The sequence below is a fragment of the Pyxidicoccus caerfyrddinensis genome, from assembly GCF_010894405.1.
Taxonomy (GTDB): Bacteria; Myxococcota; Myxococcia; order Myxococcales; family Myxococcaceae; genus Myxococcus; species Myxococcus caerfyrddinensis.
Genome location: NZ_JAAIYA010000009.1, coordinates 457,170 through 513,501, shown reverse-complemented (window position 1 = coordinate 513,501; position 56,332 = coordinate 457,170). Strand labels below are relative to the sequence as shown.

The following is a 56,332-nucleotide window of genomic DNA, read 5'->3' as shown; positions in this document are numbered from 1 at the left end:
CAGGGCTCGCTTCTTCTTCTGGTTCTTGCGCACACAAGGCCGAACGGAGCGGGTTCCTGCCGCTTCCCCGCTCGTCCTGCGCCTGCCTGCCCTCCGGGCCGATCGAGAATCACGCCCCGTCGTTTAGAGACCCTGCACTGGTTGAACGCGTTACCGCTGCAACAGGACGGCGCCCTTCCCCTAGAGGTCTGGCTTCGCAGCGCGGTGTCCTTGACGCAGGCGGACACCAAGGCGGCGGTCTTCGAGCGAGCACTGACGTCCCTGCGCAAGGCTTCTCCTGGAGAGACCTTGCCGGTGACAATCGTTGCCTCGCCTCCGGATATGCCGAGCGAAGTCCCCGTCTACCAAGACGAGCGGCGGCGAATCTTGGGGGAACAATTGCAAGCGCTTGAGGCGGCGCGGCGTAAGTTGGAGGCGCAAGGGGAGGACACGTCCTCGGAGTTGGCGAAGATTCGCGAACTCAAGCGGCTCCTTCGCCGCGGGCCGGAGCCTGAGGCAGGCGACTTCCTGGCAAACGGTCGTTTCCAGCTTCTGTCGCCGTTGGGCAAGGGGGGCTTTGGCGTAGTGTGGAAGGCGCTCGATATGGAGCGCGACATGCTCGTCGCCATCAAACTCCTCCACGGACACTTCGCCAATGATGCCAGCCGCCGCGAGCGCTTCTTCCGTGGAGCCGAGCGCATGGCAAGACTTGAACACCCGCATGTGGTCCGGGTGCTTCTCAATCGCGGCATCGAGCCCTACGGGGAGCACTGGACGCTCTATTACTTCGTTATGGAGTTCCTCCGGGGCGGAGACTTCAAGCGGGCAATTCTGCAGGGTTCGCTCAGCGTAGATGACCGGATTCGAGTCATTCGCGAAACGGCGCTGGCCCTGGAGCACGCGCATGACAAAGGCCTCATCCATCGGGACATCTCTCCCGACAACATCCTCCTCGATGAACAGGGCCATGCGCGGCTCACGGACTTCGACTTGGTTCGCGCGGATGACTCCATCGGCCCCACGGCTACGAAGATGGCGATGGGGAAATTGCTCTTCGCCGCACCAGAGACAATGCAGGACGCGGCGAAGGTGGATGTCCGTGCTGATGTGTATGGGCTAGGCATGACGCTGGCGTTCGCACTGCATGGGCGCGAGATGACAGTCGAGTCCTTGAGGGAGTGGGGATCGTTCCTCTCGGGCTTGGAGTGCTCGGAGTATATCCAGATGGTGGTGCGCAAAGCAGTCGCTACACAGGTCGGAGCGCGCTACCCCGATGTCAGGAGCTTTCACAAGGCGCTTGGGCATGTCCCCCGCCGCAGCCGCTCGCGCAAGTACACTGCGGGACGTAATCTGTTCATCATCAAGAGCTTGACTGCAGCGCTGAACGTAACAGCGCTTGTCGCGGCATTGGTATTAGTCGCGTATAGCGGCAGTTTCTTTTACGAAGCCTGGTCGAAATTTTGGAATCATCCGGAGTCAAAGCCCACTCCCGTTTCAGCGGAGGTGGCGCAGCCTGACGGTGGCTCTCTTCCACAGAATCGCGAGCAGAGTTCACATGAACGGAGCGGCGGCTCGGCGATCCGGAAGCTGAAGCTCTGGCCCAATGGCTCGAAGCTCAAGGTCAGCTTCATGGATGGAGACCCCCAACTCCACGAGCGCATTCAGAAGGTCGCCTCGGAGTGGACCCAGTACGCCAACCTGACCTTCGAGTTCACCTCGAAGCCGGACCCGGACGCGGACATTCGCATCTCCGCCACGCAAGGAGAGGAATGGTGGTCGTATCGGGGCACGGATGCCCGTTCGGTTCCATCGAGCGAATTCACCATGCACCTGGGACTCGCTACGGGGGCCCGCTCCGTCGAACTCTTCTCGGCCGAGATCCTCATGACGTTCGGTGCCGCGCTGGGGCTTGAGAACGAGTGGACGAGTCCCAACTGGGATGCGCGCTGGACCCGCGAAGCGGCCTACGCATACGTCCCGAGACTCCGAGGCTTGAAGCTACAGATGACCAAGAAGGTGGTATCGGGTCTCCACCCTCCGACAGGACCTGCGTATCACGCGTTCGACCCCAGGTCCGTGATGTTCAGTCCGGTTGCCCGGGATCTATTGGTCGACAACATCGAGACCTACGGAAGACGCACGCTGTTGGAGTCCGACAAGGCGTTCATCGCGAAGCTCTACCCGAAGCCCTAGACGTTCCAGTAGAGCGCATGGATGCGCCCGTCAGCGTCGAAGTCGAAGATGAAACCCCGCTGCTGGGGCGCGCCTCGAAGTCGGAGTACCTGGGCGCCGAGCACCGTCTCCTCCGCATACGGCACCGCACGGGACGTCAGCTCACGCTCGAGCTGCGCCCTCGTGGTCGAGCATTCGAGGAACCATCCCTTGAGCCGGAGGCTGGTGAAGTCGCCCATGCCGCGGTCGATCTCCATCGACTGGAGTGCCCCCGCTCTCAGGTGCAATTGCACGGACCCGTAGAACCAGCAGACGAATCCGGGCTCGATGAGCTGGGTGATGCCCTCGGGCACTCCGAGTGCGGACACCAGCGCATCGGCGGACATCCCCGGGCGGAGTGGCTCCAGAGTCCCCTGCCTCAAGGCCTGCACGAAGTCGATGTCCACCGAGTGCCCCAGGCGAACGTCCTGGAACGCAGCCGCTTCGAGACGCCATTCCCGTCGAACCTGCTCCAGCGCCTCATCCCGCGAGGGGAAGTCCTCCCGAAACCGCCCGGGAAGCGGCAGGTCTTCTGGATGGGGCGTCAGGTAGCCTCGATACACGGAGACACCGTGGCTCGGCGGCGCTCCTGGCTCGTCGTGTCGACGGACGATGACCGTGAGCCGCTCGGGCGTCGTCGCGAACACTGCTCTGGGCTCGTTCATGAGGCGGCCCTCGTTCTGTACGGCGCACCGACATTACCATCGCGCCCGTGCACGCCGGCCACCGACGCAGGGACCGCGCGCCTCTCGGTCCCCGCCCCGGCTCCGCTCAGTTCGCGGAGTAGGTCGTGGTGAAGATGCCCCCGCCCACGCTCTCGACGAGCAGGTTGATGTGGGTGCCCTGGGTGGCCGCCGTGGTGGCGCGGTCGAAGAGCTGGAGCCGCTCGGCCTCGCTGTGCTGATACCCCCCGTTGGACGCGCCCGAGCCCAGGTACTGGTACGTCCCGACGACGCCCCCGGTGCAGCCCGGCGCGTTGTGGACCTGGATGCTCACGTAGCCCTGCCCATAGAAGACGTTGTTCTGCTTCGTGTACGTCGCCGAGCACACGTAGCCCGTCACCGTGATGGGCGCGGCATCGGCCGTACCAGCGAAGAGCACCGACATCATCACCGCGCAGAAAAGGGACACTCGCTTCATTGCTGCCTCCTCGGGACATTGCCCGTCAGCCGTGGGGACCTGGGCCCCTGCACGGACGGGAGAGCCTAGGAAGCCCTCCTGACATGCTGAACGGAGGAAGCCGCGAAAGTCCCTCACCCCTTTTCTTCAGCAACATCCAGCGCCGCGGCCTCCCAGCGCACCGCGTCCCCGCGGCACTCGTAGGAGGTCCAGCATTCGAAGCGCACGCCGCCACCGATACACGGCCCTCTCTTGTCAGGCTGCTGGACAGAGCGCGGTGCGGGGTCTTGCGATTCGTCCCGTCAGGTGCCAATCAGGCGGCGGACCCCCCAGGTGGGGCGGGCGGGAGCGCGCTACTTGTTCCCCTCACACCCCAGGTCATGACTCCATCCCCGTCCCTCACCTCCCTGCGCGAAGTCGTCGACCAGTTGCTCGTGCTGGACCGCCAGCGTCCACGTGAGAACGGGGTCCTGGACAACCGGGGGCTCATCGAGAAGCTGCTGGTGACGGTGGACGCCGCGCCGGTGCTGCTCGCGTACGTGGACAGCGAGGAGCGCTATCGCTTCTGCAACCAGACCTACGAGCGCTGGTTCGGTATCCGCCGAGAGCAGGTCATCGGACGCAGTGTGCGTGAAGTGCTGGGCGACTCCGCCTACCAGGCCGCGCTCCCCCACCTGCGAGCGGCCCTGTCCGGTCAGCCGGTGCGCTTCGAACGCGCCATGCCGTACCGGGATGGCGGCACGCGCGTGGTCCAGGCGGACTACCTGCCGCACGTGGACGCGGACGGCCGCGTCGCCGGGTACGTGGGAATGGTCTCCGACGTCACCGAGCTGCGCCGGGGCGAGGAGTCCGGGCGCATCGCGAAGCAACTGCGCGAGAGCGAGGACCGGCTGCGCCTCGCGCTCGAGGGCGCGGACCTGGGGACCTGGGATTACGAGCTCCTCACGGGCCAGCGGAGCTTCAGCGCCAGGAGCCTGGAGCTGTTGGGCCTGCCCGCCGAGAGCGTCCTGGAAGCAGAGCGCCTCCTGGGGGGCGTCCACCCGGAGGACCGTCCGCGGCTGAGTGCCGCCGTGAGGATGGCCCTCGAGCCGGACGGTGACGGAAGCCTCCGCGTCGACTTCCGCGCGGTGGGGCCGCTCGTGAGGAAGGAGCGCTGGCTGTCCGCGTTCGGTCGGGTGCACTTCGACGCGCACCGGCAGCCCCTGCGCATCATCGGCATCCTTCAGGACGTCACCACGTCCCGGCGCTCCCGCCTGCGCGCGGACAGGCTGGCGGCGGTGTCGTCCGCGCTGTCCCGCGCGCTCCGGCCCGAGGAAGTGGCCTGCGTGGTGGTGCGTGAGGGGGCCGCGGCGCTCGAAGCCGTCTCCGCCTCGCTGGCGCTGCTGAGCGAGGACGGTGCCTCCTTCGAGCTGCGCGCCGCGCACGGCTTCCCCGAAGGGACGCTGGAGCCCTGGCGGCGCTTCCCCGTGGACACGCCCGTCATGTTCCGGGACGCGGTGCGCACAGGGCGGCCCATGCTGTTCCCGGACCTGGAGGACCTCCTCCAGGCCTACCCGGGCCTGCGGGACGAGCCGTCCCTGCGGGGACGCGCCTTCGCCGCGCTGCCGCTGCGGGTGGACGGACGCACCCTCGGCGCCTTCGGCTTCAGCTTCGCGCACGCGCAGACCTTCGAGCCGGAGCAGCTCCAGTTCATGGAGTCGCTCGGCCAGCAGTGCGCCCTGGCGCTGGAGCGCGCGCGCCTGTACGACGCCGAGCGCCGCGCCCGCGAAGAAGCCGAGCAGCTCCGCGACAGGCTGGCCACCGAGCGCGGCCTCCTGGAAGCCGTGTTGGATCAACTCCCGGTGGGTGTCGTCATCTCCGAGCCCGGTGGCCGGCTCATCCGCGGCAACGCGGCGATGGAGGCCATCTGGGGCCACCCCTTCGTGGCCTCGGAGGGCATCTCCGGGTACGCGGCCTACCAGGGCTTCCGGCCGGACGGCGCGCCCATCCGGCCCGAGCAGTGGCCCCTGGCGCGCTCGCTGCTGCATGGGGAGACGGTGCTGCGCGAGCCGGTGCACCTGCGCATGAACGACGGCGCGGTGAAGCACATCGACCTCAGCTCCAAGCGGATCCACGACGCGCAGGGGCGGCCGCTCGCGGGCGTGGCGGTGTCCATGGACGTCACCGCGCACCACGAGATGCGCGAGGCCCTGCGCCGCGAGGCCGAGACGCGGGACAGGCTGATGGGAATCGTCGGGCACGATTTGCGCAACCCGCTGCAGGCCATCGCCACCTCCAGCACCCTGCTGCTCAAGGACAGCGCTCCCGACTCTCCCCAGCGCAAGCGCGCGGCCCGCATCCTCACGAGCGTGCAGCGCATGGACCACCTCATCCGTGACCTGCTGGACTACGCGCGGGTGAGCCAGGGCGGCACGCTGCCCATCCAGCGCCGGCACATGAGCCTGGAGGACCCCTGCCGCATCGTCGTGGACGAATTGCTCGCCGCGTACCCGGAGCGGGACATCCACCTGGACCTGCGTGGGGACCTGACGGGCGAGTGGGACATGGACCGGCTGGCGCAGCTGCTGGGCAACCTGGTCGTCAACGCCTTCACGCACGGCGCCCGGGGCGTGCCCGTGGAGGTGCGCGCGGACGGCGACGGTGCCGACGTGGTGCTGGAGGTGGCCAACGCGGGCACCCCCATTCCGTCCTCGCTGCTGCCCCGGCTCTTCCAGCCCTTCACCCGCGCGGACGTCGGTGGCGACGCGCTGAAGGGCGTGGGGCTGGGCCTCTTCATCGTGCAGGAAATCGTCACCGCGCACGGGGGCCACGTCCAGGTGACCTCCACGCGGGAGACGGGAACGCTGTTCCGCGTGCGGCTGCCCCGCTCCCACCGGGGCTGAGGGCCTCGCCTCAGGCGGCGCCGCGCTGTGGCTGGCGGGCTTCTTCCAGGAACGTCACCAGCTCGGCTAGCTCCACCGGCTTCACGAAGTGGCGCTGGAAGCCCGCCGCCTCGCTGCGGGCCCGGTCCTCGTGCTGGCCATAGCCGGTGAGGGCGGCGAACGTGGGGCTCGCGTCGCCCAGGCGCTCGCGGATGAGCGCGGCCAGCCCGTGGCCGTCCACCTCCGGCAGGCCGATGTCGAGGATGGCCACGTCGGGCGTGAAGCCGTCGAGCCGCTGCAGCGCCTGCCGGTGGTCATGCGCCATGGCCACCGTGTAGCCGGACATCTCCAGCAAGTCTGTCAGTGCCTCGGCCGCGTCCACGTTGTCGTCCACCACCAGCACGCGCAGCGGGGCAGCGCGCTTCGCGGCCGGGCGCGGAAGCGGGGCCGGCCCGGCGGGCGTCTCCAGGGGCGCGGCGTGGCGCGGCAGCCAGACGGTGAAGGTGCTCCCCTGGCCGGGCCCGTCGCTGTGCACGCCGACGCGGCCGCCGTGCGCCGTCACCACGCTGCGCACCAGCGCCAGGCCGATGCCCAGTCCCCCCGCGCCCCGGTCCACCGAGCGCGGCCCCTGCACGAAGGGCACGAAGATGCGCTCCGCCAGCTCGGGGGGAATGCCCTCGCCGTTGTCCGTGACGGTGAGGATGACCTCGCCGGCGCCGGACTCCGCGCGCACCTGGAGCCGTCCCCCGGGCGGCGTGTACTTCGCCGCGTTGGTGAGCAGGTTCGTCACCACCTGCGTGAGCCGGTCCGCGTCGCCCAGCACCGGCAGCCCCTCCGCGGGCACCGCCACGTCGAGCCCGTGCCGGCGCTGCTCCAGCAGCGGCGTCACCACCTCCACCGCCCGGTCCACCACCGTGGACAGCTCGAGCGGCGAGCAGTGGAGCGACATCTGCCCGCGCACGATTCGCGCCAGGTCGAGCAGGTCGTCCACCAGCCGCACCACGTGGCTGAGCTGGCGGCGGATGACCTCGTGCTCGGGCGTCTGTGCCAGCCCGCGCAGGCGCAGCACCTCCATCGAGCTGACGATGGGGGCCAGCGGGTTGCGCAGCTCGTGGCCAAGCATGGCGAGGAAGGCGTCCTTGGCCTGCGTGGCGGCGATGGCCTCGGCCCGGGCGGCCTCGGCCACCTCCAGGTGGGCTTCGCGCTCGCGGTCCTGCGCCTCCAGCAGGTGCCCGGAGCGCACCAGGGCCTCGTTGAGCCGCGCCAGCTCGCGCACGTCCGAGGCGTCCACGCGCACCGGGGCGCCGCTGGCGAGCGCGTCCGCGGCGTCCGCCGCGTCGGTGATGGAGCGCCCGATGCGGCGGGACAGCGCCCAGGCCCCGGCGGCGCTCAAGAGCAGCATGGCCACCCCGAGCAGGCCGCCCGCCAGCATCGAGCGCTGCAAGGGGGCGTCCAGCACGTGGCGCGGGCTGACCACGGTGGCCGTCCAGCCGGACGCGGTGTGGCTGAAGGCGGCATAGACGGGCTCGCCCTCCAGGGAGTGGTCGGCGTAGACGCCCTCGTGCGCGGCGCGCGTGCGCTGGAGGAAGGTGTCCGTCGCGGACTGCCCCACGAAGCGCGCCGGGTCCCGGGTGCGGGCGGCCACGACGCCGTGCTTGTCCACCAGCGTGCGTGTCCACTCGATGTCGTCCGAGGCCTGCCGTGCCACCACCTCGTTGAGCGCGTCGGCGGAGACGACGGCGGTGAGCACGGAGCGCAGCTTCCCGTCACGCACCACGGGGACGCGCAGGGGCACGGCGAGCTGGTTCCGGGGGCCCCGTCCCCTGGCGAGGTCTCCCACCACGGGCCGCAGCGTCTCGCGTACCTGGGCCAGGCTCTCCGGCTCCGCGACGGGAGGCATCGGTTCGCCCGGCGGGACGCCCGTGTTCAGCAGCGGGACGCCGTCCGGCGACACGAGGGTGAGCATCAGCCAACCGTGCTGGGTTTGCAGCACCCGCTCGCACTGCGCCCGGAAGCCCCGGAGGTCTTCCTCGTCCAGCCACGAGGAGGCGGACAGCGCCTGGAGCGTGCGCAGCGAGCCGGCCGTCTCGCTGTCGAACGCCTCCGCCAGCGAGCGCGCCGAGGTGAGCACCCGCCGCTCGGAGGCCTTGCGCTCCGCGCGCGCCAGGAAGACGAAGAGGCAGCACGAGAAGACGACGACGGGCAGCAGCGCGCCCAGCACGAGTCTCACCAGGTGCCAGCGCAGTGGCCGGGGACGATGGGGGCGTGGGGACATGGGCCGGGGCGGGCTCTACAAGGGTGGAGGTTGTGCCCGGGCAGGACCCGGCGGGACGAAGCGGAGCATTCAACCGGTCGCGCCGCAAGCCGGCCGCGGCCCGCACGTCCGGTACACGCGGGTGCGACAGGGCGGCCCGCCCGGACGCTATGAGCTCCGAATATCGGCTCCGTCGAGGGACTGGCGCGGCCGCTTCCTGGAGGCCCAGGCGCGCGAGCAGGCGCCCGTCTTCACCACGCGGTGTGGCGGTAGTCCTTGAAGAAGTTCCCCCACACGTACTGGCCGGAGTTCTCCGAGGAGATGACCGGGTCCACGATGCGGGCCGCGCCGTCGACGATGTCCAGCGGCGGCTGGAAGTCGAGGTCCTGCACCTTGCGCTCCGCGTGCAGCGCCGGGTCCTCGTCGGTGACCCAGCCGGTGTCCACGGCGTTCATGAAGATGCCGTCCTTCGCGTAGTCGGGCGCGGAGGTCAGCGTCATCATGTTCAGCGCGGCCTTCGCCATGTTGGTGTGCGGGTGCCGGTCCGTCTTCGTCCCGCGCGAGAAGCTGCCCTCCATGGCGGAGACGTTGACGATGTGGCCGGGCGTGGAGCGTCCGCGCATCATCAGCGGCTTGAGCTTTCCGCAGAGGATGAAGGGCGCCACCGCGTTGATGAGGTGGACCTCCAGCATCTCCGCCGTGGACACGTCCGCCAGCTTCATCCGCCACGAGTTCATCTCGCGCAGGTCCACCTGCTGCAGGTCCGCGTCCAGCCGGCCCTGGGGGAAGAGGGCGGCCGTGTCACCCTCCTGCTCCTGCGTATAGGGCTGCAGGGACAGCGCGGCGGACGAGTGGATTCCCAGCGCCGGGTCGCTGCTGCGCCACGTGGCCGCGAGCGCCTGGGCCTCCGCGCCGCCCGCACCCAGGGCCGGGTTCACCGCCGCGATGCAGGCCATGTGTCCCGCGAGCAGCGGGCGGGCCGCCTCCGGCAGTTCCTCCATCCGGCGCAGCTCTCCTTCCAGGAGGTGCGCATAGAAGCCGGGGGGACGGCGCACCGTCTGCGCCGCGTTGTTGATGAGGATGTCCAGCCGGTGGTGCGTCTGCTCCACGTGCCGCGCGAAGAGCTCCACGCTGGGGGCGTGCCGCAGGTCGAGCCCGTGGATGTGCAGCCGGTGGGACCACTCCGAGAAGTCCGGCTCGCGCAGGTAGCGCAGCGCCGCGTCCTGGGGGAAGCGGGTGGTGGCGATGACGCGCGCGCCCGAGCGCAGCAGCATCAGCGACGCCTGGTAGCCAATCTTCACGCGGGCACCGGTGATGAGCGCCACCTTCCCGGTGAGCGACGCGCGCTGGGTGCGCTTGGCGTAGTTGAAGTCCGCGCACTCGATGCACATCGCGTCGTAGAAGAAGTGCAGCTTGCGGTACTCCGCCTTGCACACGTAGCACTTGCGCGGCTCCGCCAGCAGGCGCTCCGGCGCCTCTGAAGGCGGCGGGGGCGGGAGCAGGGGCACGGCGAAGACGGCGGACCGGCGCAGCGTGCGAATCTCCGTCGAGGCGCGGACCTCGCGGTCATGCGTCTGCTTCGCCTGCTTGCGCTCCCGGCGCAGCGTCTTTGTGAGCCGTGACTTCGTCTGACGGTCCGGGAACACCACGCGGGTGGCGGCGCTCAGGAGGGCAATCTTCTCCGGCTCGGGGAGCTCCGTCACCAGGCGCCGGTTCTCGGCCATGGCTTGCAGGAGCTGCGTGCACCGGCGGACCTCGTCGAGTGACACGGCGGCCGTCGGTGTTGATTCCGGGAGGGCGATAAGGTTCTCGGCTTGCTTCATTCCTCCGGTGAATACCCTCCGGACGGCCGTGAAGGAAGGACGGTGGTGGTCACGGGCTCGACGGGAGGGGGGGCGGGCATGCGGCCAGGAGCCCGGACCTCCAATGAAAGGGGCGCTCCCACCAGGGGGCTCGGGCCCTTGACCACCCCCGCACGGCCGCTCAGTGGGGAGCCGGTGCGGCCTCGCCCTGCTTCTCCTGCTTCTGCTTCGGCATCGGGGACACGTGGCTGGCGACGATACGCCACCGGCCGTTGCGCTTCACGAGCGTGTCCGTGAAGCGCAGCTCGGCGGCGAAGGGCTTCCCACCGGCCACGCCCTTCACGGAGGTGGTGCCGTTCACCACGGCCGTGTCGCCGTAGAGCCGCACCTTCATGTCGTGGTTGCGGAAGACCTCGTAGCGGGGCTCCTTGTTGCGCAACTCGGTGAGGGTCTCCTCGCGCGTGGTGATGTTGCCGGCCGTGTCGGTGAGGGTGAAGCCGTCGGCCAGGAACTCCGCCGCGAGGCTCTCGTTCCCGGTGCGGAAGGACTCGCAGCCGGAGTGCAGCGCCTCGAGCACGGCGGCCTCCTCTCCCTTCGGAGCGGCGAGGGCGGGAGCGGCCAGGGCGAGCAACACGAGACACGCGGCGAGGGACTTCTTCATCGGTACAGCCTCCGGGGGTGAGGTCGGGTGCGGAACGTACCCCGGCGTGGGCGGCCTGACTTCAGAAGCTCCTCGTCCGTGAAGCTCCTGGCGCGTGCGAGCGGTGGACCGGCGGAAGTCTGGTACCCTGGCGGGTTTCGACAACGGGGTTGTGCCATGGGGGCCGGGCCCTCCAGACTCCGCGCCGTGAATTCCCGCTCCCTGCCGACGCTCGCGCTTCTGCTGGCCTCCAACCTGACTGCCTGTGTCTCGCAGCCGCGTGGCCCCGAGGAGGCGCCCGTGGACGTGGGCCCCCCGGCGCGCCTGTGGCGCCGGAGCGCGGTGGAGCGGGACTTCGAGCGCTTCGCCCGTGAGGGGACGGTGCTCGCGGCGGATGGCGCGCTGGAGTTGGACGCGGCGGCACCGACGGGCAGCGAGCCCTTCGCCTCGGGCGTGGAGGCGGATGGTGGCACGCGCTACGTCGGCGGGGACTACCGCGTGGGCCTGGCGGTCTCCGACACGCAGCTCGTCCCGGGTGGGTTCACCACCGTGGTGCCTTCCTTCGATGCCCTCACTCCGCCGGGGACGTGGCTGAAGGTGACGCTCGCCGCGCGCATCGACGGCACCTGGACGAAGGACTACGAGCTGGGCGTGTGGGCCTTCGACAAGGAGCCCGTGGCGCGGCACAGCGTGGAGGGCCAGCGCGACGCGGACGGCGCGGTGTCCACGGACACGCTCAACCTGCAGCGCCGGGCGGACGCGCTGCGGATGAAGGTATGGCTCTACTCCTCGCGGCCGGACGCCACGCCCCGCGTGCGCGCGCTGTCGGCGGCGGTGAGTGACAGGCACGGGCTTGCCGAGGACGGCGCCTCGGAGCGCGCGGCGTGGGGGACGGTGCTGGACGTGCCGGGCTACTCGCAGATGCTCTATCCCGAGGGCGGGCCGGTGTGGTGCTCGCCCACGTCCACCACGATGTTGCTCGGCTACTGGGGACAGAAGCTGGGCCGGCCGGAGCTGCACACCACGGTGCCCGCGTCCGCCGAGCGCACCTATGACTGGACGTACCGGGGCACCGGCAACTGGCCCTTCAACACCGCGTACGCGTCCGCCATGGGCGACGGGGCGCTGCACGGCCTGGTGCTGCGCCTGGATGGCTTCGCCCAGGTGGAGCGGCTCATCGCCGCGGGCATTCCGGTCAGCATCAGCATCGCGTACGAGGAGGGGAAGCTGGCCGGCTCTCCGGTGCGCCGCTCGGACGGGCACCTCATCGTGGTGAAGGGCTTCACGCCGGAAGGGGACGTGGTGTGCAACGACCCCGCCTTCAAGACGAACGAGACGGTGGAGGTGACGTACAAGCGAGACCAGCTCTGGCAGGCCTGGCGTCACTCGCGCCATGCCACGTATGTCCTGTGGCCGGCGGGCACCGCGCTGCCCGAGGGCGTGGTCAGCGTCCTGCGGTGACCCCGGGTGTCGTTGATGCCCGCGCATCCCCTTCCTGGAGAGAGCTTCCCCATGTCGACCCTGTCGCCCCTCGCCATCCCCGATGCCTGGGAGCTCGTCGTGCCGGAGTACGTGCGCGAGCTGCAGCCCGTGTTCGAGCACTTCGCCCGTGACGCGCTCGCGCGGGTCGCGGTGGGGCGGGGCTCACGCGTGGTGGACGTGGCGGCCGGGCCCGGGACGCTGGCGCTCATCGCGGCGCGAGGCGGCGCGCGGGTGACGGCGGTGGACTTCGCGCCGCGGATGATTGCGACGCTGCGCGAGCGCGCGGCGGCGGAGGGGCTGGAGGTCGAGTCGCTCGTCGGGGACGGCATGGCGCTGGCGCTGCCGGATAGGACGTTCGACGCGGCGTTCTCGATGTTCGGGCTGATGTTCTTCCCCGACCGTCCACGCGGCTTCCGCGAGCTGCTGCGGGTGCTCGTCCCCGGAGGCCGTGCCGTCGTGTCGAGCTGGATTCCGCTGGAGCGCTCGCCCGCGATGAACGTGTTCTACCGGAGCTTCGCGGAGCTGATGAGCGGGGGAGGGGGCGGGGCGCCGCGCGACGGGATGATGCCGCTGTCGGACCCGGAGACGTGCCAGCGGGAGATGTCCGGAGCGGGCTTCGCCGACGTCTCCGTGCACGAGGTGAGTGCGCGCGTGGACTACGCTTCAACGGCGGCGCTGGTGGACGCGATGGTGCGCTCGGCCGCGCCCATCGCGCTGGCGCGGCGGTCGCTCGGTGAGAGGTGGGGAGGCGTCGAGCGGGCCCTGCTGGACAAGGTCTCCGCGGAGCTGGGTACCGGTCCCCAGGTCGGCCTGTTCAACGCGTACCTCACGGTCGGCTCGCGGAAGTGAGCGGCGGTTCCGCTCGCTCGGGCTGATACATTCCGTTGCATGTGACAACCGCCGCTCCGGGCGCACGGTATGCACACCCGCGCGGAGTGGAGCGCAGGCAACCTCACCTCGGACGACGTTGTGACTCGGCGGGCACCTACGTAGCGTGTCGCATCCATGCGTCGTTGGCTCCCGCTCGCTCTGCTCCTGCCCGGTCTCGCGTGTGCTCCTCCTTCCCAGCCGGAGGAGTCGCGAGTCGCTGGCGGCGTGGCGGTGGCCGTCGTGCCCGCGCAGGGTGGCCTCGAGCCTGACGCAGGCGTGGCGCGGGTGGCGGTGCTCCAGCCTGACGTCAGTTCGGGTGCGCTGGCCCTCGTCGCCGATGCCTCGGTGGAAACGGGAGCCGTCACGGCCGGTGCGCGGACGGGAGCGGGCGAGCCCTCCGTCACGGCCGCTGCACCGGCGGCTGGAAGCGCCCCGTCCTCCGACGGTGGCCCGAGCGCGCAGGACCTCGGCAACGGCCCCTCTTCGGAAGAGCTGCTCGCCGCGTGGCAGCGGACCGCGCCGGCTTCGAGCACGGATGGTGGCACGGCCTCTATCGACGCGAAGGCGGCGCCCAGGGTGGCCTCCTTGCCTGCCGGCTCCGATGACTCGCGAGCCGAGGGCCCAGCGCTCGCGAACGACCCGGCCCTCAGCGCCATGCCCAGGCCCGCGCCGCATGGGGACGCGGAGGACGTGGAGCCTCCGCCCGCCGAGCAGCTCGTCGTCATCCCGGACCGGAAGAACCCGGGCGCGGAGTTGGTGCTCGGTCCCGATGGCGAGCCGCTGGAGGACACGGGGCTGGTGCTCGGCGACATCGACCCGTCCCTGGACCCCGAGGAGTTCGAGCCGGACTCGGAGCCCGTCGGCGGCGCGGACGCGGGGACGGCGCCCTTCGCCATTCCCTATGCGCCCGACGCGGGCTCGCTGCGGGTGAGGCGCTCCATCGCCGTGCGCCAGGAGCCGCGCCGGGATGCGCCGCCGTTGGGCACGGTGGCCCAGGACATGCGCGTGCGCTGGCAGGGCGACACGGCCATGCGCGGGCCGGACTGCGACGCGTGGGTGCGAATCGAGCCGCGCGGCTGGGTCTGCGACCGCTACCTGGAGCCCAACTTCCGCGAGCCCCGCGTGAGGGATTTGCCAAAGCTGCGCGAGGGCGAGCTGACGCCGGGCATCTACGCGCGCGTGGTGGGCCGGCGCGTGCGCGCGTACCCGAGCCTCGCCCTGGCTCGGAAGAAGAAGAAGGGTGTGTTGCTGAAGGGCTCGGTGACGGTGCAGCTGCGCGGGCAGGTGCGCGTGGGCCGCCGCACCTTCTGGCGCACCGCGGACGGCCAGTACCTGGAGGCGCGCGTGCTGCGCGAGTACCGGCCCTCCTCCTTCGAGGGCGTGAGCGCGGAGCTGCTCGCGGAGCTGCCGACGCCCTTCGCGTGGGCCCAGTCCCGCAAGCGGCCGGATGCAGACGTGGACGTGCGCGTGGCGCCGGACGCGAAGGCCGCGCGGGAGACGGTGCTGCCGCCGCGCACGCTGGTGGCGGTGCGGGAGCTGTCCGCGGATGGCAACTGGGTGCTCATCTCGGAGAATCACTGGGTGGCCCGGGACGACCTGCACGTGGCCTGGTTCACGCCCGCGCCGCCCGGCGTGGAGCCCGGCGAGCGGTGGCTGGACGTGGACCTGGAGGCCCAGGTGCTGGTGGCCTACGAGGGCGAGCGGCCGGTGTACGCGACGCTCATCTCCTCCGGGAAGCCGGGCACGGACACTCCGGAGGGGCTCTACCGCATCTGGCTCAAGTTCGCGGAGGCGGACATGACGGGCAACGGCACCACGGGCGGCGAGACGTACCGCGTGGCCACGGTGCCGTGGACCATGTTCTTCCAGGACGACTTCGCGCTGCACACCGCCTACTGGCACGACCGCTTCGGCGACCCGATGAGCCACGGCTGCATCAACCTGGCGCCGAAGGACGCCCGCGCCCTCTACACCTGGGCCGCGCCTGAGGTGCCCACCGGCTGGTCCATGGTCCACGCGACGCCGGACGCCCCCGGCTCCTGGGTGCGCATCCGGGGACAGGCGCGAGCGAAGGGCCACGAGCGCAAGGTCACCGTCGCCGCCACCGCGCACCGCGAGCGGTAGCGGGGCTGTTGGACGTCTGGCCTTTGAAATCAGGCTGTTTGTGTTACTTGATTCCGATTGAAGGTGTGTTCTGTCTTCTCGGATGAGGCGCATTCCCGCGCCTCATCTGCGTGGAGTCAGACCTGATGCGACGCTTCTCCCTTCGTGATGCTCTCTTCCTCGCTCCGGCGGCGCTGATGTCCATGGCCTGTGGTGGTGTTTCCCCGGAGGACCTCGACTCCGCGCCGGCGGAGGACTCCGCCCTGGGGACCTCCCAGGCGGGACTGTCCGTCACGCTCTCGTGCAACCGGACGTCCACGTCGTTCATCTACTGCCTGACGACCGCGACGGGCGGCGTCGCGCCCTACACGTATTACTGGGGCATGGATGGGTACGACTACACCACGGGGTCCGTCTACACGACGCTCATGGCCCCTGGGGCCCGGCTCCAGAAGTTCTCCTGCACCGAGCCGGGTCCGGGAGCGCCGGCCGTCAGGGTCATCGTGCCGCTGCTCCAGGTGGTGGACGCCACCATGACGGTGAGCCCGCTCCACCAATCCCCGATTGACTTCTACTGCGCCAACTGAGTCGTTGACCCGGGCGCGGTCCACTGCCGGGCCGCGCTCACCCCACCACGGACACGGTGACGCGGCGGCGGTGCGGCGACGTGCGGTGCTCCCAGACGTAGACGCCCTGCCACGTGCCCAGGGCCGCGGCGCCGTCCTTCACGGGGATGCTCAAGGAGTTCTGCGTGAGCACCGTGCGCACGTGCGCGGGCATGTCGTCCGGCCCCTCCGCGTCGTGCACGAAGAGCGCATCCCCGTCCTTCACCAGCCGCGCGAAGAAGGACTCCAAATCACGCCGCACGTCCGGGTCCGCGTTCTCACACAGAATCAGGGACGCGCTCGTGTGGTGCAGGAACACCGTGCACAGCCCCTGCCGGGCGCCGCTCTCCGTCACCGCGCGCTGCACCTCGCCGGTGATGTCGGTGAAGCCGCGGCCCCGCGTGGACACCGTCAGCTCCTTCGCGTGGTACATGCCTTCAGCGCCCTCCCAGCCGCGCCACCAGGAACGCGGCCAGCCGCTCCAGCTCCTCGGAGTCAATCGTGTGCGGCCCGTCGAAGGGGTGGAACTCCACCGCCAGCCCGGACTCCGTCAGCACGTCGCGCAGGCGCTCGGCGGCGGCGAAGGGCAGCACGGTGTCGTCCCGGCCGTGGGCCTGGAACACGGGCAGCCCCTTGCGGGCCTGCGCCTTCTGCCGCCACTCCGCCTCCGAGGTGAGCGTGCCGGACAGGATGCACAGGCCGGCGGGCGCCTCCTCCAGCCGCAGCGCCACGTCCGTCGTCAGCATGCCGCCCTGGCTGAAGCCGCCCAGCGCGATGCGGCCGTACGGCAGCTTCATGGAGGCGGACACCGCGTCCACCACGCTCATCATCGCCCGGCGCGCGGCCGGCAGGCCCGGGGGCACCTCGCGGGCGAAGAGGTCCCAGTCGCGGAGCTGCCCGCGCATGATGGCCTCGGGCAGGTGGAACCACGCGCGTCCGGCGGGCATGCCCCACTCCGCCAGCGTCAGCGGCGCGCCGGGGAAGATGAAGCGCACGCGGTCGGCGAGCGACGCCTCCACCGACATCAGCTCCGGCGCGAGCGGCACCAGGTCCGTCGCCGGAGCGCCGAAGCCATGACAGAGGATGACGGCCAACTCGGGCGCCGCGCCCTCGGGGAGCGCGTCGACGACGTTGCACTCCAGCTCACCCAGCCGCGTGGTGAGGCGCCGAGCGGTGCGGCCCCCCATTACTTCGCGCCCGCCGGAGCCTGGTCGCTCATCGAAATCTTCTCGATGACCACCGGCGTCTGGGGCCTGTCACGCGAGTCGCGCTGGACGTTGGAGATCTTCTCCACCACGTCGTAGCCCTGCACCACCTCCCCGAAGATGGTGTGCTTGTTGTTGAGGTAGTCCGGCGTGGAGGTGGTGATGAAGAACTGGCTGCCGTTGGTGCCGGGGCCCGCGTTCGCCATGGCCAGCAGGCCCGGCTTGTTGAAGGTGCGGCCGCTCTGGAACTCGTCCTCGAAGCGGTAGCCCGGGTCTCCGCGGCCGGTGCCCGTGGGGTCTCCGCCCTGAATCATGAAGCCCGGAATCACGCGGTGGAAGATGACGCCCTGGTACAGCGGCTTGCCCGTCACCCGCTGGCCGTTGTTCGGGTCCGTCCAGGGCTTCTCGCCCGTGGCGAGGCCCACGAAGTTGGCCACCGTCTTCGGCGCGTCCTTGGAGAACAGGCGCACGACGATGGCGCCCTGGTTGGTGTTCAGCGTGGCGTAGACCTCCTGGCCGGCCTCCACCTTCTTCGTCCACTCACCGGAGGCGGCGGCCTCGGCGGGCGGCGTGGCGGCGGGGGCCTGCGCGGAACTCCCCGAGGGCTGCGCGGGCCGGGCTTCGGCGGCAGGCGGGGGCGCGCTGGAGGTCTCCTTCTTGTCGGAGTCCTTGCAGGCGGCGAGGGAGAGGCAGAGGAGGACGGTCGTCAGGATTCGGGTCCGCATGGCGGGCGAACCTAAACGCCACCTTCAACGGATTCCAGGGGTTTACGCGGGAGCCCCCTGTCCACAGTCACGCACCTGGAGTAAAAAAGACATAAAGGCCCCGGCCTCGAAGCAACTCGGCGGCGGATGGCCCGATGATCCGGGTAGCGATTCGTGAAGATCCCATTGGAGTCCCTTTCGCATGGCGCCCATCCGTAACGAGCCCCGCCCCGCCACGACGCCCACCCCGACGGCGCGGCCCACGCCGACTCCGCCCCGGCCTCCGGCCCCGGCTCAGGGGCAGGCGGACCGGTTCGAGACGGGCCACAACCGGGTGAGCCAGGTCGCCAACGGCGCGAAGTCCATCTCCGACGGCGTGGCCGCCACCCAGGTGCGCAACGCCCCGGGCCCGCAGCGCTTCGGCCCCTGGGAGATTCCGGGCCGGGCCAATGCCCCCACCGTGGAGGGCGTCAACACCCGTGGGGCGCGCTGGGCCGGCGCCGCGGGCACCGCCGCCAGCGTGTCGCAGCTTCCGGGCGCCGCCTACCTGGCCTTCCGCGACACGCGCGACTTCTTCCGCAACCCCTCGCTGGAGGGCGCCAACAAGGCGGCGGGCTCCGTGGCCAGCGCCGCCTCCACCGGCCTCAACGTGGTGAAGGGTGGCCTGGAGACGGCCGGCAACGTCAGCAACTACCGCGCCGCCGCCAACGCGGCCCGCACCGCCTTCACGCAGGCGGCTCCCGATGCGGCCCGCGCTGTCACCAACCGCGTGGTCGGCGCCGCCGCCCGCGAGGCGGTGCAGGGGGCCTCGCGCCAGGTGGTGCGCAACGTGGCCGCCCGTGCCGCGGGTGAGGGCCTGGAGACCGCCGGCCGCCTGGGCGCCAACGCCGCCCGCACCGCCCTGCGCGAAGGTGGCACCGCGGCGGCGCGCGCGGCCGGCCGCTTCGCCCCGGGCCTGAACGTGGCCATCGCCGTGGCGGACACCGCCGCCGCCGTGAGCACGATTGCGGACCCGAACGCCTCGCCGGGCAAGAAGATCACCGCTGGCGTCACCGCGCTGGGCTCCATCGCCGCCGCCACCAACATCCCGGTGGTCAGCCAGGTGGGCGCCGCTGTCTCCACGGTGTCCAGCTTCGTCGGCTCGTTCTTCTAGCCGCATCCGTCTCGACGCATACTTGCGTCCATGACGACGAAGGATGAACCGAAGGGCGGCGGAGCGCGTTCGCTGGCCGAGCTTCATGCGCTCGGCATCATGAAGCGGATGCCCGCCGCCTTCTCGTTGGACAGCACCGAGCCGGTGGACATCCCCACCGTCACGGCCCCTTCGCTGGACGGGCTGACGGTGGCCCTGGTGCCCCCGGCCCCGCTGACGGAGCAGGACCTCGTCGACCGCTTCGATGCGCTCCGCCGCCAGTACGCCGACCGCCGCGAGCGCAAGCCAGGCGAGGACGTGGGCGCCGGGGACGAGGTGCTCCTGGACGTGCTCGGCTTCGCCAACGGCCGGCTGCTGCCCTTCTCCACGCGGGAGGACTGGCGCACGTACGTCGTCGCCGACCCGGTGCTGCCGGGCTTCTTCGAGGCGCTGCCCGGCGCCAAGGTGGGCCAGTCCTTTGGCATCGAGCTGAAGCTGCCGGACACCTACGCCGTGGAGTCGCTGCGCGGGCAGACAGCGCGCTTCCTCCTCGACGTGAAGGCGGCGCAGGAGCTGCGGCTCCTGGCGGACGACTCGCCGGAGCTGCTCAAGCGCCTGCGCATGGGCAGCCTCACGGACGTCATGCGCCACCTGGGTGACGAGCTGGCCCGCGAGCGCACCGAGGAGATGGACCGCCTCACCCAGGAGCGGGTGATGGACGTGTTGGTGGAGCGCACGCAGGTGTCGCTGTCCACCGCGCTGGTGAACGAGGAGATTCGCCGCCGCTGGGCGGAGACCGAGCGCCCCATCCTCGCCCGCAAGGCCTTCCAGCCGGACGAGCTGCAGGAGGCGCTGGAGGGGTGGCAGAAAGACCCGCTCACCCGCGCGGACGCGGCGCGGCGCCTCACGCTGGCCCTGGCGCTGCGGGCCATCGCCACGCGAGACGGCGTGCAGCCGGAGAAGAAGGCCACGGACGCGCTCATCGACGACCTCGCCGGCCTGTCGGGCGTGGCCCGCAAGGATCTGGGCAAGGCGGTGAAGGAAGACGCGGCGCTCGCCCGGCGGCTGTACGACCTGGCGCTGCACCTGGCCACCGTCGACCACGTGATGAAGAAGGTGAAGCTGACCGCGCCGGCACCCTGAGACAGGGCGCCTGGGGAGCTGTCAGCGGGCGTCGAGCGCCAGGGCCACCATGGCCTCGGTGAGGTCACCGGGGTGATAGCGGCTCAGCCCGGGCAGGGCGCGCAGCGCGGCCTCCGAGTGGTCCATGTCGTCCAGGCGCACCACGCCCGCGCCGGGCACCTCCGCGTCCAGGGCCGTCACCAGGCCGTCGGACGCGTAGCCGTACCTGTCGCGGAGGTAGCGCTGCAGCGGGTACAGGCTGGACAGGCGCGACAGGCGCGAGGTGGCCAGCGACACGGTGGGGATGCCGGCCGGATAGGGGTGCTTTCGGATGAACTCCATCCGACTTGTATAGGAAAGCTCCTCCACGGACCGGGACACCCCATGGAACAGCAGAGGGAAGGCGAAGTCGATGAGCCGCCGCATGTCCGGCGTGGTGGCCAGGTCATGGGCCAGGGAGGACCCGCCGTAGGGCGCCTGCAGCGTCACCACCGCGCGCACCACCCGGCGCAATTCCGGGTGCAGGGCCAGCGTGGCCGTGCACTCCACGCCGCCCTTGCTGTGGCCCACCAGCACCACCGAGCGGCCGAAGTGCTCCGCGTCCAGCAGCGCCTCGCGCAGCACCGCCACGTTGTCGGTGATGAGTCCTTCCGTGTCCACCGGCGCCTCGAGCACGTCCAGGCCCCGGCGCTCCAGCCGCTGCACGTTGTCCAGCAGGTAGCCGGGCAGCTCGTCCCCCAACATGCCGCGCACCAACACGTACTGGTGCCGCTTCGCCGCGTCCGGCAGCACCGGCTCGCCCTCGCGCACGCGCGCGAGCAAGGTCTTGAAGCGCGGGGTGAGGTCCTCGCCGGGGAGCGCTTGCGCGGAGCGCTGGAGCCAGCCGGCCAGGCCGCCACAGCCGGGGCCCCACCAGCGCTCCGCGGGGGGCAGGCCGCGCAGGCTTCGCGACAGCCGGGCAATGGCGCCCGACTCGCGGGCCGGGGCGGGAGTCGGGGTGGGCGGCGGAAGGGCGACGTCGGGCAGCGACTGCGTCATCTTCCGCGGAAGCGTACCGGGAAGCCGTCCCCGGGCGCCAACGGCCCCACCACGCCTGCCCGGATGGCGGACATGGACTCACCTTCGAGGGCAGGTGGCATGCTAAGAAGCCGTCACGCAGGAGGGGTTCCGACGCTGACCACCGGACAGGAGTGGCTGGTTGACGCCAGTGGCTGCGCGCCCGAGCGCCTCAAGGACGCGGCCACGCTCGCCGCGCTCTTCGAGGAGCTCATCGTCCTGCTCCACCTGAAGGTGGTGGGGCAGCCGCAGTGGCACGTCTTCCCCGAGCCGGGGGGCATCACCGGCCTGACGCTGCTGGCGGAGAGTCACCTGACCATCCACACCTTCCCCGAGCACGGCTTCGCCGCGCTCAACGTCTACTGCTGCCGCACCCGCGCGCGCCCGGACTTCGAGTCCCTGCTGGCGCGGCACCTGGGCGCGGCCTCCAGCCACGTGCGAGAGCTGAAGCGGGGAGGGGTGGCGTGACGCAGCAGGGACAGTGCCCATCATGCGGTGTGCTGATTGAGTTCACCGCCGGCTCGGCGCAGGTGGTGGTGTGCGTGCACTGCCAGACGGTGGTGGCGCGCAGCGGGGCCACGTTCGAGGCCCACGGGAAGATTGGCCGCATCGTCCCCACCGACTCGCCGCTGCAGCTGGGCGCGGAGGGCAGATACGCCAAGGTGGGCTACCGCATCGTCGGCCACCTCCAGAAGGACCACGGCGCGGGTCCCTGGGACGAGTGGTACGTCGAGTTCGACGACGACCGCACCGGGTGGATCAGCGAGTCCGAGGGCGCCTTCCACCTGCTCTTCGACGCGGGCGTGGAGCAGGGCCTCGTCCTGGAGGAACTGCACCCCGGCGAGCGACTGCGCCTGCGGAATCGCGCCTGGGTCATCGAGGAGCGCGGCCACGGGCGCGTGGTGTCCGCGGAGGGGCAGCTCCCCAGCGACGTGGACCCCACGCAGGACGCCTGGTACGTGGACGCCACCGGCGGCAAGGGGACCTTCCTCACGCTGGACTTCGGCACCCGCGGGCAGGACCCGGAGGTCTTCACCGGCGAGGCGCTGAAGCTGGAGCAGCTCGGCATCGCCGCGAGCCAGCTCCGCCCCCGCGCGCGCAAGGTGGAGATGAAGCAGGCGCGCTGCACGAACTGCAACGGCCCGCTGGAGCTGCGCGCGCCGGACAAGTCGCTGCGCGTGGCGTGCCCCTACTGCGGCGCGCTGCTGGACGTCAGCCACGGGCAGCTGTCCTTCCTCCGCCTGCTGGAGAAGCCCACCGAGGCGCCCCTCATCCCGCTCGGAGCGAAGGGGACGCTGGAGGGCACGGAGTGGCTGTGCATCGGCTACCTGGTGCGCTCGTGCACCGTGGAGGGCGTGCGCTACCCGTGGGAGGAGTACCTCCTCTACCACCCGGCGCGCGGCTTCACGTGGCTGATGCACTCCAACGGCCACTGGGTGTTCCTCAAGCCGATGGCCGCCGGTGACGTGCAGCTGGCACCCATGGTGGCCGCCTTCTACGAGAGCCGGCGCTACAAGGCCTTCCAGAACGTCACCGCCGTCACGGAGGCCGTGCAGGGCGAGTTCTACTGGGAGGTGACGGCGGGAGAGTGGGCGAAGGCCACGGAGTACGTGGCGCCGCCGTACTCGGTGAACGTCGACGCCACCGAGGACGAGGTGACGTACACCCACGGCGAGTACCTGGCGCCCGGCGTGGTGAAGGACGCCTTCAAGCTGAAGGAGTCCCTGCCGTCGCCCCAGGGCATCGCCCCCAGCCAGCCCAACCCGCACTCGGCGGGGATGCGCTCCACCATGCTGTGGACGCTCGTCTGGCTGATGGGGCTGCTCGTCATGGCCGGCTTCTTCACCGTGCGCGCGGACAACCGCGTGGTGCAGGAGATGGCGGTGGTGGTGCCCCCGGACGCGCAGCCCGGCACGCCGGCCGCGATGAAGTTCAGCGAGCCGTTCGAGCTGCCCAAGCGCGGCAACGTGGAGGTGGAGGTGTCCGCCGCCGGGCTCGACAACGACTGGCTGGGCATCCAGGGCGACCTGGTGAACCAGGACACGGGCGAGGTGGTGGGGTTCTACGAGGAGCTGAGCTACTACAGCGGCAGTGACAGCGACGGCTCATGGAGCGAGGGCTCACACTCGGGGAGCACCACGCTGTCCCCGCTGCCGCCGGGCAAGTACGTGCTGCGCACCACGGCGTCCTTCGACCCGGGGCCGGCCCGCCCGCGCGCCTTCAACGTGAAGCTGACGCACGACGCTCCCCGGGGGGGCTGGTTCTGCTTCGCCTTCGTGCTGCTGCTGGTGGGCCCCGCGTGGGCGCTGTTCCGCTCACACGGCTTCGAGACGCAGCGGTGGTCGGAGAGCAACTTCGCGGACTAGGTCCATGACTCACGGAGGCACGGAATGAAGTACTTCGGTGGGCTGGTGCTGCTGGCCTATGCGGCGCTGTCGCTGACGGGCTGGTCGCCCTTCAGCAACGAGCAGAAGGACCAGGTGCCGGGCAACGTGCGGCGTGGGCCGGGCGGCATCCTGCTGTGGACCGGTGGCTACCAGGGAGGCAAGTGATGTTGCTGCTCGGTGTGGTGGTGAGCCTGGATGGAGTGCTGGCGAGCGTCATCTACTCGCTCATCGGCCTGGCGGTGTTCGTGGCGGGCTTCTACGTCATCCGCCTCATCCTCCCCTTCGACGTGAACAAGGAGCTGGAGGTCGACCAGAACACGGCGGTCGGCATCGTCATCGGCTCCTTCATCATCGGCCTGGCCATCATCGTGGCGGCCGCCATCGGTGGTTGAGGGCGCCCCACGCCCCCGCCCCGCTCGACGTGAAGTGACGACTTGAACAGAACGCTGCTGTACATCACCGTCCTCGTCATCGCGACGTGCGGGCTCATCTACGAGCTCGTCGTCGGGGCGCTCGCGAGCTACCTGCTCGGGGACTCCATCACCCAGTTCTCCACTGTCATCGGCGGCTACCTGTTCGCCATGGGCATTGGCAGCTACCTGTCGCGCTACATCGAGCGCGGGGTGGCGCAGCGCTTCGTGGAGGTGGAGCTGGCGGTGGCGCTGCTGGGCGGCCTGTGCGCGCCGCTCTTGTTCCTCACCTTCACCCTGACGAGCATGTTCCAGGTGGCGCTGTATGGCAGCGTGATTGCCATTGGCACCCTGGTGGGGCTGGAGATTCCCCTGCTGCTGCGCATCCTGAAGGACCAGCTCAAGTTCAAGGATTTGGTCAGCCAGGTGCTGTCGCTGGACTACCTGGGCGCGCTGGCGGCGAGCCTCGCCTTCCCGCTGCTGCTGGTGCCGAAGCTGGGGCTGGTGCGCACCTCGCTGCTGTTCGGCGTGCTCAACGCGGCCGTGGGGCTGTGGAGCACGTGGCTGCTGGCGCCGCTCTTGGGCAACCCGCTGCGGCTGCGCATCAAGGCGGTGGTGCTGACGGTGTTCCTGCTGGTGGGCTTCGTGCTCGGCGACAGGCTGACGACGTTCTACGAGGACCAGCTCTACGCGGACGACGTGGTGCACGCGTCCAGCTCGCCGTACCAGCGCATCATTCTCACGCGCGGCAAGCGCGGGTTCTCGCTGTTCCTCAACGGCAACCTCCAGTTCGCCAGCATCGACGAGTACCGCTACCACGAGTCGCTGGTGCACCCGGCCATGGTGCGCGCGGGGAAGGTGGAGCGGGTGCTCATCCTCGGCGGCGGGGACGGGCTGGCCGCGCGCGAGGTGCTGCGCCACCCGCAGGTGCGCTCCGTCACGCTGGTGGACCTGGACCCCGCCATTACCGGGCTGGCGACGGGCTACGGGGAGCTGGCGAAGCTCAACGGGCACTCGCTGTCGGACCCGAAGATGCGGGTGCTGAACACGGACGCCATGCGCTTCCTGGCGGAGGGCGACGAGCAGTACGACGTGGTGGTGGTGGACTTCCCGGACCCGAACAACTTCGCGCTGGGGAAGCTGTACACGACGGGCTTCTACAAGCTGCTCAAGAAGCGGCTGGCGCCGGACGGGGTGGCGGTGGTGCAGAGCACCAGCCCGCTGTTCGCCCGGCGCTCCTTCTGGTGCGTGGCGGCGACGCTGAAGGCGGCGGGCTTCTGGACGCAGCCGTACCACGCGCTGGTGCCGTCCTTCGGGGAGTGGGGCTACGTGCTGGTGGCGCACGACGTGCCGGGACGGCACCGCCCGCTGCCGGAAGGGCTGCTCTTCCTGGACGAGCCCACGCTGGAGTCGCTCACGCAGTTCGCTCCGGACATGGGCCCGCTGCCGGCGGAGGTGAACCGGCTGAACAACCAGGTGCTGGTGCACTACTACGAGGAGGAGTGGCGGCGGTGGAACTGACGCGGCGGGAGCTCGTCGCCGCGTTCCTCGGCTCGGCGGTGGCCAGCGCGTGCAAGCGCACCGGGCCGCGTGAGCCGGTGCCCGGCGCCATCGTCGACCGTGCGGTGGAGGTGGGGCACAAGCTGCGGGGCGGGCCGCTGCCTCGCGCGGATGTGCTGGAGCCCGTGGACGTGCTGGTGGTGGGCGCGGGCGTGGCGGGCCTGTCCGCCGCGTGGCGGCTGGCGGGCGCGGGCGTGAAGGGCGTGCGCGTGTTGGAGTTGGAGGCCGAGGCGGGTGGCACCTCGCGCTCCGGCCACAACGCCGTGTCGGCGTACCCGTGGGGCGCGCACTACCTGCCGGCGCCGCTGGAGGACCGGGGCCCCGTGGTGAGGCTGCTCCGGGAGATGGGCGCCGTCACCGGCGTGGACGCGGAGGGCCACCCCGCCTTCGAGGAGTCGCTGCTCATCCACGAGCCGGAGGAGCGCCTCTTCTACCGGGGCCACTGGTACGAGGGTCTCTACCTGCGCGCGGGCGCCAGCCCCGCGGACCTGGCGGAGCTGGAGCGCTTCGACGCGCGGATGAACGCCTTCGCCGCCGCCCGGGACGCGAAGGGGCGCAAGGCCTTCGCGGTGCCCTCCGGGCTGTCCAGCGACGACGCGGAGTGGACGGCGCTGGACGCGCTCAGCATGGCCGCGTGGCTCACCCGCGAGGGCTTCACGTCGGCGCGGCTGAAGTGGCTGGTGGACTACGCCTGCCGTGACGACTACGGCACCACGTCCGAGCACGTCTCCGCGTGGGCAGGCATCTGGTACTTCGCCGCGCGGCAGGACGGGAAGGGGGAGCGCAGCGAGGGCTTCCTGAGCTGGCCCGAGGGCAATGGCCGGCTGGTGAAGCAGCTCCAGTCCGCGCTCCCGCCCGCCGCCGTGGAGCGCAACGTGCTGGTGCACACCGTGACGCCGAGCGAGGGCGGCTGCCGTGTGGATGCGCTGGAGGCCGGCACCGGAAGGCCCCGCTCCTTCCAGGCGCGACAGGTGGTGCTGGCCTGCCCGCGCTTCGTGGCGGCGCACGTGGTGGCCCCCTGGCGGACGCAGCGCCCCGACTGGCTGGGCGCCTTCACCTACGGGCCCTGGGTGGTGGCCAACCTGACGCTGTCCTCGCCGCCGCGCTCGCGCGGCTTCCCACTGGCCTGGGACAACGTCTTCTACGAGAGCCGCAGCCTGGGCTACGTGGTCGCCACGCATCAGCAACTGCGCCAGGACGAGCGCGGCCCCACGGTGCTCACCTGGTACCTGCCCATGGCCGGCGCGGACGCGAAGGCGGAGCGCGAGAAGGCGCTGTCGGCGAGCTACGCGGACTGGGAGGCGCTCGTCATGGCGGACCTGCTGCCCGCGCACCCGGGCCTCGCCGAGCAGGCGCAGCGGCTGGAGGTGCAGCGCTGGGGGCACGCCATGGTGCGGCCCTCGCCGGGCTTCATGTGGGGCGCGGAGAAGAAGGCGGCCCGAGAGAGTCTGGGGCGCAGCCTGCACTTCGCGCACACGGACCTGGGCGGCATGGCCCTCTTCGAGGAGGCCAACTGGTTCGGCGTGAAGGCCGCGGAGCGCGTGCTGGCGGAGCTGGGCCGGCGCGAGGCGAGCTGGCTGTAGGCCGTCAGAAAGCAAGAGGCCCGGAGCACGCGGCTCCGGGCCCTTCAGGTCAGCGGGACTTCATCAGGCGTTGGCGATGGACTTGGGCGGCAGCTTCAGCACCTGGCCGACCTTGATGGTGTCCGGGTTCTTCAGCTGGTCCTTGTTGAGCTCGAAAATCTTCGGGTAGAGCTTCATGTCCCCGTAGATGTCCTTGGCGAGCTTGCTCAGCGTGTCGCCCGACTTGACGGTGTAGACGCCGTAGTGCTCGTTGTTCGTCACATCGAGCATGACCATGACCTCGCTCTGCCAGTTCGAGTGCCTGGCCTTGATCTGGTCCCAGATGCGGTCCCGGTCGAACGCGTAGTTCGCCTTCCCCTTGATGATGAGCTTGCCGTTCTCCTCGCGAGACTCGACCTGCGCGCCCACGGTCTTCGCGACGTCCAGCACGTCCTTGTAGCTGTCCTGCAGGCTCATGGTTCCTCCTCCCGTGCCACGGGGGCACGCACACCGGTGTGTGTGGCCGGCCACCCTAGGAACGGCGCATGGGCACCTCAATGGCGCCGCGTGTCACATGGATGTGGGTGCTCGGCTCTCAACGCTTCGCCGCCCGGAGTTGACGAATAGTCGCCGTGAGGAAGATTGCGGGCAGGCCTCGTTGAGGGGGTATGAATCTCAAGACCCTTTCTTCCGCGGCGCTTCTCCCACTCGTCCTCACCGCGTGTGGAGCTCCCCTCGACGACGGTCAGCCCATGAGCCTGGGCGAGCAGGAACAGCCCGAGCTGGTCGGTACCCTCGCCGAGACGTGCGTCACCCCGGACCCCTCCGGCTACGAGTCGCTGGAGACCGCCACCGGTGGCGAGCTGGACGAGTGGCGCGAAGTCGTGGACGCCCTGCCGGCCTCCGCGCTGAAGACGGACCTCCAGAACCGGATGCTCACGCACCTGAAGAGTCCCTACTCGGCCTTCGCCACCGCGACGGAGGCCCAGAGCTTCCTGCGCAACCTGCGCACGCCGCTGCCGCTGAAGCTGCCCTTCACCGCGAACTCGCCGTACCTCTCCGGCACCGAGGTGAAGCTGGGCCACGGCTGGCGCTACAACAGCGGCGGCATCCACCGCGGCCTGGACATCAGCCGCTCCAACACGCCCGACGACAAGGACCCCAGCTTCGACGTGCTGGCCATCGCGGATGGCAAGGTCATCGGAATCTACTTCGACGGTCCCGCCGGCGGCGGCGGCAACACGGTGGTCATCGAGCACACCGGCGCCAACGGGAAGAAGCTCTACAGCTTCTACATGCACTTGCGGAACGGCCGCGCCCACGACGTGGCCGCCGTCAAGGCGACGACGTGCCCCGTAGGCAACGACGGCTGTGCGCGCTACCAGTTGATGGCGAAGAACTACCCCAATCATCCCTCGTGGGGCACGGACAGCGACGCCATCCCCGTCTCCCTGGGCCAGTGGGTCACCCAGGGGCAGAAGATTGCGAAGTCCGGCAACACGATGACGGCCGGCACGCTCGCCACGGACGGCGAGCCCGCCAGCAACCACGCCAACAACCACCTGCACGTGTACATCGGCGCGCCCACGCCCACGGACCCGAAGGTCACCGTGGAGGTGGACCCGTACGGCGTCTACGAGAAGGTCTCCACCGGCTGCTACGACGCCTTCCAGAGCACGTACTACCCGCGCCTGTGGATGCCGCACTACCCGGACTTCCACAACATCACCTGGGACACCTTCGTCGAGCTGCCCGAGTACTACAGCGGCATGAGCTACCGCCCGAAGACGCTCAGCTACTACGAGCAGAGCGGCGTGCTGCGCGTGGCGGGCTCGTACCAGTACTCCAGTGACAGGAACTGGGGCGTGCAGGCCGGGCTGGACAGCGCGAGCTTCGACGCGGTGGTGGACCAGTGGAAGCAGTCCAGCTACGTGCCGCGCGAGACGCGCATCCGCATCGACTCGGCCGGCAAGGCCCGCTACAGCACCATCTTCGGCAAGCTGCGCACCAACGAGCTGACGCGCTTCGAGCACCGGCTGACGCAGGCCAGCCTGGACTCGCTCTACACCACGTACGTGGTGAACTCGAGCTGGCGCGTGGAGGACTTCTTCCCGTACCGCGAGGCCGGCGTGCAGTACTACGCGGTGCTCTTCAGCAACACCGACGCCAACACGCGCTGGCTGCGCTACGCCGCGTCGGAGGCGTACGCCGAGTCGGAGATTGCCTCGCTCCCGGCGCAGGGCCTGCACGTGGAGAACATCGTCGCGGACCCCACCTTCAGCCCTCCGCGCTTCGCCTACATCGCCAATGATGCCAGCGGCTGCGCGCCCCACGTCTACGTCAACGGGCTCATGTCCGGGTACCAGGCCGCGTACAACAGCGAGTCGGCCATGGGGTACGGCCTGAAGAAGCTGCAGGTCTACAACAACGGCGCCAACTTCACGGCCCTCTTCGACAAGGACAGCGGCAGCTGCCAGTGAGTCCGCGGTAGGGAAGGGCCCGTCTCCGCCTGAGATGCAGGTGGGGCCGGGCCCTCGTCGTTGCTACAGCGTGAAGGTGGGCAGCTCGAGCCCCAGCAGCAGGCCGCCGGTGAGCTCCAGCGTGGCCGGGGACACCATGGCGTGCTGGGTGGCGGTGTGGACGTCGCGGAAGCAGCGCTGCAGGGGGCTGGAGCGGAAGACGGCGCTGCCTCCCGCGGCCTCGTACATGCGGTCCACGGCGCGCGCGGAGGCCCGGGTGGCGTGCGTCATCGCCAGGCGCAGCTCGGCGCGGGTGCGCACGGAGACGGGGCCTCGGGTGGACTCGGCGTGGATGGTGTGGAGGGCCTCCAGCAGGAAGGCGCGGGCGGAGCGCACGGTGGCCTCGGCGTCGGCGACCGCTTCCTGCGCGGCGGGGCGCGCGGCCAGCAGGCGCCGCTCCAGCATCAGCGTCTTCTGCACGGCCAGCGCCTTCAGCTCGTCGATGGCGCGGCGGGCGATGCCGAGCGCCACCGCGGGAATGCCCATCCCCAGCAGACCGAAGGGGTAGCCGTAGAGCGGGCGAGCGACGTGCGGGCGCTGGGTGACGAGGGAGAAGCTGTACTCGTCCGGCACGAAGAGGTCCTTGACCTCCATGTCTCCGCTGCCGGTGCCGCACAGCCCGGAAGCGAACCATGTGTCGTGCAGCACCGCGCGCTCCGCGGGGAAGAAGAACGTGCGCGTCTCCGGGACGCCCTCGCGCACCATGCGCGGCTTGCCGCCCTCGGTCACCACACCGCCGCCCACCAGCCAGTGGCAGTGCTGCGAGCCGCTCGCCCAGGGCCAGCGGCCGCTGAGGCGGTAGCCACCCTCGACGCGCTCGGCGCGGCCGATGGGCGCCGCCACGCCGCCGGTGATGACGTCCGGACGGGCGAAGATGGCGCGGGCCGCGGGCTCGAAGAGATACGCGGAGGTCAGCGCGGTGGCCGCGCCAATCATCACGCACCAGCCCGTGGAGCCGTCCGCCTTCGAGAGCGCCTCCATCACCTGGAAGGACACGGCCGGGTGCAGCTCCAGACCGCCGAGGGACTCCGGAATCATCATGCGGAAGAAGCCGTCCCGGGCCAGCTCCGCCGCCAGGTCTGGCGGCAGGCGGCGGGCGCTCTCGATTTCATCCGAGCGCGCGGACAGGCGCGGGAACAGCGCCTCGGCGGCGGCCAGCAGCGGATGCGGGGAGGCTTCGGCGTGGACAGGGGCGGGGTTCGGAAGCGGGCTCGTCATGGACGGAGCCTATGAAGGATGCCGAGTGCAAGGCCAGCGCCGGCGGAAGGCTCCGCGTCGACCGCGATGATGACGATGTCTCGCCGCTGCCCCAGCAGCACCAGCTCGCTCGGTCTGGGCACCACAGCGCGTGCGGTGCTCGCCGCACCCTCGGGGAAGAAGAGGGCCCGTCCTTCCTCCAGGTAGAGGAGCGGCACGTGGCTACCCCCAGCTTCCACTCCGTCGGGGACGTAGACATGCACCGTCCGCCGGGGCTCCGTGCGAATGAATCGCCGCGCCTGCGCGAGGACCTCCGTCGCGACGGAGTCGAAGTCCAGCGGACGTGAGAGGGGCTCGGGCCACGGACCACACGCCGAAGCCATGACGAGCAACAGGGACATCCAACGGGACATGACGGTCCTCCTCGCCTCGGCGCATGCGCCGGGCAGTCCATGAATCCTGGGGGCCCGCGTGTGTCGCGGGCGATGTCTGCGATTGCTGCGCGCGGCTCAGGGCGCGCGGCTGACGTCACAGCGCCCGGAGGCGCCTCGTGACAAATCCTCCGCGACGGAGCGGAGCACGGTGCTGGTGAGGCTGGAGCCTTCCCCTTCGCGGGCGTTCTTCTCCTGCGTGAGCCACGACGCCACCCGGCCGAGGCTGGCGGCCGTCACCACGTGCAGCCGCACCTCCACCTGCACCACGAAGCGGTCCTCCGCCCCGGGCCGCTCCTCCAGCGTCCAGGCCACGCGCTCCAACTCCAGCGTCCCCGGCCCCTCCGGCAGCGAGCGTCCATCCAGCACGTAGCCGCCGCGCGTGAAGGCGAGCACCTGCGTGAGCCGCGCCTCATCCACCCGCGCGTTGAACCACATCGCGCGGCGCTTCCAGAGCGTCACCTCCACCTCCACCCGGCCCGCCATTCCCAGCCGCACCAGCCGGTCCAGCTCCGGTGAGATGAAGGCGAACGCCTCCGGCCGCACCACGACGCGCCGCCCGGAGAGGGTGGCCGTGCAGGCCGCGCGCGGCTCCTCCGCGCGGGCCATGGGCGCGAGCAGTCCCGCCGCGGCCACCCACGCCGCGCCGAGCCTCCTGCCCGCCCGTATCCACGTCCGTGCCATACGCCTCAGAAGGTCCGCACGAAGAGCAGTCGCGCTTCGGGAGTGGCCGTGGCCTTGTCGTCGGTGCGCCACGCGACGTCGAACCGCACGTCGTCACCGAAGTGGAAGCTGCCGCCCAGGCTCAGCCTCGCCTCCGTCCACTCTTCGTCCACGCGCACCGAGCCCACGTCCGCGAAGACGCCGAACACGTGCCACCGGTACTCCGCCGTGGTGAGCAGCGACACGTCCCCCCGGAACTCCTTGAAGCCGTAGCCGCGCAGCGCCGTCCATCCGCCCAGCGCCTCGCGCTTCTGCTCGGGCAGGTTGTCGCCGCCGGCGGTGCGCACGCGCAGGTGCACCCCCGTCTTCCAGCCGGTGGGCACGTCCAGCGACAAGTCACTCACCAGCTTCCAGAAGCGCTCATCCGCGCCGGGGCCGTCGCCCACCTCCAGCGTGAGGAGCCCACGCAGGGACGCGCTGTGCTCCCAGTCGCCATCCCGCTCGAAGAGGGACGTCTCCGGCGTGCGGAAGAGCGAGCCCACGCGCGTGCCGGCCTCCGCGTTGCTGGTGTACTCCAGCCGCATCACCACGGACTTGAAGTGGCCCTCGGTCACCGGTTCGTTGGTGAAGGGCGCCGAGTCGCGCCGGAAGAGGGTGAGCGGCGGGGTGAAGCTCTGCATCGACTCGTAGCGGTCGGCCCGGTACTCGACGCCCGCGAGCCACGCGTCGGCCCAGCGCCAGGTGGCGAAGGCCGCGAAGCCCCTGCGGCGGAAGTACTCGCGGTCCGGCCGGTTGATGAGGAACGAGTAGATGTACGAGTCGATGTCTCCCAGCCGCCAGCGGTCCATCGTGTCCGTGAAGTCATGCCCCTGGATGCCCAGCTCCGCGAGGCCCACGGAGGGCACCTGCGCCTTCACGCCGCCCAGCAGGTTCAGCCGGCGCTGGTGCTTCGTGCCCTCAGGGTCGTCCGGCAGGCGCTGGCCGCCCAGCCGCAGCGGGATGAAGAGGGCCGCGTCCGCGGTGAGGTGCGCGCGGTCCTTCGGGTCCCAGATGCGCAGGTGGCCCGCCAGGCCCGGCGCGAAGCCCGTCACCTGCGTGTGGACCGGGAGCAGGTCCACGTCCATGTCCGGCCGGCGCGGGCGCACGTGGACGACGAGGCGCTTGCCGTCGAGGGAGATGCCCTCGCCGTCGCGGCCGGTCTCCCACCAGTCGACGAGCTGGCGCCAGCTCAGCTCGAACTCCACCTTCTCGTTCCGGCGACGGTGGCGGCGCTCGTCCTCCTGCGTGCGGTAGTGGCGCGTGCCGTCGGCGACGCGCTCCTCGATGATGCTCGCCCGGCGGTCCAGCCCGTCGTCATCGTCGTCCACGTCGGCGGCTTCCAGGAAGGGCAGCCGCGACTCCACGCGCTGCATGGCGCGGCGCGCGTCACTGCGCAGGAAGACGTCGCCGGGCTTCAGGTCCAACGCGTCGCGCACCCGCGTGGCCATCTCCGGGCTCACGCCCTCCACGTCCACGGACTCCAGCCGGCCCTCGTCCACCGTCACCACCAGCCGGCCGTCCGGGTACAGCGTGGCGGAGAGGCTCGCGAGCAGGTAGCCGTCGTCGCGCAAGTCCTTGAGCGTGCGCTCCAGCGCCTGGGCGACGCCGCCCAGGATGATGCCCCGGCGGTACTCGCCGCGCTCCTCGCGGGCCAGCCACTCGCGCGGCGGGCGCGGCGGCGGGCACGGGCGGACGACGGACAGCGTGCCGCGCCGGGAGTCCACGCGCAGCGTGGCGATGATGTCCTCGTCTTCGTCGTTGTCCTCGGAGGGGAAGCGGTGGGGGAGGCGGAACAGCTCCTCCAGCAGCTCGCGGGCCTGGAGGTCCTGGAGCCCCTCCAGCTCGACGGACGTCACCGTGGGGTTCTCCTCCAGGTGGACCTCGAGCACCACGGGGCCCTGCTCGGAGGCGCGCAGGCGCGGCTCGACGCGGGCGAAGAGGCCGGTGCGCGCGAGGCGGCGGAGGAAGGTCTGCGCCTGCCCCGGGGTGAGCGGCTCCGCGGTGGCCGTGACGGGGGCGCCGATGAGCGCGCGGACCTGCACGTCCGTGAGGCGCTGGAGGCCGTGCAGCTCCATGCTCCCGGGCGTGAGCGGGCGTCCGTCCACGCTGAACTGGAGTGGAGCGAGGATGGCGGAGTCGTCCGTGTCCTCTTCCTCGTCGCCGTAGTCGTCGGGGCACTCGTCCCGCTCGTGTTCTGCGCGGGCCTCGTTGTGCTCCTCGGCGCCGGGCCGGGCGTCTTCGTCGTCGCCCTCGTCACGGGACTCGTTGCGCTCCTCGGTGGTCCGCTCGTCGTCGCTGTCACTGCTCCGGACGCGCGCGGGAGCGCCGGGCCGGACTTCGACGGGCATGGAAGTCACGCCGGCATCTGGGGCGGGTTCGGACACGGAGGAGGGCGCCGTCCCGGCATCATCGGGGCCGGGCATGGACGGTCCCGGGGCCGGGGCGGGCTGCGCACCGGCGGCGAGGGAGAGGCAGCAGAGGAAGAGTACGAAGCGGTTCATGTCCGGACGGGAGAGCACATGCCGTTCCAACCACGGGCAGGAGGCAAGTGCCTGGAAGGACGAGGGGCGGGCGGGCCCGTCGATGTCACGGGCACATCCTGATGTCGAGTAGCGATGTGATACTGACATCCGCCTCGGCGATTGCGTGGAGAGGGGTGGGGGCGTCCGCCGCCGGGGAGACCAGGAGGCGAACGTGGGGCGAATGCTGGGATGCGTGGCCATGGCCGCCCTGTGGTGCGCGGTGGGATTCGCCGCGGAGGGCCCTCCCGTGAGCCTGGAGGCTGCACGGGCGGCGTTGGCGGAGGGCCTGGCGCTCGAGGATGCGCGCAGGTACGCCGACGCCGTACCGAAGGTGGAGCGCGCGCTCGCACTGCGTGAAGCCGCGCTGGGAGGTTCGCACCCCGACGTCGCGAGCTGCCTGCACGTCCTGGGTGAGGTGCTCTGGCTGCAGGGGAAGTACGTCCGCGCGGAGGCCCTGATGCAGCACGCGCTGGCCATCCGGGAGGCCGCCCTGGGCCCCCACCATCTTGATGTCGCGGCGTCACTGGACCTGCTTGGCAACCTCCGTGCGGACCTGGGGGGCTATGCGCAGGCGGCGCCCCTGCTGGAGCGTGCGCTGGCCATCCGCGAGGCGGCGCCCGGCAGGGGCTCGCTCGACGTGGCGACCTCGCTCCGCCACCTCGGGCGCGTGTACCAGCTCCAGGGGCAGTATGCCCGGGCGGAGCCGCTGCTGGAGCGCGCGCTGGCCCTTCGCGAGGCGGCGCTCGGCCCCGGGCATCCCGACGTCGCCGCGTCGCTGGAAGACCTCGCGGCCGTGTACGAGCTCCGGGGACAGTACACTCGGGCCGAGCCGCTCTATACGCGCGCCCTCGCGCTCCACGAGGTGGCGGCCGGCGGGGACCGGCTCCTCGTCGCATACTCGCTGACCAGCCTCGGCTTCCTCCACCAGCAGCAGGGCGCGTATGCGCGGGCCGAGGCCTTCTATCTGCGCGCGCTCGCGGCCTACGAGGCGGCGCTGGGCCCGCGGCATCCCAAGGTCTCCGACGCGCTCTGGCTGCTCGCACAGCTCTACGACACCCAGGGGCTCTATGGGCAGAGCTCGCCGTTCTACGAGCGCGCGCTGGGCATCCTGGATGCGGCCTTCGCGCAGGACACCTCCGACGTCGCCAGGCAGGTCATCAACGTCGAGGGCCGGCTGGAGCCGCTCCATGAGCGCGCGCTCGCCATCAGCGAGGCATCCGCGCTCGGAAAGCTCCATCCCCGCATCTCGACATCGCTCGACAACCTGGCCTTCTTCTACAACTCGGAGGAGGCCCGGCAGTGGCTGCGGTGCGGGGAGCGCGGGGTGGCCTTCTACGAGTCGGTTTTCGGCACATCGCATCCCGATGTCGCCGACCTGCTCATGCGGCTCGCCGTGGCGTACCAGGAGATGGGGCTCGACGCGCAGGCGGAGCCGCGCCTGCGGCGTGCGCTCGCCATCTACGAGGCCACCGTCGGAGCAAATCATCCCCGGGTCGCCATCTGCCTCCACAGACTCGCCCTCATGCGGCAGGCGCGGGGGCAGCATGCGCAGGCGGAGCCGCTGTTCCTGCGCGCACTCGCCATCTGGGAGGCGGCGCTCGGCGGAAATCACCCGGATGTCGCGCTCACCCTGAGCGAGCTCGCCACCACCCATCAGAAGCAGGGCGAATATGCCCTGGCGGAGCCGCTCCTCCAGCGGGCGCTCGCCATCCAGGAAGCGGCGCTCGGCGGGACACATCCCGACGTGGCGCTCACGCTCGGCAAGCTCGCGAGCCTCTACCAGGACCAGGGCGCGTACGGGCGGGCGGCGCCGCTGCTCCTGCGCGCGCTGGGCATCCAGGAGGCGGCGCTCGGAAAGGGGCATCCCGACATCGCCCTCACGCTCAACCGGCTGGCCCTGCTGCACCTCGCGCGGCACCGCCTCGCCGAGGCGCTGCCCCTGCTGGCCCGCGCGTTCGACATCTCCGAGCAGCACCTCCGCCACGAGTCGCTCGGGTTCTCCGAGGCGTACCTGGCGAGCTTCCTCCAGCACATCCACGGCGACGAGGAGCGCCTCTACGCGCTCCTCGCCGCCCATCCGGACGACGCCCGGGTGCGGCGCCTCGCCCTGTCCGCCGTGCTGCTGCGCAAGGGCCGCTCCGTCGAGGAGATTGCCGGCACCTCCCACGCCGTCTACCGCAGCCTGGGGGACGCGGACCGGGAGCGCTTCCTCCAGCTGCGCGCCCTGCGCTCGCAGCTCGCGCGGTTGTCACTCGACGGCCCCGGCCCGGTGCCTGCGGCGGAGCACCAGCTGCGGTTGCAGACGCTCGGCGAGCAGGCCGATGCGCTCGAGGTCAGCCTCGCTACTCGCTCCGCGCCGCTGCGCGCGCTCACCGCGCTGCCGTCTCCCGACACCATCGTCGAGCGCGTCGCCGCCGCGCTCCCGAAGGACGGCGCGCTGGTGGAGTTCATCGCCTACGGGGACCGTCCGCTCGTGCCGCGGCCCGGCGCGACGGATGCGCCGAAGCCCACGGACCCGCTCCGCTACCTGGCGCTGGTGCTCTTTCCCGACGGGAGCAGTCGCGCGGCGGACCTGGGGCTCGCGGCGCCCATCGACCTTGTGGCCTCGCGCTTCAGCCGGGCCATCGGCAGCCGTGATGTGAATTTCACGGGCCCTTCCCAGGTGCTCCACGCCCGCGTCTTCCAGCCCCTCGTGCCGCTCCTGGGCGGTACGCGCCGGCTCTACCTCGCACCCGATGGCCAGCTCAGCCTCGTTCCCTTCGTCGCGCTGCACGACGGCACGGGCTTCCTCGTCGACACGTTCGACTTCACCTGGCTCACCTCGGGCAAGGAGCTGTTGCCGCGTCCCTCGGGCCTTCCGGCGGCGCGCTCGGTGGTCGTGCTCGCGGACCCGGACTTCGGCCCCATGCCGGCCCGGGATGCTTCCAGGTCTTCGAAGCGGGGCCAGGCGCGACGTGCCGCCTCACCGGAGCTGGAGCGGCCCTCCACCGTGCTGCGCGCCGTGCTCGCGGAGCAGCCCTGGACGTCCCTTCCCGGGACGCGACGGGAAGCGGAGTCCGTCCAGCGCTTCTTCCCCGACGCCCAGCTCTTCCTCGGCGCGGACGCCACCCGCGAGCAGCTGCTCCAGCTCTCCGCTCCCGGAGTCCTCCACATCGCCACCCACGGCTTCTTCCTGGACGACGACGCCCGCGCCTCGGGCGCCGTCCAGCTCCCGCCCGACCCGCTGATGCGCTCGGGCCTGGTCCTCCCCGAGGCGCTGGCAGCGCCGACGCCGGCTGGCAGGGCCCGCCCCCGCTCCACCTTGCTGGTGACGGCCAAGGAGCTGGCTGGGCTGGACCTCTGGGGCACCGAGCTCGTGGTGCTCTCCGCCTGCGACACGGCCCGGGGCGCCGCCAGGCCGGGACAGGGCGTGCAGGGCCTGCGCCGTGCCTTCGTCACCGCGGGCGCGGAGACGGTGGTGATGAGCTTGTGGAAGATCAACGACGAGACCACGCACCAGCTCATGGAGGACTACTACCGCCACCTGCTCGCGGGCCGGGGGCGCTCCGCCGCGCTCCGTGACGCCATGCTCGCGCTGCGCGAGTCGCGGCCGCACCCGTACTACTGGGCGCCCTTCATCAGCCTCGGGAGCGATGCGCCGCTGCGCGCCGTCTCCTCCAAGGTCCCGGAGACACCCGGGGATGCGGGACGGCCGTGAGGCCGCTCAGGTCTTCCGGCCGCCGAAGGACGCCTGGTTCTCCTCCCACCACTTGAGCCAGCCGCGCCGGGTGGCGTCCAGGTTGCCCACGACGCCGTCACCGAACGTGGTGACGCCGGTGATTCGCCGCAGGGCCGCGCCCCAGAAGACGCTGCCCTCGCGGTAGCGCTCGACAATCAACGGCACGGCGGGCCGGCCCAGGGCGATGATGGCCTCGAACGAGGAGTGGTTGAGGAACACGTAGGGATTGGACGCCTCGCGGTGCTCCGCGCAGTGCGCCTCCCACTCCTTCGCCAGCGCTTCGAAGCGGGCACTCACGTCGCTCATGAGTTGTTCACCGCGGGCTGACGGGGACGGACGTAGACACGCACCGGCTCACCATACGAAGGGCCGGTGAGGTCGTCAGCGCTGTTGTGGCGGATGAGCGGCTGGGTGCCAATCTTGCTCGTCAGGCGCCCCTGCTCGTCCATGAGCGCGCCGTGTGTCACCTCAATCGGGCCGGTGCCCGACTTCGGCTTGAGGCCGTAGACGACGACCTTCTCCAGATTGGGGTCGTTGCTCAGGTCCACCGAGGACAGCGGCTGGTAGCCCTGCTTCGCGTACAGCTTGTCGAAGTCCTCGAGGCGCGTGCCCGGCCACACCCACTGGTCCTGGATGCCGAGCGTCCAGGCGATGCAGTTGTAGCGCTGCGACGACGGGCCGATGCCGACGAAGTCCTCTGCCTGGAGGTTGGGGAAGCTCTTGCTGCGCAGCAGCTCCGCCTTCCACGACGGGTCCGCGTCGTCGCGCGCGGGGCCCACCTTGAACTTGAAGTTCTGCCCGAAGGACGAGTCGTAGCTCGTGCTGCCGCCGCCCTGGCCCTTGAACCAGAGTGTCATCTCCGTCGCCTCGATGGGCACCTGGAGCGAGGGCATGAACATCGTCCCCGGCTTGCCGCCCTCACCCGGCTGCACGTTGAGCGGCACTTCCCTGGGGGGCTCGCCGTTGAAGGACACGCACGCGACGACGTCCGAGGGCGTCACGCCGCCCAACATCGCGGCGAGCCTGTCCCGGTCATACGCAATCTCGACCTTGTCGCCCGCGCGCAGCTTCCCCTCGACTTCGGTCTTCCAGTCGTCGGTGAAGACGACGGCCGCGCCCTCCTTCGGGGCAATGGCCGCGTCGGAGCTGGGGTCCCACGAGCTGGACTGCTTGCCGTCCGCGCTGGTGGTGCGGATGGACACGCGCAGCGTGCCGAAGGCGTCCTCCGGGACGTCAATCCGCGCGGGCAGCGTGTTCAGCCGGCCGCTCGCGTCGCGCGAGCCGTCCGTGAGAGGGATTGCGACCTCCGTGCCTCCGGGCGCCACGCGCCACACCAGCTCGGCCTTCTCGGCGGACTTCGACAGGCGCTCGGGGTCCACCGTCACCGTCAGCGGCTTGCCCGCCTCCGCGTGGAAGGAGGGACCCCGGCCATTGCCCGTGGGCAGTGCCACCTGGCCCTGGCCCTCCACGACGGCGCGCGCGGTGCGGCCGCCCATGCCGAAGTGGGCCTCGTAGCCGGTGGCGCCGTGGACCTCGGGCTGCAGCTCGGCCGCCTTGGACGGAACGACGGAGGCCGGGGCGCTCGTGCCCGTCAGCAGCGCGGCGCCGCGCGGGGACGCCTGGCTCGGCCGGGTGGCGCCCGAGTCGAACCCGTCGGTGAGGGAGCGGGAAGCGGGCGCCTTCTCTCCTCCAGCGGGGCGCGCGGCGCGGTCCGGGGTGGCCGCGGCCGGCGCCGGCACGGTGGAGGTGAACGAGGGACGGCCAATGCGGTTCGACATGAAACTGCTCTCCCGGTGGGGGCTTCCGGTGTCCGGGAGGGATTATCGACGCAATGCGGCCAGGGTTGCCTCAGGGGTGCCGTATCCACCCGGAGTGACGGGAGGTGCGCCTGGGAGCGGGAGCGGCCGGGCAGCCAGGGCCGGCGCCTCCCGCCCGTGGCTCGGGGCGAGAGGGCCTGAAGCTCAGCTCACGGGTCGACGGGGCCGCCGGTGCACGGCGTGCAGGTGTACCGCGTCGTAGAACCGAAGCCCGCGCAGTCCGGGTAGTAGATGGAGCTGGTGGGGCAGTAGCCCACGCGGCACGGCAGGTTGCACGTGTACCAGAAGGCCGGCTGGATGACGGCCTCCTCCTGCGAGGCGAGCAGCGGGGTGGGCGTGCCGGACGGTGCGAGCTCCTCCGTCGCCACGTCGGTCCCCCCGCAAGCAGCGATGAGCAGCAGGCACGGGAGCAACAGGGCCTTCTTCATGCGTCCTCCTGGGTGGGTGTGTTGCAGATGCAATCGTACTTCATGTTGAACCCAGGAGCGACATCGGCCCCGTCAGGGCATCGGGAGCTCGAGCGCCTTGATGCGCCGGTAGAGGTTGCCGCGGTCCACCTGCAACAGCCGCGCGGCCCCGGCGATGCTGCCGCCCTCCTGGAGCGCGGCGCGGATGAGGTCTCTCTCGAAGTCCTCCACGTGCTCGCGGTAGCTCTTGTCCCCCAGCGTGGGACGCGCGGGCTCGGTGGGGGCCAGCGGCCCGTGGATGGCCTCGGGGCCCAGCGTGAGCGGGCCGTCACCGCGCAGCAGGTTGATGCGCTCGATGAGGTTACGCAGCTCGCGCACGTTGCCGGGCCAGGGGTACGCGCGCAGGGCCACTTCCGCGCCGGGGGCCAGCACCAGCGGCACGTTGGGCCCGGCGAGCTCGGCGGCGAAGGCGCGGGCCAGCGGGAGCACATCGTCGGGGCGCTCGCGCAGCGGCGGAAGCTGCAGCGGCATCACGTTGAGGCGGAAGAAGAGGTCCTGCCGGAAGCGGCCCTCCTTCACCGCGCGGGCGAGGTCCTGGTGCGTGGCCGCGAGGATGCGCGCGTCCACCGGCACCGGCACCGAGCCACCCAGCCGCTCCACCTCCTTCGTCTCCAGGACGCGCAAGAGCTTGGCCTGGAGCTCCAGCGGCATGTCGCCCAGTTCGTCCAGGAACAGCGTGCCGCCGTGGGCCTGCTCGATGCGGCCCGCTCGCCGGGCCACCGCGCCGGAGAAGGCACCCTTCTCGTGGCCGAACAGCTCGCTCTCCAGCAGCGTGGAGGGAATGGCCGCGCAGTTGACGGCGACGAGCCGGCCCTTGCGCCCCGAGGCGAGATGCAGCGCCCGCGCGACGCGCTCCTTGCCCGTGCCCGTCTCGCCGGTGATGAGCACCGCCGTGTCGCTCGGCCCCACGCGGGTGATGAGCCGGCGCAGCGCCTCCATGGCGGGGCTCTCGCCCACGAGGTGCCCGGGACGGGCGAGCGCATCCAGCAGCCGCTCGCGCTCCTCCTGGAGCTCGCCCAGCACCATCGCGTTGCGCAGCGCCGTGAGGAGCCGCTCGGGCGAGGGCGGCTTCTCCACGAAGTCGGTGGCGCCCAGCTTCAGCGCCTGCACCGCCTCCGCGGGAGAGGCCTCGCCGGACAGCACCACCACCGGCGCGGGCAGCGGCCGGGGCAGGCGTGCGAGGAACTCGAGTCCCGTTTCGCCGGGCATGCGCAAATCCAACAGCATCAGCGCGGGCGGGCCCTCGGGAGCGTCTAGCAGGCGCGTGGCCTCCGCGGTGGAGCGGGCCTCCACGGGGGTGAAGCCCTCATCGCTCAGCAGCCCGCGCAGGGCCTTGAGGACGCCAGGGTCGTCATCGACGACGAGGATGCGGGGACCGGGCTTCATGCGGTGGCCGGGGCGGAGGGAGGAACGAGGGGCAGGTCCACGCGCGCCAGCGTACCGCCACCCGAGGCGGGTTCCAGGCGCAGCGTGCCGCCGTGCTCGTGGACGATTTTCTGGGCGATGGGCAGGCCCAGGCCGCTGCCCTCGGGCTTGGTGCTGAAGAGGCCGCGCGTGAGGGCGGGGCCTTCCAGGACGGCGGGCACGCCGCTGCCTCCGTCCGTCACGGTGACGCGCACGGTGCCGCCATCGAGGGCTTCCAGTGCGACGCGCACGGGTGGGGCGCCGGTGGGAGAGGCCTCGGTGGCGTTCTTCACCAGGTTGCCGAAGAGGCGGCGCAGGCCGTCCGGGTCCGCGCGGAGCGAGGCGTCGGGGCCCAAGGCCAGCTCCACGGGGACGGGCGAGGTGCCCGCGTAGAGGGTGCAGACCTCGGCCAGCAGCGGGCGCAGTGCCACGTCCTGGAAGCGCGGGGCGGGAAGCCTCGCGAAGGTGGAGAAGCTCTGGGTCATCCGCATCAGGAGGTCCACCTCCTCCTGGAGGAGGGCCACGGCCTCTGCGATTCGGGTGGAGTCGGTGGGCATGCTCGCGTCCGTGCGGGACAGACGCGCGAGCGAGAGCTTCATTGCGGTGAGCGGGTTCTTCAGCTCGTGGGCGAGGGCGCGGGCCACGTCCTGCCAGGCGGCAATCTGTTCGGCGGACTTGAGGCGCTCGCGCTGGGCGAGCAGCTCCTGGCCCATGCGGTTGAACTGGCCCAGGAGGAACTGGAGCTCATCGCGTGGAGCTTCCGGCGCGGCGAGGCGCACGGTGAGGTCTCCGCGTGCGTAGGCCCACATGCCCTCGGTGAGGGTGGCGACGGGGCGCGTGAGGGCGCGGCCGAGCAACACCGCCGACAGGGCGAGCACGGCGCCGGAGACGAGCACCAGTGCGGCGATGAACGCGGGCACGCGGCGCACCAGGGCCCGCCGCGCCAGCTCCGCCTGGGCGAGGTTGAGGCGGGCTTCGTTCAGTGCGTCCTGTGGCACGCCCCGTCGCTCCAGGTCCGCGGAGACGCCGTCCAGCACGCCCTCCACGGGGGCCACGGAGACGGACAGCACCCGCTCCAGTGCGCCCTGCGCCAGCAGGCCGAGCAGCACCAGTGGCACGAGGCCCGCGAGCAGCATCACCACCAGCAGCTTGCGGCGGAAGCGGGGCGGGGGAGGGCGGAGCGCTCCCGGCGCGCTTCCGGGGGCCATCCGGGGCGGGGTGGGAGTGTTGGAAATCGCCCGGGAGGGCGGGGAGCCGCGCATGGTGCGGGTCATATCGCATCAGCGGTCCGGCCCCGCGGGGAGTGACTCGTCGGGTCAGGTCAGGAATGCCGCGACGCGGGCGTACTAAAAGGCACCATGCCCTTTGACCCCCGTGAGGTAGAGCCGAAATGGCAGGCGCGCTGGCGCGACGCCCGCCTGCACCGGACGACGTTCGACCCGAAGAAGCCGAAGTTCTACGCACTCGACATGTTCCCGTACCCCTCCGGCGCGGGGCTGCATGTCGGACACTGCGAGGGCTACACGGCCACCGACGTGCTGACGCGGTGGAAGCGGATGCAGGGCTGGAATGTGCTTCACCCCATGGGCTGGGACGCCTTCGGCCTGCCGGCGGAGAACTACGCCATCAAGACGGGCATCCACCCGCGCGTCACCACCGAGCAGGCCGTCTCCAACTTCCGCAGGCAGATTGACTCCGTGGGCTTCGCCTACGACTGGGAGCGCGAGGTCAACACCACGGACCCGCGCTACTACCGGTGGACCCAGTGGATCTTCCTGCAGTTGTTCAAGCAGGGGCTCGCGTACGAGAGCGTGATGCCCATCAACTGGTGTCCCTCGTGCAAGACGGGCCTGGCCAATGAGGAGGCCGCCGGAGGACGGTGCGAGCGCTGCGGCACCCAGGTGGAGCGCAAGGACTTGCGCCAGTGGATGCTGCGCATCACCGCGTACGCGGACCGGTTGCTGGAGGACCTGGCCGAAGTCGACTGGCCCGAGTCCACGCTGGCCATGCAGCGCAACTGGATTGGCCGCTCCGAGGGCGCCGAGGTGTCCTTCCGCGTCGCGGACGGCCCGGCGGCCGGAGCCGAGCTGCGCGTGTTCACCACCCGCCCGGACACGCTGTACGGCGCGACATACCTGGTGCTGTCTCCCGAGCATGGCCTGGTCGAGTCGCTGACGACGCCGGAGCAGCGCACCGCGGTGACGGACTACCAGGCGGCCGCGCGGCTCAAGAGTGATTTGGAGCGCACGGAGCTGGCGAAGGAGAAGACGGGAGCCTTCACGGGCAGCCATGCCGTCAATCCCATCAACGGCGAGCGCATTCCCATCTGGATTGCCGACTACGTCCTGGCCACCTACGGCACCGGCGCCATCATGGCCGTGCCCGCGCACGACGCGAGAGACCACGAGTTCGCCGTGAAGTTCGGGCTGCCCATCCGCCAGGTGGTGCGCCCGGTGGACGAGACGGCGGTGGAGCCCGGCAAGGCCTTCACAGGCAGCGGTGTCGCGGTGAATTCAGGCGAGCTGGACGGCGTGCCCACCGCCGACGTCAAGCAGCGGGTGGTGGCCACGCTGGAGGCGCGCGGGGAGGGGAAGCGCACGGTGAGCTACCGCCTGCGCGATTGGATTTTCTCGCGCCAGCGCTACTGGGGAGAGCCCATCCCCATCATCCACTGTGCGAAGTGCGGCGCCGTGCCGGTGCCCGAGGACCAGCTGCCCGTCACGCTGCCCGAGGTGGAACGCTACGAGCCCTCCGGCACCGGCGAGTCCCCGCTGGCCACCATCCCCGAGTGGCTGGAGACGTCCTGTCCGAAGTGTGGGGGCCCGGGGCGGCGCGAGACGAACACCATGCCGCAGTGGGCCGGCTCGTGTTGGTACTACCTGCGCTACCTGGACCCGACGAACGAGCAGGCGCCCTGGTCGAAGGAGGCCGAGCGCCAGTGGATGAACGTAGACCTGTACGTGGGCGGCGCCGAGCACGCGGTGCTCCACCTGCTGTACGCGCGGTTCTGGCACAAGGTGCTCTTCGATCTGGGCCACGTCTCCACGAAGGAGCCGTTCCGCAAGCTGCGCCACCAGGGCACGGTGCTGGCCTACACGTATGTGGACGCGGCGGAGCACTACCACGCGCTGGAGGAGGTGGAGCTGCGCGGCGAGACGGCGATTCTGCGCGCCACGGGCGAGACGCTGAAGGTCCAGGTCGAGAAGATGGCCAAGTCCAAGCTCAACGGCGTCAACCCCGACACCGTGGTGGCCGAGCACGGCGCGGACGTGCTGCGCCTGTATGAGCTGTTCATGGGCGAGTTCGAATTGCCCAAGCCCTGGGACCCGAGGGCCATCGAGGGCTGCGGCCGATTCCTGCGCCGTGCGTGGCGCCTGGTGGAGGAGCACGCGCCGTCCCGCGTCCCCGAGGGAGATCCTCACCTGAAGCTGCGCCACAAGACGATTCAGCGCGTGACGGCGGACCTGGAGCGGCTCCAGTTCAACACGGCCATCGCCGCGCTGATGACGTACACGAACGAGCTGACCGCGAAGGGGAGCACGCGCGAGGACCTCGTCACGCTGGTCAAGCTGGTGGGCCCCTTCGCGCCGCACCTGGGCGACGAGGCGTGGGAGCGGCTCGGCGGGAAGGGCTTCCTGCTGGAGCAGGACTGGCCGACGTTCGACGTGGCGCTCACGGTGGATGCGCAGGTGACGTACGCCGTCCAGGTGAACGGCAAGCTGCGCGGCAGCGTGGAGGTGGAGCGCGGTACGCCGGAGGCCGAGGTGCGTGAGCGGGCGCTGGCGCTGCCCAACGTCGTCCGGCAGCTCGAGGGTGGGAAGACGGTGAGCAAGGTCATCGTCGTGCCCGACAAGGTGGTCAACATCGTCGTGCGTTAGCGGGTCGGCAGCTCGCGGAAGGTGATGCCGTGCAGCTCCAGGCGCTGCACGGCCTCCATGAAGCGCTCGGTGCCGATGATCATCGTGGCGAAGTTGCCGAGCCGGAACAGGTCCAGCGCAGGGGGCATGGAGGCCGCGTCCAGGATGGGCTCGTCCGGCCGGGCGAGTCCGAACCGGCCACAGGTGACGCACGGTGGAGGCTCATCCGGGGGAATGCAGTCTGGGTGGATCCGGCCGTGCGGTTCGATTTGAAGCTCCAGCAGCTCCGGCGGGTCCTTCTGCCGGAAGCGCAGCTCCGTGCGGCAGCCGAGCAGTCCCCGCACGCCGTCGGCCTGGAGTCGGTCCAGTGCGTCACGGCGTACCAGCAGCATGGAACTGCCCCACCATCCGAAGGGGCCGAACTTCCCGAAGGCACGACCGACCAGCGGCCCGAAGGCTGTTCCGGGTGGCAGCGTTGCATGGGGAGGCGCGAGGGGCCGCACCAGCTCACGGAGGCGTGCGAACTCGTGGAACGGCTCGGGTCTGGCCTTCTCGAACTCGCTGCGCTCGGGCAGTTGCGACAGGTCAACGCACGGGTACTGGTGACCTGCCCCACCCCAGGTGGCGCCGCATGTGTGGCACCTCACGCCGGGCAGACTCCATCTGTGCGCCGCGTCGAATTCGCCATCGTACGTCGCCGCTGTGGCCTCGTCCTGGCGCAACCAGAAGAATCGGGTCATCGGTGCTCACGCATGCAGGACTCGCATCGCCGACGAATCATAGTCTCCTGCCTGCCCTCGAAGGCCGCTGGCACTGCTGGAGAAAGAGGCTCGGAGTCGGTGATAGCCTGCGGACTCCGATGCCCCGCCTCCTCTCGCCCTCCCAGGGCTGGCTGTTCAGTCCGGGAGTGGACCTGACCGTCTTCGCCGGCAGCGCGCTGATGTCCGTGGTCTTCGTGCTCGCCGCGCCGTGGCTCGGCGCGGCGGGAGACACGCCGCTGTGGGCCTGGGTCCTCTTCGTCGTCTGCGTGGACGTGGCCCACGTCTGGTCCACACTGTTCCGCACCTACCTGGACACCGGCGAATTGCGCCGCCGCCCCGGCCTCTATCTGGGCGCGCCGCTCGCCGCGTATGTCGCGGGCGTGACGGCGTACCTCGTGTCCCCCCGGGCCTTCTGGACGCTGTTTGCCTACGTGGCCGTCACGCACTTCGTCCGCCAGCAGTACGGCTGGGTGGCCCTCTACGGCCGCAAGGTCCGCGCCTCCACCGCCGAGCGCCGCCTGGACGCCGCCGCCATCTATGCCGCCACCCTGGGCCCTGTCGTCTGGTGGCACGCCAACCTCCCCCGCGACTTCTGGTGGTTCGTGGAGGGCGACTTCCTCTCCGGCCTGCCCCGCGGGGTGGGCACGGTGGCTCTGGCCATCCATGCCGTCGTCCTCGCGGCCTGGGTGGGCTTCCAGTTCCTGCGCGTGGCACGGGGTGAGGGCGTGCAGGCGGGCAAGGTGCTGCTGGTGGCCGCCACCTGGGTGGCGTGGTTCGGCGGCATCGTCCTGGCGAAGGACGACTTCGCCTTCACCGTGATGAACGTCGTCCTTCACGGCGTCCCGTACTTCGCGCTCCTGTTCCGCTACGCACGCGGGCGGCGCGCGGAAGGTGGCTACGGCATGGGCGGGGCCCTGCTGCGCGCGGGGCTGCCGGGCTTCGTCCTGTTCCTCGTGGCGCTGGCGCTGATGGAGGAGGGGCTCTGGGATTGGCTCATCTGGCACGAGCGGGCACCCCTCTTCGGGGCGAGCACCGTGGAGCTGCCGGAGGACCTGCTTGCCCTGGTGGTGCCTCTGCTGGCGCTGCCGCAGGCCACGCACTACGTGCTGGATGCCTTCATCTGGAAGCCGGGCCGTGAGCCCGCGCTGTTGACTCGTCTGGGCTGGGCCCCAGCGGGCGGGCCCGAGGGTCCACCATCCAGCACGCTGCCCCTTTCAACCATGGCCATCCCCGGAGGGAGTGAATAAGCGTCAGGGGCCTATGTCCCGACTCCTGCTCGTCTCCAATCGCCTCCCCGTCACCGTCAAGGTGGAGAAGGACAGCGTCTCCGTGGTGCGCAGCGCGGGAGGCCTGGCCACCGGCCTGAGCCGCCCCCATGAGCGCTCCGGCGGCGTCTGGTTGGGCTGGCCCGGAGATGTCTCCCGCCTGACGGACGCCCAGCGCGCCAAGGTCGAAGCCCAGCTCGAAGCGCTGCGCTGCGTGCCGCTGTACCTCAGCGCCAGCGAGGTGAGCCGCTACTACGAGGGCTACTCCAACCGCGTCCTCTGGCCGCTGTGCCACTACATGGTGGACCGCATCCCCCGGCAGGACCGCGACTGGGAAATCTATCGCAAGGTCAACGAGCGCTTCGCCGACCTCGTCGTCCGCCACTACCAGCCGGGCGACACCATCTGGGTGCATGACTATCAGCTCATGCTCGTGCCCGGCCTGCTGCGCCAGCGGCTGCCCGACGCGCGCATCGGCTACTTCCACCACATTCCCTTCCCGTCGTCGGAAATCTTCAGCACGCTTCCCAGGCGACAGGCGCTGCTCAGGGGACTGCTCGGCGCGGACCTCATCGGCTTCCACACGGTGAGCTACGTGCGGCACTTCTCCGGAGCGCTGATGCGGCAGCTCGGGCTGGACACGGACATCGACCGTGTCATCTGGGACGGTCGCGAGGTGCGGGTGGGCGCCTTCCCCATGGGCATCGACGCGGCGGCCTTCGAGTCGCTCGCCAACGACCCGGGCGTGCTGGAGGAAGTGGCCACGCTGCGCCGGAAGGCGGAAGGCCAGCGCATCCTCCTGGGCATCGACCGGCTGGACTACACCAAGGGCATTCCGCGCCGGCTGCTGGCCGTGCAGCGCGTGCTGGAGCGCGAGCCCGCCTGGCGCGGGCGCCTGCGCTTCATCCAGGTGGCCGTGCCCAGCCGCACCCAGGTGGAGGCCTACGCCGCCTACCGCGAGAAGGTGGACGAGCTGGTGGGCCGCATCAACGGCCTGTATGGCGGTGTCCACAACGTGCCGGTGCACTACCTCTACCGCTCCTTCAACGAGAAGCAGCTCGTGGGGCTGTACCGCGCGGCGGACGTCATGCTCGTCACCCCGGTGCGCGACGGCATGAATCTGGTGGCCAAGGAGTTCTGCGCGTCCCGCCCGGACGAGGACGGCGTGCTCGTGCTCAGCGAGTTCGCCGGTGCCGCCGCGGAGATGGACAGCGCCCTCATCGTCAACGCCTACGACGTGGAGGCCATCGCGGATGCGATTGAAGAAGCGCTGGAGCTGAGCGAGGACGAGCGCCGCAAGCGGATGCGCGCCCTGCGCGAGGGCGTGAAGTCCCACGACGTGCACTGGTGGACGTCCAGCTTCCTCAACCGGCTCCAGTCCCTGCCCTCCACGGCGGAGCGCAAGACGGGCGGCGGCGCCGAGGCGCTGGAGCGGATGAAGGCGGCCCCCCGGCTGCACCTGCTATTGGATTACGACGGCACCCTGGTGGGCTTCGCGTCCCGGCCAGAGCTGGCCGCGCCGGACGACGCCCTGCGGGCGCTGCTGGCGAAGCTGCTGGCACGGCCGGGCACGTCGCTGAGCATCGTCAGCGGCCGGCCCAAGGAGACGCTGGAGGCGTGGTTCGGCGAGCTGCCCATGAGCCTGCACGCGGAGCACGGCCTCTGGTCCCGCACGCGGCCGGGCCAACCGTGGCGGATGCTGGAGGGCGTGTCCTTCGAGTGGAAGGCCCGCGCGCGGCCGGTGCTGGACGCCTTCTGCGAGCGGGTGCCGGGCTCGTTCCTGGAGGAGAAGACGGCGTCGCTGGCGTGGCACTACCGGATGGTGGACCCGGAGTTCGGCGCCATCCAGGCCCGCGAGCTGCGACTGCTGCTGCTGGAGACCTTCGTCGGTCAGCGCATGGACGTGCTGCCCGGAGACCGGGTGGTGGAGGTGCGGCCGCAGGGCGTGCACAAGGGCCGCGTGGTGGGCGAGGCCACGCAGGGGCTCGCGCCGGGCACGCTGGTGGTGGCCATTGGCGATGACCGGACGGACGAGGACCTCTTCGCGGCCATGCCCCCGGATGGGCTCACCATCAACGCCGGCCACAAGCCCACGCGCGCCGCCTTCCGCGTCAACGGCTCAGGCGAGGTCCGCAAGCTGCTCGGCGCACTGGTCTCCTGACGTGGAGTGACAGCGCCGTGAGGCGCCGGTGTTCCATCCTCCAGCCGGCGCCGCCGGCCTTCCCCAACAGGAGATGGAACATGGCTGTTCTGCACCGCGGACTGCGGGTTGGCATGGCATTGCTCGCGAGCTTCATGGCTCCGGCCTGTGGCCCCGAGGCTCCGGCTGGAAGCGAGCCGGAAGTGGGCGAGCTGGAGTCGGGTGAGCTGAAGCAGGAGGCGGGGCAATCACCCCTGCCGCCGCTGAATCGCGAGGCCCTGCGACAGGCCATCGCCAACCTGCCGAATGGCGAGGTGACGGGCGCCCTGGTCCGGGTGAGTGGCGCGGACGGGCACTGGCTCGGGAGCTCGGGCGTGGCGGATATCCACACCGGGGCGCCGATTCCCGCGGACGCGCGCTTCCGCATCGGCAGCATGACGAAGGTGTTCACCGCCACCGTGGTGCTGCAGCTCGTCGCCGAGGGCCGCGTGGACCTGGACCGGCCCGTCCAGCACTACCTGCCGCGCCTCTTGCCCGACGGCGTCTATGCCCCCATCACCGTGCGGCAGTTGCTCAACTACACCCACGGCCTGCCCGGCGTGCCGGTGCCGCAGAAGGACCCCGCGTGGTTCATGGAGAACCGCTTCCGCCGCTTCAGCCCTCGCGAGCTCGTCGCGCTGTCGCTCCCGCCGGGTCCCCGCTTCGAGCCGGGCTCGCAGCAGGAGTACGGCAACATCGGCTACATCGTCGCGGGGCTGCTCATCGAGAAGGTGACGGGCCATTCCTACGGGGAGGAGGTGCAGTCGCGCATCCTCCGTCCGCTGCACCTGCGGGACACCTCCGTGCCCGGCAACGACGTGACGATTCCAGGACCGCATGCGCACGGCTATGAGTCCGTCGCGCCGGAGGCGGACGGCTGCCCGGACGGGGCCACCGCGTACCGGGGCATGTGCCTGGTGGACGTCACCCTGGCCAGCCAGTCCGTGCCCTGGGCTGCGGGGGACATGATTTCCACCACCGCCGACCTGGACCGCTTCCTCGTCGCGCTCTTCAAGGGGCGGCTGCTGCCGCGCGCGCAGCTGGAGGAGATGTTCACCGTGCCGGACGTGCCCGACGTGAAGGGCGGACGCGCCAGCTTCGCCGCGGGGCTGGGCCGCTTCGTCGTCAACGGCTTCACCCTGTGGGGGAAGAGCGGAGACAGGCACGGCTACAACAACGGGATGGGCGCCACGCGCGACTTGCGGCGGCGCCTCGTCTTCTCCGTCAACACGCTCCGCATGGGGCAGGACCAGCCCCGCACCGCCGCGCGCATCATCGCCGCCGCCTTGAGCGGGCCCTCGCAGCCGTAGCCGGGCTCCGGACAGACGACGGCCCGCGGGTGGAAGGGGCTTCCACCGGCGGGCCGCGTCACTGTCTGGAATGGCTTACGGCGCCGCGGACGCGGTGCGGCTGCCGGGGCCCTGGACGAGCACCCGGCGCCCGAAGGCGCGGTCCACGCGGCCGAGGAACTCTCGGAACTCGGCGTAGTCGTCCGCCTTCACGCGCGCGGCGGTGAGGGCCATCTCCCCATCCGCCACCAGCTTGCCGCCGTCCACGCGGTAGGTCAGCTTCACGTAGCCGAACTTCGTGTTCTCCTCCACCGCCTGCGGCAGCTCCGCCACCGTCCAGCCGGCGGGCAACGTGTAGCTCAGCGTGAAGCTGTTCAGCCACGGGCCCTGCATCACCAGGTCGAAGCGGCGCTCGGCGAGCGACGCGTATGCCTGCTGGTACGTGCGGCCCGTGCCGAAGGGCAGGAAGCGCATGCCGTTGGACAGCACCTCCGCGTAGCGCGGGATGTTCATCTTGAAGTCCAGCGCCACGTCGTCGTCCAGCCGCGTGGTGTCGCTGAGCTTCACCTCCTGCACCGTCAGGCCCGGGAAGCTCTGCGCCCAGGCGCGCTCGAAGGTGGACTTGCGCGTGGCCTCCGGCCGGTACGCCCGGCGGTAGTCCGGTGCGCTCTCTCCGGCCACCGTGCTCGCGCCCGTTATCTGCGCGGCGCCGTTGGTGCTCAGCGCCACGTCCAGCGTCAGCCGCGTGGCGTTGTCCTCGGCCTTGGCCTCGGGCGTGGTGAGGAACGTGCTCTTGCCGTCCGGGTCCACCACCAGCACGTTGGCCACGCGGTCCGCGCTGGGCAGCTCCTTGGCGCCGTGGAACTCCGCCGTGCCGTCCAGGTACAGGTCATACTTGGGCACGTAGGCAATGGCGTGGTTGAAGGCCGCGAGGCTCGCCGGCTCCTCGCCGATGGCGCCCAGGTTGCGCATGCGCAGCAGCACCAGCCGGCTGTCCACGCCCGCGACGCGCAGCATGGAGTGGATGAGGCTCGCCTTGTCCTTGCAGTCACCGAAGCGGCGCGCCAGCACGCGGTCCACGCGGTACGGCTTGTAGCCGTGGATGCCGAACTCCAGCGCCACGTAGCGCGTGTTCGTCACCACGAAGCTGTAGATGGCGCGCACCACCGCCAGCTCGTCCTTGCGGTCCACGCCCTGGAGCACCTGGTCCACCGTCTGCCGCAGCTCGGCGTTGGGCTGGAGCTGGTCCCTCACGAGGCCCCACCAGTAGCGGCCCACCTGGTCCCACGTCTGGTACGTGGAGACGTGGAGATTCTGGGCGACTTCCGCCCAGCCCGGCATGCCCGGCTCCGGCACCACCTTGGAGACGTGCTTCGCGTTCCACCGGTAGAGCACGCGCCCGCCGTCCACCGGCTCCTGCGCGCCCTGCACACCGGTGAGCTTGCTCTTGTTCCAGTAGAGGGGGCGCTCCTTCGGCATGTCCACGAGGTACTGGAAGCGCACCTTCGGGTAGACGCCCTGCACGCTCTCCACGTCACCCCAGTAGTCGGAGAGGAGGTTGTCCTGCGCGGTGTCGTCCAGCCGGTACGTCAGCTCCAGCAGGTCGCCGGGCGCCAGCGAGGGGAAGGACAGCACCTTGGCGCGGGCGTCGTAGTACATGCCCGTCCACGGCTCGTTGATGTTGCGGTCATTCTCCCCGTAGCTCTCCACCACGGAGCCGTCCGCCTTCACCACGCGGGCCTTGAGGATGCGCACCTCCTGGCGGTCCGGCGAGTAGGTGACGGGCAGCGTGCGGAAGGCGTCCACGCCACGCGCGTTGAGCACCTTCACCACCATCTGCGACAGGCGGCTGGACAGGCCGCTCTTCTGGACGCGCACGTAGGTGCTGTCCACCAGGTACACCGCGTCCTCGTGGACGTAGGCCTCGGCTTCCTTCTCCAGGCCCTTCGCGTCCACCAGGTACTGCATGCCCGTGCCGGACGTCTCGCCCTTGAGGGTGCGCAGCGTCTCCTTCAGGCCCGGGTTCTGCGGGCGCAGCGCCAGCGACTTCTCGAAGGCGGCCAGCGCCGGCTCACGGCGGCCGGCGGCCAGCAGGGCGCGGCCCTCGCGCTCGTACACCTCGGGCTCGTCGGGGGAGAGGGCGCGGGCCTCGGCGAAGAGGGCGACCGCCTCCTCCACCGCGCCGTTGTTGGCCTTCAGCTCCGCCAGCCGCACACGCGCGCCGTTGTCGAAGGGGTTGAGGGTGACGAGCTGCGCGTACTCGCGCTGCGCGGCCTCCACCTGGCCGGCGTCCGCCAGCAGCGAGGCGAGCCCGCGGCGGGTATTCACATCGTCGAAGCGCAGCGCCAGCACCACGCGCATCCGGTCCATGGCCTCGCGGTTGCGGCCGAGCTGCCGGGACGCCTGCGCCGCGGCGCGCACCGCGCGGGGCACGCGGGGCTGCCGGCGGAAGGTCTCCTCCACCAGCGCGCTCGCGCGGGGACGCTCGTTCAGCGCCTCCACGGCATTGGCCAGCATCAGCCGGGCGGAGGCGGAGTCCGGGTCCTTCTGGAGCACCGGCGCCACCAGCCCCTCCACGCGCTCCGGGTGGCCGCGGTCCATTTCGTGGTCGGCCAGCGCCACTCGCGCGTCCGCGGAGTCCGGGTCCGCCTTCAGCGCGGCCTCCAGGAAGCGGCGGCGCTCGTTCAGGTCATCGCGCTGCTGGCCCGCGGCCAGCATCTGCAGGCCCGCGTTGCCGGGAGCGGCCTCGGCGGCGCGCGTGGCCTCCACGGTGGCGGTGTGCTCGCGCTCGTCATAGGCGCGGAAGAAGCCCAGCACGCGGGCGTAGTCGCCGCGCAGCTCGGCGTCGTTGGGGTTCTTCTCGACGAGGGTGCGCAGCGCGGAGGTGAGGGTGGGCAGCGACTGGGGCGCGGGGGCGGCGCCGCGCTCCAGCGCGGGGGCCTTCGCCGGCAGCGACGCGCGCACGGAGGGCGTCTCCTGGCGCAGGTAGAAGCCCAGCGGGCCGGATTCCTGGCACACCTTCACGAGGACGCGGTTGAGGCCCTTGCGCAGCTTCACGGACACGCGGGACTGGTCCGGCCGGGGCAGGTTGTAGCGGTCCTCCTTCGCGGCGAGCTGGCCATTCACCCACAGGCGGAACGCGCCGGAGGTGCCCACGCCCATGGCCACGCGCGTCTCCTGCGACGCCTCCAGCCAGGTGACGGCGTAGGCCACCGTCTCTCGGTTGGGGCGCACCGCGGTGGCGAGGTCCACGTAGCCGTCCGTGGTGTTCGCGGTCAGCTTGCGCCACGTGGCTTCACGGCCCTTGGCGCCGGGGTAGGTGGCAGCCAGGTCCAGGTTGGCGGCCTCGGGGCCGAAGTCGGTGTCGCAGCCGGCCTTGCCCTCGTTTTCGAAGCCGCCGACGACGTAGTAGTCGCCGACGAAGCCCAGCCACTGCTTCACCTCGTTGGCGCGCACCAGCCGGCCGCGGGCGCGCTCCGTCTCCAGCAGCAGCATCTGCGCGGTGGCGCGGGTGTTCGGGTCCGACGTGCGCCGCGAGGCGATGAGGGAGTAGGTGCTGATGAGCGGCGTCAGGTCCTCCACGTCATCCACCAGGGCGTGCATCCGCAGCAGGGCGGCGGCGCCGCGGGGGGAGGAGGCCTGCTTCAGCGCCTCGGCCGCGTACCCGCGCGCAGTCTCGTCCGCTGCCGGCCTCGCCTGCGCCCAGAGCGGGCAGGTGAGCACGAAAACCGCGGCCAGCCATGTGAAGCGGGACATCCGTTCTCCTCGTTGACGTCTACGGTAGGGGCACCCGCGAGGGAAACAGGGGGCGCCGACGGCGATGAACAGGTGACCCTCTCCGGGCCTTCCCCTGCATGCGGCCCCGGGCGGCGGGCAGGCAACCGAAAACGTCGCGGAGGGTGCTGTAGGGGACGAGGTAGGTGCGGGTGCGTCAGTTGCCGTGGCCCTGGGGGTCGCCCAGCGAGGCCAGCTGAATCGCGGAGTGGAGCTGGCTCTCGGTGAGGACGCGCTCCACGTCCATCAGCAGCACCAGCCCCTCGCCGTGCCGGCCCATGCCCACCAGGAAGTCCACCGGCATGGCGGCGCCGAAGGAGGGCGCTGGCACCACGTCTCGCGAGGACAGCACCAGCGGCGCGCCCACGCCGTCCACCGCGAGGCCCAGCCGCAGGGGCTCGCCGCAGCAGCGCACCTGGGCCAGCACCACGGTGGGACGCGCGCGCACGGTGCGCAGCGCCTGGCCCAGCAGGTGGGAGAGGTCCACCACTGGCACGGCCTCGCCCTCCTGGACGAGCACCCCGCGCACGTGGGGCGGCGCGTCCTTCACCGGCTCCAGGCGGGCCTCGGGCACCACGCCCGCCACGCAGGCGCTGGGCGCGGCGTAGTGCTCACCGCCCACGACGAAGTGGAGGTACGGCTCGGCTCTGCCCTCTGTGCCGGCGTTCATCATGATGTCGCTTCTGGGGGTGTGTTCCGTGACTTCCGGAGCAGGCAGGCGAAGGCGTATCGCTTTGACGGGTAGCTGACAAGTGGGCGCCGATTCCATGGCGACCCGGGACGAAGGTAGGTGTGCCTACGCCACGCGCTCAGCGAAGGGTGATTCCGAAGTGCCGCGCGAGCGCGTCCCGCCGGGCATCCTCATCCGCGAGCGGCTGCTCGTGGCGCCCGGCTCCCGTGGTGATGACGAGCGCGCCCTCCTTGAGGGTGATGCGGCCCTCGGGCGTGGCGCGGGTGCACAGGCGGCGCTGCGTGAAGGGGGACTCCGGCGACGTCTGGTGGTGCAGGCACATGCCGGCGAAGTCCGCGAGCGCGTGCGGCGCGAGGGTGAAGGAGTACTGCGCCTCCCAGCCCGCCGCCGCCTCGCTCCAGTAGACGAGCCGCCCTTCCTCCTCGACGAGCCGGTAGCCGCGCCCGGCCCGCACCTGGACACCGCGCTCGTCGAGCCGCAGCGGCTCCACGAAGCACTCGCCGAAGCCGACGTCGGCGAGCCAGCGGCCGGAGGCGTCCTCCACCAGCAGCGCCAGGTGGTCGAGCTCCGGGCCGTACTCGCTGCCGTCGGGCTTCGTGGCCACGCGCGCCGACAGCAGCGTGACGCCGTACCCGAGCGTCCGCAGCAGGCGCGCGAAGAGCCCGTTGAGCTCGT

General features: G+C 71.0%; 43 protein-coding genes (1 of these 43 running past the window's edge). 20 read left to right on the top strand and 23 right to left on the bottom strand.

Annotation, left to right across the window (positions count from 1 at the left end; all coding sequences use genetic code 11):
• Nucleotides 1-141: 141 nt before the first annotated feature.
• Nucleotides 142-2,172 carry a protein kinase domain-containing protein gene (locus tag G4D86_RS24250; RefSeq protein WP_163996368.1) on the top strand — a complete coding sequence of 677 codons (2,031 nt, stop codon included), beginning with the start codon at nucleotides 142-144 and terminating at the stop codon, nucleotides 2,170-2,172.
• Here the strand turns inward: G4D86_RS24250 and G4D86_RS24245 are convergent.
• Both G4D86_RS24245 and G4D86_RS24240 read right to left on the bottom strand, forming a co-directional pair.
• Complete coding sequence (locus tag G4D86_RS24245) at nucleotides 2,169-2,855, bottom strand: hypothetical protein (RefSeq protein ID WP_163996367.1); 687 nt, start codon at nucleotides 2,853-2,855, stop codon at nucleotides 2,169-2,171. The two genes, G4D86_RS24250 and G4D86_RS24245, sit on opposite strands and share 4 nt — an antisense overlap.
• Before the next feature lie 106 nt (nucleotides 2,856-2,961).
• Nucleotides 2,962-3,330, bottom strand: a complete 369-nt coding sequence (locus tag G4D86_RS24240) for a hypothetical protein (RefSeq protein WP_163996366.1) — start codon at nucleotides 3,328-3,330, stop codon at nucleotides 2,962-2,964.
• A 359-nt stretch (nucleotides 3,331-3,689) separates the two neighbouring features.
• Between G4D86_RS24240 and G4D86_RS24235 the strand changes: the two genes are divergently transcribed.
• Complete coding sequence (locus G4D86_RS24235; RefSeq protein WP_163996365.1) at nucleotides 3,690-6,191, top strand: PAS domain-containing sensor histidine kinase; 2,502 nt, start codon at nucleotides 3,690-3,692, stop codon at nucleotides 6,189-6,191.
• A gap of 10 nt (nucleotides 6,192-6,201) precedes the next feature.
• Here G4D86_RS24235 and G4D86_RS24230 read toward each other — a convergent pair whose 3' ends face one another.
• From G4D86_RS24230 to G4D86_RS24220, 3 genes are all read right to left on the bottom strand, one after another.
• Complete coding sequence (locus tag G4D86_RS24230; RefSeq protein ID WP_163996364.1) at nucleotides 6,202-8,445, bottom strand: hybrid sensor histidine kinase/response regulator; 2,244 nt, start codon at nucleotides 8,443-8,445, stop codon at nucleotides 6,202-6,204.
• Between the two features lie 230 nt (nucleotides 8,446-8,675).
• Nucleotides 8,676-10,247 (bottom strand): SDR family NAD(P)-dependent oxidoreductase, encoded by a 1,572-nt coding sequence (locus G4D86_RS24225; RefSeq protein WP_163996363.1) that lies wholly within the window; start codon nucleotides 10,245-10,247, stop codon nucleotides 8,676-8,678.
• Between the two features lie 160 nt (nucleotides 10,248-10,407).
• On the bottom strand, nucleotides 10,408-10,887 hold the full coding sequence (locus G4D86_RS24220) for a nuclear transport factor 2 family protein (RefSeq protein WP_163996362.1): 480 nt from the start codon (nucleotides 10,885-10,887) through the stop codon (nucleotides 10,408-10,410).
• 186 nt (nucleotides 10,888-11,073) lie between these two features.
• Here G4D86_RS24220 and G4D86_RS24215 point away from each other — a divergent pair, with 186 nt between their 5' ends.
• From G4D86_RS24215 to G4D86_RS24200, 4 genes are all read left to right on the top strand, one after another.
• A complete protein-coding gene (locus tag G4D86_RS24215; RefSeq protein ID WP_240360443.1) occupies nucleotides 11,074-12,327 on the top strand; it encodes a peptidase C39 family protein in 1,254 nt (417 codons plus the stop codon).
• 51 nt (nucleotides 12,328-12,378) lie between these two features.
• The gene (locus tag G4D86_RS24210; RefSeq protein WP_163996360.1) at nucleotides 12,379-13,197 is read left to right on the top strand and encodes a class I SAM-dependent methyltransferase; all 819 of its coding nucleotides are present in this window, start codon (nucleotides 12,379-12,381) and stop codon (nucleotides 13,195-13,197) included.
• 156 nt (nucleotides 13,198-13,353) lie between these two features.
• A complete protein-coding gene (locus G4D86_RS24205; RefSeq protein WP_163996359.1) occupies nucleotides 13,354-15,342 on the top strand; it encodes a L,D-transpeptidase family protein in 1,989 nt (662 codons plus the stop codon).
• A 125-nt stretch (nucleotides 15,343-15,467) separates the two neighbouring features.
• Complete coding sequence (locus G4D86_RS24200; protein WP_163996358.1) at nucleotides 15,468-15,908, top strand: hypothetical protein; 441 nt, start codon at nucleotides 15,468-15,470, stop codon at nucleotides 15,906-15,908.
• A gap of 37 nt (nucleotides 15,909-15,945) precedes the next feature.
• Here the strand turns inward: G4D86_RS24200 and G4D86_RS24195 are convergent, their stop codons facing one another.
• From G4D86_RS24195 to G4D86_RS24185, 3 genes are read right to left on the bottom strand one after another with little or no spacing between them, the layout of a single operon-like run.
• Nucleotides 15,946-16,359 (bottom strand): secondary thiamine-phosphate synthase enzyme YjbQ, encoded by a 414-nt coding sequence (locus G4D86_RS24195; RefSeq protein ID WP_163996357.1) that lies wholly within the window; start codon nucleotides 16,357-16,359, stop codon nucleotides 15,946-15,948.
• 4 nt (nucleotides 16,360-16,363) lie between these two features.
• On the bottom strand, nucleotides 16,364-17,113 hold the full coding sequence (locus tag G4D86_RS24190) for an alpha/beta hydrolase (protein WP_163996356.1): 750 nt from the start codon (nucleotides 17,111-17,113) through the stop codon (nucleotides 16,364-16,366).
• Nucleotides 17,113-17,856: a peptidylprolyl isomerase gene (locus G4D86_RS24185; RefSeq protein WP_163996355.1), complete on the bottom strand. Its 744-nt coding sequence runs from the start codon at nucleotides 17,854-17,856 to the stop codon at nucleotides 17,113-17,115. The genes G4D86_RS24190 and G4D86_RS24185 overlap by 1 nt, the downstream gene beginning before the upstream one ends.
• A 181-nt stretch (nucleotides 17,857-18,037) precedes the next feature.
• Here G4D86_RS24185 and G4D86_RS24180 point away from each other — a divergent pair, with 181 nt between their 5' ends.
• Together G4D86_RS24180 and G4D86_RS24175 are read left to right on the top strand one after the other, a co-directional pair.
• A complete protein-coding gene (locus tag G4D86_RS24180) occupies nucleotides 18,038-18,988 on the top strand; it encodes a hypothetical protein (RefSeq protein WP_163996354.1) in 951 nt (316 codons plus the stop codon).
• A 30-nt stretch (nucleotides 18,989-19,018) separates the two neighbouring features.
• Complete coding sequence (locus tag G4D86_RS24175) at nucleotides 19,019-20,110, top strand: trigger factor (protein WP_163996353.1); 1,092 nt, start codon at nucleotides 19,019-19,021, stop codon at nucleotides 20,108-20,110.
• 21 nt (nucleotides 20,111-20,131) lie between these two features.
• On the opposite strand, the gene G4D86_RS24170 is transcribed toward G4D86_RS24175, so the two are convergent.
• Entirely contained in the window at nucleotides 20,132-21,127 is a 996-nt protein-coding gene (locus G4D86_RS24170) for a PGAP1-like alpha/beta domain-containing protein (protein ID WP_163996352.1), read from the bottom strand.
• A gap of 99 nt (nucleotides 21,128-21,226) precedes the next feature.
• Here G4D86_RS24170 and speD point away from each other — a divergent pair, with 99 nt between their 5' ends.
• From speD to G4D86_RS24145, 6 genes are read left to right on the top strand one after another with little or no spacing between them, the layout of a single operon-like run.
• On the top strand, nucleotides 21,227-21,613 hold the full coding sequence (gene speD / locus G4D86_RS24165; protein WP_163996351.1) for an adenosylmethionine decarboxylase: 387 nt from the start codon (nucleotides 21,227-21,229) through the stop codon (nucleotides 21,611-21,613).
• Nucleotides 21,610-23,511, top strand: coding sequence for a DUF4178 domain-containing protein (locus G4D86_RS24160; RefSeq protein WP_240360442.1), 1,902 nt, complete (start codon nucleotides 21,610-21,612; stop codon nucleotides 23,509-23,511). The genes speD and G4D86_RS24160 overlap by 4 nt, the downstream gene beginning before the upstream one ends.
• Nucleotides 23,512-23,535: 24 nt before the next feature.
• Entirely contained in the window at nucleotides 23,536-23,697 is a 162-nt protein-coding gene (locus tag G4D86_RS52205) for a hypothetical protein (RefSeq protein ID WP_205519706.1), read from the top strand.
• Complete coding sequence (locus G4D86_RS24155; protein ID WP_163996350.1) at nucleotides 23,697-23,924, top strand: DUF350 domain-containing protein; 228 nt, start codon at nucleotides 23,697-23,699, stop codon at nucleotides 23,922-23,924. Before G4D86_RS52205 ends, G4D86_RS24155 begins: the two co-directional genes overlap by 1 nt.
• A 42-nt stretch (nucleotides 23,925-23,966) precedes the next feature.
• The gene (locus G4D86_RS24150; protein ID WP_163996349.1) at nucleotides 23,967-25,463 is read left to right on the top strand and encodes a polyamine aminopropyltransferase; all 1,497 of its coding nucleotides are present in this window, start codon (nucleotides 23,967-23,969) and stop codon (nucleotides 25,461-25,463) included.
• A complete protein-coding gene (locus tag G4D86_RS24145; protein WP_205519705.1) occupies nucleotides 25,454-27,085 on the top strand; it encodes an FAD-dependent oxidoreductase in 1,632 nt (543 codons plus the stop codon). The genes G4D86_RS24150 and G4D86_RS24145 overlap by 10 nt, the downstream gene beginning before the upstream one ends.
• Nucleotides 27,086-27,148: 63 nt before the next feature.
• Here G4D86_RS24145 and G4D86_RS24140 read toward each other — a convergent pair whose 3' ends face one another.
• Nucleotides 27,149-27,541, bottom strand: a complete 393-nt coding sequence (locus G4D86_RS24140; protein WP_163996347.1) for a LysM peptidoglycan-binding domain-containing protein — start codon at nucleotides 27,539-27,541, stop codon at nucleotides 27,149-27,151.
• A 191-nt stretch (nucleotides 27,542-27,732) separates the two neighbouring features.
• Between G4D86_RS24140 and G4D86_RS24135 the strand changes: the two genes are divergently transcribed.
• Complete coding sequence (locus G4D86_RS24135) at nucleotides 27,733-29,544, top strand: M23 family metallopeptidase (protein ID WP_205519704.1); 1,812 nt, start codon at nucleotides 27,733-27,735, stop codon at nucleotides 29,542-29,544.
• A 63-nt stretch (nucleotides 29,545-29,607) separates the two neighbouring features.
• Here G4D86_RS24135 and G4D86_RS24130 read toward each other — a convergent pair whose 3' ends face one another.
• From G4D86_RS24130 to G4D86_RS24115, 4 genes are all read right to left on the bottom strand, one after another.
• Nucleotides 29,608-30,801, bottom strand: coding sequence for an acyl-CoA dehydrogenase family protein (locus tag G4D86_RS24130; RefSeq protein ID WP_163996345.1), 1,194 nt, complete (start codon nucleotides 30,799-30,801; stop codon nucleotides 29,608-29,610).
• Nucleotides 30,798-31,193 (bottom strand): alpha/beta hydrolase, encoded by a 396-nt coding sequence (locus G4D86_RS24125; protein ID WP_205519703.1) that lies wholly within the window; start codon nucleotides 31,191-31,193, stop codon nucleotides 30,798-30,800. The genes G4D86_RS24130 and G4D86_RS24125 overlap by 4 nt, the downstream gene beginning before the upstream one ends.
• A 96-nt stretch (nucleotides 31,194-31,289) precedes the next feature.
• Complete coding sequence (locus tag G4D86_RS24120; protein WP_163996344.1) at nucleotides 31,290-31,895, bottom strand: hypothetical protein; 606 nt, start codon at nucleotides 31,893-31,895, stop codon at nucleotides 31,290-31,292.
• Between the two features lie 5 nt (nucleotides 31,896-31,900).
• Nucleotides 31,901-34,261, bottom strand: coding sequence for a BamA/TamA family outer membrane protein (locus G4D86_RS24115; protein WP_240360441.1), 2,361 nt, complete (start codon nucleotides 34,259-34,261; stop codon nucleotides 31,901-31,903).
• Between the two features lie 373 nt (nucleotides 34,262-34,634).
• Between G4D86_RS24115 and G4D86_RS53875 the strand changes: the two genes are divergently transcribed.
• Nucleotides 34,635-38,132 carry a CHAT domain-containing tetratricopeptide repeat protein gene (locus G4D86_RS53875; protein WP_163996342.1) on the top strand — a complete coding sequence of 1,166 codons (3,498 nt, stop codon included), beginning with the start codon at nucleotides 34,635-34,637 and terminating at the stop codon, nucleotides 38,130-38,132.
• Between the two features lie 6 nt (nucleotides 38,133-38,138).
• Here G4D86_RS53875 and G4D86_RS24105 read toward each other — a convergent pair whose 3' ends face one another.
• The 5 genes from G4D86_RS24105 to G4D86_RS24085 form a co-directional block, all read right to left on the bottom strand.
• A complete protein-coding gene (locus G4D86_RS24105; RefSeq protein WP_163996341.1) occupies nucleotides 38,139-38,459 on the bottom strand; it encodes a hypothetical protein in 321 nt (106 codons plus the stop codon).
• Complete coding sequence (locus tag G4D86_RS24100) at nucleotides 38,456-39,931, bottom strand: DUF6209 family protein (RefSeq protein WP_163996340.1); 1,476 nt, start codon at nucleotides 39,929-39,931, stop codon at nucleotides 38,456-38,458. The genes G4D86_RS24105 and G4D86_RS24100 overlap by 4 nt, the downstream gene beginning before the upstream one ends.
• Before the next feature lie 188 nt (nucleotides 39,932-40,119).
• Nucleotides 40,120-40,398 (bottom strand): hypothetical protein, encoded by a 279-nt coding sequence (locus G4D86_RS24095; protein WP_163996339.1) that lies wholly within the window; start codon nucleotides 40,396-40,398, stop codon nucleotides 40,120-40,122.
• 72 nt (nucleotides 40,399-40,470) lie between these two features.
• Nucleotides 40,471-41,823: a sigma-54-dependent transcriptional regulator gene (locus tag G4D86_RS24090; RefSeq protein WP_163996338.1), complete on the bottom strand. Its 1,353-nt coding sequence runs from the start codon at nucleotides 41,821-41,823 to the stop codon at nucleotides 40,471-40,473.
• Nucleotides 41,820-43,049 (bottom strand): sensor histidine kinase, encoded by a 1,230-nt coding sequence (locus tag G4D86_RS24085; RefSeq protein ID WP_240360448.1) that lies wholly within the window; start codon nucleotides 43,047-43,049, stop codon nucleotides 41,820-41,822. Before G4D86_RS24085 ends, G4D86_RS24090 begins: the two co-directional genes overlap by 4 nt.
• A 150-nt stretch (nucleotides 43,050-43,199) precedes the next feature.
• Here G4D86_RS24085 and leuS point away from each other — a divergent pair, with 150 nt between their 5' ends.
• Nucleotides 43,200-45,719 carry a leucine--tRNA ligase gene (gene leuS / locus G4D86_RS24080; RefSeq protein WP_163996336.1) on the top strand — a complete coding sequence of 840 codons (2,520 nt, stop codon included), beginning with the start codon at nucleotides 43,200-43,202 and terminating at the stop codon, nucleotides 45,717-45,719.
• On the opposite strand, the gene sitI6 is transcribed toward leuS, so the two are convergent.
• On the bottom strand, nucleotides 45,716-46,438 hold the full coding sequence (gene sitI6 / locus G4D86_RS24075; protein WP_163996335.1) for a SitI6 family double-CXXCG motif immunity protein: 723 nt from the start codon (nucleotides 46,436-46,438) through the stop codon (nucleotides 45,716-45,718). The two genes, leuS and sitI6, sit on opposite strands and share 4 nt — an antisense overlap.
• Before the next feature lie 119 nt (nucleotides 46,439-46,557).
• Between sitI6 and G4D86_RS24070 the strand changes: the two genes are divergently transcribed.
• The 3 genes from G4D86_RS24070 (at nucleotide 46,558) to G4D86_RS24060 (ending at nucleotide 51,213) form a co-directional block, all read left to right on the top strand.
• The gene (locus G4D86_RS24070) at nucleotides 46,558-47,706 is read left to right on the top strand and encodes a hypothetical protein (RefSeq protein WP_163996334.1); all 1,149 of its coding nucleotides are present in this window, start codon (nucleotides 46,558-46,560) and stop codon (nucleotides 47,704-47,706) included.
• 13 nt (nucleotides 47,707-47,719) lie between these two features.
• The gene (locus tag G4D86_RS24065) at nucleotides 47,720-49,885 is read left to right on the top strand and encodes a bifunctional alpha,alpha-trehalose-phosphate synthase (UDP-forming)/trehalose-phosphatase (RefSeq protein WP_163996333.1); all 2,166 of its coding nucleotides are present in this window, start codon (nucleotides 47,720-47,722) and stop codon (nucleotides 49,883-49,885) included.
• 80 nt (nucleotides 49,886-49,965) lie between these two features.
• On the top strand, nucleotides 49,966-51,213 hold the full coding sequence (locus G4D86_RS24060) for a serine hydrolase domain-containing protein (RefSeq protein WP_163996332.1): 1,248 nt from the start codon (nucleotides 49,966-49,968) through the stop codon (nucleotides 51,211-51,213).
• Between the two features lie 75 nt (nucleotides 51,214-51,288).
• On the opposite strand, the gene G4D86_RS24055 is transcribed toward G4D86_RS24060, so the two are convergent.
• The 3 genes from G4D86_RS24055 to G4D86_RS24045 form a co-directional block, all read right to left on the bottom strand.
• Nucleotides 51,289-54,948 (bottom strand): DUF3857 domain-containing protein, encoded by a 3,660-nt coding sequence (locus G4D86_RS24055; RefSeq protein ID WP_163996331.1) that lies wholly within the window; start codon nucleotides 54,946-54,948, stop codon nucleotides 51,289-51,291.
• Nucleotides 54,949-55,123: 175 nt separating this feature from the next.
• Nucleotides 55,124-55,639 carry a chemotaxis protein CheW gene (locus G4D86_RS24050; protein ID WP_163996330.1) on the bottom strand — a complete coding sequence of 172 codons (516 nt, stop codon included), beginning with the start codon at nucleotides 55,637-55,639 and terminating at the stop codon, nucleotides 55,124-55,126.
• 136 nt (nucleotides 55,640-55,775) lie between these two features.
• Nucleotides 55,776-56,332, bottom strand: partial view of an arylamine N-acetyltransferase family protein gene (locus G4D86_RS24045; protein ID WP_163996329.1) — the 3' portion only. It continues 190 nt past the right edge of the window; 557 of the gene's 747 nt are visible here — the last part of the coding sequence; its start codon lies beyond the right edge, outside the window — the gene reads right to left on this strand; it ends in the stop codon at nucleotides 55,776-55,778.

Coding starts and splice junctions, on each gene's coding strand:
- G4D86_RS24170 (WP_163996352.1), bottom strand. CDS start 21,127: ATGACGCAGTCGCTGCCCGACGTCGCCCTTCCGCCGCCCACCCCGACT.
- G4D86_RS24070 (WP_163996334.1), top strand. CDS start 46,558: ATGCCCCGCCTCCTCTCGCCCTCCCAGGGCTGGCTGTTCAGTCCGGGA.
- speD (WP_163996351.1), top strand. CDS start 21,227: ATGCTAAGAAGCCGTCACGCAGGAGGGGTTCCGACGCTGACCACCGGA.
- G4D86_RS24095 (WP_163996339.1), bottom strand. CDS start 40,398: ATGAAGAAGGCCCTGTTGCTCCCGTGCCTGCTGCTCATCGCTGCTTGC.
- G4D86_RS53875 (WP_163996342.1), top strand. CDS start 34,635: ATGGCCGCCCTGTGGTGCGCGGTGGGATTCGCCGCGGAGGGCCCTCCC.
- G4D86_RS24245 (WP_163996367.1), bottom strand. CDS start 2,855: ATGAACGAGCCCAGAGCAGTGTTCGCGACGACGCCCGAGCGGCTCACG.
- G4D86_RS24210 (WP_163996360.1), top strand. CDS start 12,379: ATGTCGACCCTGTCGCCCCTCGCCATCCCCGATGCCTGGGAGCTCGTC.
- G4D86_RS24190 (WP_163996356.1), bottom strand. CDS start 17,113: ATGGGGGGCCGCACCGCTCGGCGCCTCACCACGCGGCTGGGTGAGCTG.
- G4D86_RS24115 (WP_240360441.1), bottom strand. CDS start 34,261: ATGCCCGTCGAAGTCCGGCCCGGCGCTCCCGCGCGCGTCCGGAGCAGT.
- G4D86_RS24065 (WP_163996333.1), top strand. CDS start 47,720: ATGTCCCGACTCCTGCTCGTCTCCAATCGCCTCCCCGTCACCGTCAAG.
- leuS (WP_163996336.1), top strand. CDS start 43,200: ATGCCCTTTGACCCCCGTGAGGTAGAGCCGAAATGGCAGGCGCGCTGG.
- G4D86_RS24235 (WP_163996365.1), top strand. CDS start 3,690: ATGACTCCATCCCCGTCCCTCACCTCCCTGCGCGAAGTCGTCGACCAG.
- G4D86_RS24230 (WP_163996364.1), bottom strand. CDS start 8,445: ATGTCCCCACGCCCCCATCGTCCCCGGCCACTGCGCTGGCACCTGGTG.
- G4D86_RS24200 (WP_163996358.1), top strand. CDS start 15,468: ATGCGACGCTTCTCCCTTCGTGATGCTCTCTTCCTCGCTCCGGCGGCG.
- G4D86_RS24090 (WP_163996338.1), bottom strand. CDS start 41,823: ATGAAGCCCGGTCCCCGCATCCTCGTCGTCGATGACGACCCTGGCGTC.
- G4D86_RS24055 (WP_163996331.1), bottom strand. CDS start 54,948: ATGTCCCGCTTCACATGGCTGGCCGCGGTTTTCGTGCTCACCTGCCCG.
- G4D86_RS24205 (WP_163996359.1), top strand. CDS start 13,354: ATGCGTCGTTGGCTCCCGCTCGCTCTGCTCCTGCCCGGTCTCGCGTGT.
- G4D86_RS24105 (WP_163996341.1), bottom strand. CDS start 38,459: ATGAGCGACGTGAGTGCCCGCTTCGAAGCGCTGGCGAAGGAGTGGGAG.
- G4D86_RS24240 (WP_163996366.1), bottom strand. CDS start 3,330: ATGAAGCGAGTGTCCCTTTTCTGCGCGGTGATGATGTCGGTGCTCTTC.
- G4D86_RS24185 (WP_163996355.1), bottom strand. CDS start 17,856: ATGCGGACCCGAATCCTGACGACCGTCCTCCTCTGCCTCTCCCTCGCC.
- G4D86_RS24155 (WP_163996350.1), top strand. CDS start 23,697: ATGTTGCTGCTCGGTGTGGTGGTGAGCCTGGATGGAGTGCTGGCGAGC.
- sitI6 (WP_163996335.1), bottom strand. CDS start 46,438: ATGACCCGATTCTTCTGGTTGCGCCAGGACGAGGCCACAGCGGCGACG.
- G4D86_RS24225 (WP_163996363.1), bottom strand. CDS start 10,247: ATGAAGCAAGCCGAGAACCTTATCGCCCTCCCGGAATCAACACCGACG.
- G4D86_RS24060 (WP_163996332.1), top strand. CDS start 49,966: ATGGCTGTTCTGCACCGCGGACTGCGGGTTGGCATGGCATTGCTCGCG.
- G4D86_RS24195 (WP_163996357.1), bottom strand. CDS start 16,359: ATGTACCACGCGAAGGAGCTGACGGTGTCCACGCGGGGCCGCGGCTTC.
- G4D86_RS52205 (WP_205519706.1), top strand. CDS start 23,536: ATGAAGTACTTCGGTGGGCTGGTGCTGCTGGCCTATGCGGCGCTGTCG.
- G4D86_RS24050 (WP_163996330.1), bottom strand. CDS start 55,639: ATGATGAACGCCGGCACAGAGGGCAGAGCCGAGCCGTACCTCCACTTC.
- G4D86_RS24125 (WP_205519703.1), bottom strand. CDS start 31,193: ATGTCCCGTTGGATGTCCCTGTTGCTCGTCATGGCTTCGGCGTGTGGT.
- G4D86_RS24140 (WP_163996347.1), bottom strand. CDS start 27,541: ATGAGCCTGCAGGACAGCTACAAGGACGTGCTGGACGTCGCGAAGACC.
- G4D86_RS24085 (WP_240360448.1), bottom strand. CDS start 43,049: ATGGCCCCCGGAAGCGCGCCGGGAGCGCTCCGCCCTCCCCCGCCCCGC.
- G4D86_RS24135 (WP_205519704.1), top strand. CDS start 27,733: ATGAATCTCAAGACCCTTTCTTCCGCGGCGCTTCTCCCACTCGTCCTC.
- G4D86_RS24175 (WP_163996353.1), top strand. CDS start 19,019: ATGACGACGAAGGATGAACCGAAGGGCGGCGGAGCGCGTTCGCTGGCC.
- G4D86_RS24100 (WP_163996340.1), bottom strand. CDS start 39,931: ATGTCGAACCGCATTGGCCGTCCCTCGTTCACCTCCACCGTGCCGGCG.
- G4D86_RS24220 (WP_163996362.1), bottom strand. CDS start 10,887: ATGAAGAAGTCCCTCGCCGCGTGTCTCGTGTTGCTCGCCCTGGCCGCT.
- G4D86_RS24120 (WP_163996344.1), bottom strand. CDS start 31,895: ATGGCACGGACGTGGATACGGGCGGGCAGGAGGCTCGGCGCGGCGTGG.
- G4D86_RS24180 (WP_163996354.1), top strand. CDS start 18,038: ATGGCGCCCATCCGTAACGAGCCCCGCCCCGCCACGACGCCCACCCCG.
- G4D86_RS24130 (WP_163996345.1), bottom strand. CDS start 30,801: ATGACGAGCCCGCTTCCGAACCCCGCCCCTGTCCACGCCGAAGCCTCC.